This is a genomic window from Taibaiella soli, assembly GCF_003236175.1.
Classification (GTDB): Bacteria; Bacteroidota; Bacteroidia; order Chitinophagales; family Chitinophagaceae; genus QKTW01.
In genome coordinates this window covers 140,866-196,011 of the sequence record NZ_QKTW01000006.1, presented here as the reverse complement: position 1 = coordinate 196,011, position 55,146 = coordinate 140,866, and the positions used below count along the sequence as shown (strand labels likewise).

Genomic DNA, 55,146 nt, shown 5'->3' with positions numbered 1-55,146 from the left:
AAGAATGCAGTCTACGAACGAAAGTGCTCAGGAAAAAGTTGCAAACAAACGCCAGGAGCTGTACAAACCACTGCTGGAAAAAGCTGATAAAGCAATCAAAGAAGTAGCGAAAGAAAAAGGTTACGATTATGTATTTGATGCTTCCGCAGGTTCTCTGCTGTATGCTAAAGAAACAGACAATATCCTGCCTTTAGTAAAAGCAAAACTCGGTATTAAATAATTTTCACCACTCCATTCGAGTGCGAAGAAATAGAATAGCCCCGGCAGAAATGTTGGGGCTTTTTATTTGAACTGGTTTTACTGCGCGAGTTTACCGAGGGTAACTCGTATCTACAATATCAGCAGTCTTTGACAGTTACTACTAATACCAATATGGAGACTGGCCATTTTCAAGACACAAGAGTGCTACACTAACTCCTGTGTCAGAAATGAAAAAGCCCCGCGAAACCGCGAGGCTTTTATCAATTATGTTGTTGTCGTATGCTTAAGCAACCACTTCACCTTCCAGATCGTAGTCATAAGCTTTCGTAATCTTCACGTTTACGAAATCACCAATCGGCAATTCGTCAGTACCGTTAATCACTACTTCATTGTCTACCTCTACACTGTCAAATTCAGTACGGCCCAGGTAACGGCCAGCTTCTTTTTTATCGATCAGTACTTTATAAGTCTGTCCGATTTTTTCCTGATTTTTTTCGTAAGAAATTTCCTGCTGCACTTCCATGATTTCCTGTGCGCGCGCTTCTTTTTCTTCTGCAGGAATCAAATCTTCCAACTCGTAAGCCGAAGTATTTTCTTCGTGCGAATAAGTAAAGATACCTACGCGATCCAGACGAACATCTTCGAGGAATGATTTCAGTTCTTCCACATCATCTCTTGTTTCGCCCGGGAAACCCGTGATGAGCGTTGTACGAAGACAAATACCCGGAACTGTTTCGCGGATAGCACCGATCAGATCATAAATTTCCTGCTTGTCCATCTGACGTTTCATCGCTTTCAGCATATTGTTGGAAATATGTTGCAGCGGCATGTCCAGGTAATTGCAGATGTTGTCACGTTCACGCATTACGTCCAGAATGTCCAATGGGAATTTGGAAGGATAAGCGTAGTGGAGACGAATCCAAGTTAGACCTGGCACATCAGAAAGATGTTTCAGCAATTCGCTTAATGCACGTTTTTTATAGATGTCCAGGCCGTAGTAAGTCAGCTCCTGCGCAATCAGCATGATTTCCTTCACGCCCATTGACACGAGTTTTTTCGCTTCGCTTACTACCTCTTCAATAGTTTTTGAAACGTGGTTGCCACGCATCAACGGAATCGCGCAGAACGAGCAAGTACGATTACAACCTTCGGATATTTTGAGATAAGCATAGTGCTTCGGCGTAGCCAAAAGACGTTCACCGATCAGCTCTTGCTTATAATCTGCATTAAATTGTTTCAGGATCAGTGGCAATTCCATGGTTCCGAACCATGCATCCACCTCCGGAATTTCGTTGAGCAGATCGTGGCGGTAGCGTTCGCTGAGACAGCCAGTCACATACACTTTGTCGAGGCGGCCTTCACGTTTCAGTTCTACCTGCTCCAGAATCGTATTGATGCTTTCTTCTTTTGCTTTATCGATAAAGCCACAAGTGTTCACCACCACGATATTGTGATTCAGCTTTTCGTTTTCGTGCACCACTTTGATGCCGTTTGCGTTCAGCTGACCGCTTAATACTTCACTATCCACCAGGTTTTTCGAACAACCGAGGGTAATGATGTTTACCTTGTCTTTTTTGAGTGTTTTACTTTTCACTTAATCTGCTTTTCAATTTTTCCGGATTCTGGCGAGTGTCCCAGACGGACAATATCAGAATTCCGCTTTTTATTTCTTCGTATGCGATTATGTAGTCCTTTAGAACCTTTTTGCGAACGTTGGGACTAGCTGTTTTACTTCCGATTTTTGGATTGATGGCCACCTCGGTTACAGTAAAAGCAATAGCGGCTTTGAGCTTTTTTGAATATACATTTGACCTATTTCGTTCTTTCCAATAAGCAAGAATTTCCTTAAGTTCTTTTCTGGCAATTAACGTCCATATTATTCTTCGAGCCATTCATCAAGTTCCTTGTCCAGTTCTTCTTGTGTGATATACTTCCCAGCTTTATACTCAGCTTGTGCTTCCCTGATTATCAACTTTCGTTCTTCCGAAAGTTGATAGACATATTCTTCTTTTTCCATTTCCAGAAGCTTGTAAAATTTTTCAAGCAACTCCGGACTCTCCATTTTCAGCACCTCGTCAATAATCCGTTGCTGCAATTCATTCACCGACATACAATTTCGCTTTAGATTATAAAGTTACTGGAAATTATGCACCTACTTCTTACGGAAGAAAATACGCACCGGCACGCCATTGAAATTGTAGTGGCTGCGTAATTTGTTCTCCAGGAAGTTTTTATATGGATCTTTAATCGCTTCAGGATAGTTGGCAAAGAATGCAAATGATGGCACAACCGTCGGTAATTGCATCACAAACTTGATCTTCACTGAATGACCACGCGTCATTGGTGGTGCAAAGCGTTCAATTTCCTTCAGCATCACTTCATTGATCTGCGAAGTAGGAATTTTGCGGGCGCGGTTTTCATAAACTTCCAGTGCTTTTTCCATTGCCTGGAAAATACGTTGCTTTTCCTGCGCTGAAACAAAGATTACAGGCACATCGGTAAACGGTGCAATTTTCTGTTTAATCTCTTTTTCGTAATCGCGGGCAGTATTGGTTTCTTTCTCTACGAGATCCCATTTATTGATCAACAGCACAATGCCTTTCCCTTTACGTGTAGCGAGTGAGAAAATGCTGACATCCTGCGCTGTGATACCTTTTTCGGCGTCGATGAGCTGAATACACACATCGGCTTCGTCCATCGCACGGATGGCGCGGATCACAGAGTAGAATTCGAGATCTTCGTGAACGTTTTTCTTTTTACGTAAACCGGCTGTATCGATGAGCACAAACTCCTTGCCGAATTGCTTGTAGTGTGTGTGAATGGTATCTCGCGTAGTGCCCGGAACGTTTGAAACGATGGTTCTTTCTTCGCCGATCAGCGCATTCAGCAGGGTAGATTTACCCGCATTCGGCTGACCAATAATGGCGAATTTCGGCAATGGTGGTACTTCGGATTCTACTTCGATTTCGTTGCCATTTTCATCAACAGGTACATCTTCTGTCGGAATATGTTCTGCTACTTTGTCGAGCAGCTCACCTGTGCCGCTACCAGAGATAGAAGACAGGAAATAAGTTTCATCGAAACCGAGGGAATAGAATTCAGTAGCATCCAGTGCACGCTCTGCATTGTCTACTTTGTTGACAACCAGCAATACAGGCTTATCAGAACGACGCAGCAAATGCGCCATTTCCTCATCCTGATCGGTAATTCCGGTAACGGTATCACATACAAACAACAGCAAATTGGCCTCATCAAGGGCTATTTTTACCTGTTTGCGGATCTCTCTTTCAAAAACATCATCTGATTTAGCAACAAAACCGCCGGTATCAATAAGGTTAAATTTTTTGCCGATCCACTCCGCAACGCCGTACTGGCGGTCACGGGTTACCCCGCTGACGTCATCAACAATCGCTTTTCTTTGTTCGAGTAAACGGTTGAAAAGTGTTGATTTTCCTACGTTTGGCCTGCCTACTATCGCTACGGTAAATCCCGACATAATTAAAATTTAAGTGTGCAAAGGTACGATTTAAATGGGAGCCGAAATCAATAGATATCATTTATACATTAAAAGTTTGAAATTTTTATCTTTACCAACCTTTAATCAAAATATAATACAACAACTAAATGAAGAAACATCTTTACCTCTTACTGGCAACCTTTGCCGGTTTCTTCTCAGCAAAAGCAAGCCCGGGCGATACTACCTGGGTACAGGCACAAGTGCTTAACAATATCAGACATTACGGGGCATACGATACTACTATTGCATTCCCGAGTGACACGATAAGTTATCGCAAAATCTACATGATCTACACACTGGGCGAAACTAGTTGTCCTTCGGGCGATCAGTATTGCCACCAGTGGGATTACACGGTTCAGAATTATATCATGACGCCAGCGGGTGATACGCTTGAATTAGGCCGCATGATCACACCGTATGCAACGACTTATCCGCTGACCTGGACACACCGTTATATCTACGATGTAACTGATTATTATCCTGTGCTGAAAGACAGCGCTACTGTTCGTATGTTCTACTCTGGCTATTCATGGGGTTTCACTGCTAATATCAAATTCGCGTTTATTGAAGGTACTCCGGAAAGAAACGTACTGGGCGTAGATAAACTGTACGACGGTAGTTACAATTATGGTAATCCGTCAGATCCGATAGACAACCACCTGTCGCCAAAAACGAAAACGGCGCCGGCGGGTACTGTTTCTGCCGAAATGAGATACAACGTAACTGGTCACGGTTCGGACAGTACTACTGGTTGTTGTGAATTTTATAGCCAGGATTATCGTGTTCTGGTAAATAACACACAGGTCGCACAAAAATCTGTTTGGCGTCCGACCTGCGGTTATAATGAAATATATCCGCAAGGTGGTACCTGGATTTATGACCGTGGCAACTGGTGTCCGGGTGAATTTGTTCATACCAATGTACATAAGCTGAACGGCGTAACTGCGAGCACTCCGTATACGGTAGATATCGATTATAGCTTTAACAACTATACCAACGGTACGCACCACAACTTTGGTTCTTATACCAACACTGCAGCTGCAGTTTACTATGGTAGCATGAATCATACGCTGGATGCATCTATCGAGGATATCATCTCTCCGACGAATTACGAAGGATATTTCCGTGAAAATCCTTCTACAATTCCGATGATTCGCGTACACAATGCCGGCAGCAGTGCCATCACGTCTATCGTATTCAGCTACGGTGTGAAAGATTCTATTAAAACACAATACACATGGACAGGTTCATTGTCTGCGATGGCCGATTCAGTTCTTGCACTTCCTATTTCAGGTTCCGTACAGGCGCTGTCGCTGAATGGCGGTAACGGCGTGTATCCATTTGTTGTAAATATCGTTTCTGTAAATGGAATTACTGACAATGATCAGACCAACGATACCATGCAGAGCAACTTTGTAGCTGCTCCAATATGGCCAAATAGAATCGTAGTTGAACTGAAAACAAACAATGAGGATGTAAATGGTAATGTGGGTACCTCTTCAAGCATAAGCGACGCAAGCTGGATAATGACTGATATGACCGGCAATATCGTTGCTTCCCGCACGAATGCAAATTGTAGCACTACTTACTCAGATACTTTATGGCTGGGATCTCATGGTACTTATAAGTTGCAAGTTATTGACGGCAACTGCGACGGTCTTTACTGGTGGGCTTGGCAAGGTTACTACTCTCCAGGTAGCATCACGATCAGAAAAACAGGTACTGCAGGTACAATTCCATTGAATGGCACTTCTTATACTGGTTCGTACAGACAGGATTTCGGTTGTGGTTTCGTGCAGTATTTCACTGTAGATGGCAACCCTACAGCGGTTCCTGAAGTTGCGAACGTGAATGTTTCAATGACTGCTTATCCAAACCCAGCTTCAAATGCTGTAAGCATTGATATCAACGGCCTTTCAAACGTAAATGGTACCATCCGTGTGATTGACGCCCTGGGTAGAACAGTAATTGAACAGGCTAGTCATAGCAGCCATCAGGTATTGAATACCTCGTTGCTGTCAAGCGGTCTGTATACTGTTGTTTTCGTTGATGAAAATTCAGGTAACAACAAACTGCAAACACGTCTGCTGATTACTAAATAATCAGGTTTCGTAAATATTCTGAGGTCCGTTCTGCCGATTTTCTTGAAAGGCAAGAACGGGCTTCTTATTTTTACACCGACTAACGGGAATTTATGAACGAACGTATAGAGAAGCTAAAGACCTTTCTCGCTGCATCGCCAAACGATTGTTTTCTGAACCACGCACTGGCATTGGAGTACGTGAAACTGGGCGATGAAACAGAGGCAAAACTGCTTTTTGAAAGAAATCTGCAGCACGATCCGGGATATATTGCAACATACTATCATCTGGGTAAATTGCTGGAACGCATTGCAGCGACACAAGAGGCAATTGCCATTTATGAAAAAGGGATGGCGGCGGCTAAACAGGCTGGCGATATGCATACGTACAATGAATTGCAAGGTGCTTACGAAGATTTAGCTTATTAAAACATGACCAAAGATCTGTTACAATTATTTAGAGAAAACTGGAAAAGCAAACAACTGGCAGAAGCTGACCAGCAGATATTGCTGGCAGTGAGTGGTGGCGTAGATTCCATGGTGCTGGCGGATTTGTTTCGTCGTAGCGGAATAAAATTCGGGATGGCGCATTGCAATTATCAGTTGCGCGACGAAGCTTCCAATCTAGATGAACAGCTAGTAACAGACTGGGCGAAACAGCATGATATTCCGTTTTTTCAGGTGCGCTTTGACACGAAAAAAGTAAAGGAGGAATGGAAGATGGGTACGCAGGAAGCTGCGCGTGTATTGCGTTATGAATGGCTCGATAATCTGCGGACTACTCATGGGTATCATTTTATAGCAACTGCCCATCATGCCAATGATAATGTGGAAACCGTGCTGATGAACCTTTTCAAAGGAACAGGCATTAGTGGCTTGCATGGTATTCGTGAGAAAAACGACCGTATTATTCGTCCGCTGCTTTTTGTAAATAAAGAGGAAATCCGCCAGTATGCGGCTGAAAATGCCGTTCCGTTCCGTGAAGATGCTTCTAACGAAACTGATGTTTATCTGCGTAACGCTATTCGCAATAATGTGATTCCTGTTGTGGAAGCCCGTATTCCAAACGTTGTGCAGCAGGTGAATGAAAGCATTGCGCGTTTTGCACAGGCGGAAGTTTTATATCGCAAACAAATAGAAAAAGAAAAGAAAAGATTGATAGAGCAGCGCGGCAAAGACTGGTATATTCCAGTGAAAAAATTGCGAAAACAAGAGGCGCTCGAAACGATGGTTTATGAATTGTTTCATCCATACGGTTTCAGCTCGGCGCAGGTGTCGCAGTTATTACAATTGCTCGAAACGGAAACAGGACATTATGCAAATTCTGCCACGCACCGGGTTATTCGTCACCGCGATTTTTTAGTTATTACAGAACAGGCAGCAGAAGCTACAGATCTTATTCTGATAGAAGGTGCGCCGGGCGTAGTACATACAGCTGATGGCAGCTTGCACCTTTCTATTCATACAGGCCTGGATGTGATTCCAACTGATAAAAGCATTGCCTGCGTTGATTTCAGTAAAATGGAATTTCCGCTGGTGCTGCGCAAGTGGAAGATTGGCGACTATTTCTATCCGTTTGGCATGAATATGAAAAAGAAGAAGGTCAGTAAATTTTTCATCGAGCAAAAACTAGCGATTCACGAAAAAGAGCGCGCATGGGTATTGGTTTCCGGTGAGCGGATCGTGTGGGTAGCTGGAATGCGTTTAGATGAACGTTTTAAGCTAAAGCCAGATACACAGCATGTGCTGAAAATGGAATGGAGATAAGTTTTAAGTTGTACGTTATAAGTTGTAGTTAGTGCTTTACGTAACCATGAGCACTGTCGACTGCCCATTGTCAACTGAAGTTTACCAGCTAGGATGAGATATCTGTTCCAGGAATAATTGTCCGTGTGACGGGTCAATAGCCCAGGTAAATACAATGCCAAATACAGCACCCCAGAAATGGGCATCGTGATTGATGTAACCACCGCCTTTGCGGGACATATACATGGAGTAAATGAGATAGATCAGCGCGAAAACAATGCTTGGCATTTTGATAAACCAGATGAGCAGCGGCGCCCATGGCGAAAAATACACAGATGAAAACAGCACCGCGGCAACTCCGCCCGAAGCGCCCAGAGAACGGTAATAGCTATTGTTTTTATTCTTAAAGAAAGAGGGCAGCGACGCCACTACAATTCCCGCCAGGTAAAGTACCAGATATAGGAAATGGCTGGAGAAATAAGCAAATTCAGCTTCTACAGCAGATCCGATAAAGAACAGCGTAAACATATTGAAGAACAGATGCGATCCGTCGGCATGAATAAAGCCGGAGGAAAGCAGGCGGTAATATTCCGAAGGCCGGTCCATACGGCGCGGCCAGAGAATAAGCTTGTTCATAAGGTTGGTGTCACTGAATGCCCGTATAGAAATGATAACGGTGATAATGACGATCAGGATAGTATATGTGCCGAAATGCATTGAATGTTTCAGAGATTCTGACGTGAAAATAGCGTTTATGAATGATGATAAGGAGAATTGTTTAAAATGCTGAACGAGCGGTATACCTGTTCGGCGAGAATAAGTCTTACCATCTGGTGCGGAAAAACCAGCGGAGAAAGCGACCAGCATTGTTTTGCCTGCTTGCGGATATTTTCGGTTACACCAAAGGCTCCGCCGATAAGTAGTACCAGCGTTTTTGTACCCTGGTTCATAAGCTGCTGGAATTGCTGCGACCACTGAATGGAATTGAGTTGTTTGCCTCTTTCATCGAGCAGGATGAGATAATGATGCGGCTGGAGTTTTTTCAGGATCATTTCTTCCTCCGCAAGTTTCGCACGCTCTATGTCTGTGGTGGCGGCTTTTTTAGGCAGTTGCAGAATGACCAGTTCTACCGGATTGTACGGTTTCGTTTTCTGAAAATAATAGCGCAGCCCATCTTCAATGAAAGGTTCATTTTCTTTTCCAACCGACCAGATCTCAATATTCATACCCGCAAAGTTAGGTTGACAAGTTGATAGGTTGAAATGTTGCGTTGATTGGTTGAAAGGTCAATACGTTGAAACGTTGACATGGTACGTTTAATCGTCATCAGCCTAGTAATTCCGCTACTTTTTCAAAATCTGTTGAATCGTTTCCTGAAAGATCAATGAAATATTCTGTTTGCCAACGCTGCGCTTTCTGTGCTTGTTTGTTCGTTGTTATGTCCCAGGGAGGGTAGACGCGTATGCCACGTTTGCCTGCCGAATTATCGTCTGATAATATTTTCTGCTCGCGCAAAACTTCTTTAGGAAAAATAAAAAGACCAAAATTCTTATCAGTACGAGTAGCAACGATGAGCGAACTGAAATTGTCTGTTATATGGAACGGTTCAGCAACGCCTTTTTCGTTCCGTTTCCAGATTGTTACAAACTGACCGGTTTTTGTCGGGGTAATTTTGGCAACTCTGAATTTTATATTTTGGTCGTTGAGGGTGAAATTATAACCCGAATATTCGATGCTTTCCGGATCGGTTTCAACATTTGAAATGTAAAATCTGCAGGGTTGAAACAGGTGATTATTTATAAGTTCAAGTTCCGGACAGGAAATTATAGAGTGCATCATTTCTGAATGTTCTAGTATTAAGATAGCTTACTAAGGCCAATAATCGTGCGGCTATTCTTTTGTTGTTTAAATGGAAGGCATTAATTAGAGTTGTAGACAAAAATGCAACAGTCAGGCGACTTTGAGCCACCTGACTGTTGTGTTTGATATATTCTTTGACTGCGCTCAGGGTTAGCTTATCATCGGAAGATATTTCTTTCTGTTGTCGATGATTACCCAAAGAATGATTGCGATCAACGCAAAGGCAATCGGCAAGGCAGACGGCATCATATTGATATTTGCCAGCAGAATACCTGCTAAGATCGGCAGTAGTACAATAGCGCCCAGTGGTCTTGTTCTCGGAATAATCAGCAGTACGCCGCCAATGATTTCAATGGCTCCTACCAACGGCATAAGCCAGCCAATTTCCATAAACGCCATTCCGGTTTTCATCACCTTTTCCGGTAAGTCTTTCGGCATTGGCATGTAGTGGAAAAATTTGTCGAGACCAGAGTTGATGAACATCAGTCCGGCGAGCAGACATAAAACAAACAGAATTTTATTTTTCATTGTTTGAGTAGTTTTCGCAGTAATTTATTTGGTAAGGGTAAGCAAAAGATCGTCCAGTCTTTCGAGTGTTGAAGTTAAGCCTTCCTGCATTCCCATTTGTATTACAGTTTCCAGATCTTTCAGTGATTCATATTTTACAACCGTTTCTACCAGCGAATGATCATTTTTCTCGTGAAAACTCACCGCCCATTCGGCTCTTGGCAAATTTGGATTGATGACGCCTTCTGAATCCGCAAATGCATCCAGCGCCAAATAGCTGTCGATCGGATTGATGGAAATATAGTCCAGGCGGCCCCAATATTCCGTGCCATTAGGTTCTACCATCGCATAGATCCAGTGTCCGCCGTTTCTGAAATCCATCGATTTTGTTTTTGTTGTCAGTGGTTTTGGAGCAAACCATTGGTCCAGCAGTTCGCTTTTAGTGTAGGCATCCCAAACGAGTTGGCGACCGGCGGCAAATTCACGTTTAATAGTGAGCGTGTTGTGTTCCTTGTCAACAAGGAAATCGAATTGCATTTTCATTATTGATTTTTTTTGAGTTTTAATAATAGTTCATCGAGTTGGTTAAACTTTGTTTCCCAGATTTTCCGGAATTGTTCCAGCCATTTATCTACTTCTTTCATTTTCTCTACTTCCAGCTGGTAGTAAATTTCCCTTCCGTTCTGTTCTTGTTTTACCAGTTCACATTCCGTCAGGATTTGTAAATGTTTGGAGACAGCTTGCCTGCTGCAATCAAAGTGTTCGGCAATCGCGTTTGGTGTCATTGCCTGGAGGGCGATCAACGCGATAATCGCTCTTCTTGTCGGATCGGCTATAGCCTGAAAAACATCTCTGCGCATCATTCTTTACTTTAAGCAACCGTTCAGTTGCAAATATAAGTGCAATCATTTGGTTGCGCAAAATTTATTTTTTCCGGAACGGCATCATAAAAGAAACCCCATCTGCAAACAGGCGGATGGGGCGAATTACAATCTTGTTTTTTAGCTTTTTAATTACCAGAAACAGTCTGAGCGGCATCAACGATAACAGCGGCCACTTTTTGCGGCTGGGACATAAACACAACGTGACTGCCTTTAATTTCTGTCGCTTTGGTATTGGAACGCTGATACATGTTGCGCTGAATATCTGGATTGATACTTTTGTCTTCTGTCGCAATCACGGCAAAACTTGGTTTGTTTCTCCAAGCCGCTTCGCTAAGCGGCGTTACAAAACATTCGCCATAAAAAGCGCCTTGAGAAGCGTACATAAATGCTGCCTGTTCCTTGCTCAGATCGGCGCAGAAACCACCGTGGTATTTTGCTTTGTCATAGTAAACAATCCCTTTATCGTCTGGCGGTAATATGCCGTTTTCCGGTGCGGGCGGTGCGGACTGAAACCAGGTCAGTGCCGATTCGTTTTTGTCGGGTTGGAAAGCGGCGATATAAACCAGGCCTGCCACGTTTGGATGGTTGCCCGCTTCTGTAATCACTGCACCGCCCCATGAATGACCGGCAAGAATTGCGGGGCCGTCTTGTGCATCGAGCACTGCGTTGGTCGCCTTCACATCATCTTTCAATGAAGTCAAAGGGTTTTGCACAATAGTGACGTTGTACCCCTGTTGGGTAAGGTGTTCATAAATGCCTTTGTAGCCAGAGCCATCGGCGAATGCGCCATGTACCAGTACAATGTTTTTGATTCCGTTTGGATTTGACTTGCCTTCCATTTTTGTGATTTTAAAGTTTATTGTATTTGGATTGTCCGCACAAAGGTGCATTAAAAACGAATTCAAAATGTTTTCATGTGTTTGGTGGTCGATAAATCCCCCTTTTTCAAAAAGGCTTACAGGAAAACAGACTTTTGAATTGTTTAATTTCGGTGAAAGCAAAAAAGCGACCATGCAAATCACAAAAATTGGCACACAACCTTCAGCAAAAGGTCCGGAAGATTGGTTTACCGGAGCGGTTCGAATTGATTCTTTATTCAACCCAAATGATTCCAGACGTGGAGCCGCTGCCAGCGTTACATTTGAGCCCGGTGCACGAACTGCGTGGCATACACATCCGTTGGGGCAGACTTTGATTATTACTTCGGGTTGCGGTTGGGTGCAGAAAGAGGGTGGCCCGGTTGAGGAAGTTTTTCCTGGCGATATTGTTTGGTTTGATGCGAATGAAAAACATTGGCACGGAGCAACGGCAACAAACGGCATGACGCACATCGCCATTCAGGAAAGCCTGAACGGGAAGGTGGTGGAATGGATGGAGCAGGTTTCGGAAGCGCAATACAGGAAATAGATAGTTATCATAGTTGTGTGCTATTTGAAACATCTGATGATTGTGTTTTGTCAGATACTTTACGCAGAATAAGGTCAAAATTGGAATAGCTAATCCCTGAAACAAAAAGATTGCCAGCGATAACAAGCCTTCCGGTTTGTTGCTATTCATTTTTATCAAAATTTGCGGTCCCAGCGGTCCATTTGAAAACACAACTATATTTACCAGATTCCAGCCTAAATGCACGCCAATTGGCAGGTAGATTGATTTTGTTTTTGCAAATGCGAAAGCAAGCGTGTACCCGAAAAATCCTGTCATGAGAAAAATGATGATCATTTGCGCAGGATTGCCGAATGCATTGTAAGAAAACCAATGATAAATACCGAAGCAAATAGCAGAAAGGAAACAGGCGATTTTTAATCCGAATTTTTCAATAGCGATAAAAAGTAAAGCACCTCTGAAAAGCAGCTCCTCGAATAATACCGATTTGAGTGTCCACCAGCAACCTCCAAGTATAACACTTACCGTAAGGTTTGTATTTAAAGTCCAACGATTATCGACAGAAGTGGTTGTCAATAATTGGTAGACCGTGCAAGTAGCGGCAGCTAATGAAAATCCAACAAGCCAATCAAATCCGCGTTTTTTTGTTGGGTAAATGCCCAGCACAGAAAGGTTCTTTTTGCAGATGAACCGGAGCAATATCCAGGAAAAAGCGAGCGCAACAAGGATGCCAATCATTTTGGTCGAGTGTTTAGGATTGCATGGTGAGTAGGGGTGAAGGTCCGGATTTCTGCATAATAAATAGCCAGGTATTTTCGTGTTTCACATAGTTATTGTCGCAATTGCACCGTGACTGCGAGAGTAATCTTGCCGAGATTTGTAGCGACAATAAATCACTTCTAAACAGCAACAGCTATGAGAAAAATAATTGTCTTATCCATGATTACGCTTGACGGCATAATGCAAGCGCCAGGTGGACCGGAAGAGGATACTTCAGGTGGGTTTGAATATGGAGGATGGGTCGCTCCTTATTTTGACGAAGTAGGCATGAGTGCCCTTAAAAAACAATTGAAACCTGCAGATCTTCTTTTAGGCCGGAAAACATTTGACATCTTTGAAGGTTATTGGCCAACGCATGAGCAGTATTGGCCTGGCGTTAACGATGTTACCAAATATGTGCTTTCAAAAACGAAAAAAAGGTCGGATTGGCAGCATTGTGTTTTCCTTGAAAATGTAGCCGATATAGAAAAACTGAAAAATTCCCAAGGTGGGGATATACAGGTACACGGCAGTGGTGAGCTTGTGCAGCAGCTGTTTAAGCATGATTTGGTGGATGAGCTTTGGCTCAAGATTTATCCACTGACACTCGGCAAAGGAAAGAAGTTTTTTGGTGATGGGGTGATTCCTGCGGCGTTTGCTTTGACGGAAACAACGATTACACCAACCGGTGTGATAATGGCAAATTATAAACGTGCGGGGAAGGTAAAGACAAGTGATATCGATGAACTCGAAGAGAAAATGAAAAAAGCAGAATAGGACTTTGAACAGCAACTCAGCCGTTACTGAAAACCCTGTCCGAATGTATCAATCGGACAGGGCTTTTGGGAAGTAGATTACCAGGGAATTTCTCCCGTTTCCGGATTTGTTTCTTCGCAGAAAAACTTACCACTAGGACCATCTTCACCAATCAATGCATACTTGACAACTCTTTTGCCCGCGTCTTCAACGGTGCCTGTGCCACGGTTGTTGTTGAAATCCGTTTTGGTAAAACCCGGACTAACTGCATTTACTTTAAACGGTGTGTCACGCAGTTCGTACGCCAGCACTACCGTATACATATTCAATGCGGATTTCGACGAAAGATAAACAGCGCCTTTGTGGTTGTAATATTTGTAATTCGGATCGCTGTGTAAAGTGATAGAACCCTGGCTGGAACTCACATTCACAATTCTCGGCGCAGGAGATTTTTGTAATAAATCCATAAATGCCTGCGTTACATTTACCACACCGAAAACATTCGTCTCATACACTTTTCTGAACTGATCTAAACTTGCTGTAAGTGCGGATTGTGGCATGCCGCCGCTGATGCCTGCGTTGTTGATTAAGATATCAAGTACTCCGGTTTGTTGACCAATATATTCGCGGGCTGCTTTAACGGATTCGTCGTTGATGACATCGAGTGCTACTGCTGTTACATTGTTGTATCCTGAAGCTTTCAGTTCTTTGACGGCTTGTTCGCCTTTTTCCAGGTCACGACTGCCTACAAAAACATAGATGCCCTCTTGCAAAAGCAGTTTGGCTATTTCAAATCCAATGCTTTTGTTGGCGCCGGTTATTAATGCTGTTTTCATTTTTGAGTTTGTTTATAAATCAGAGCAAAGCTAACGGAACCATATTCTTCAGAAATGGACAAATCGTATTAAGTACCGGACAAATCCTGCAGCTCTTCTAAATATTTCCGGACGCTTTTTCCGGTTGTTTTTTTGAATAATCTGGAGAAATAGTCGGGATCGCTAAAGCCGAGTTCGTATGCTAGTTCTTTGACGGAAAGATTGGAATAATGTAGTTTTCGCTGTGCTTCTAAAATCAATCGGTGTGTAATAAATTCTTTCGGAGAAACCCCGGAGAATTCTTTCACAAGCGCATACAAACTGTTTGTTGTCACTGCGAGTTGTGCCGCAATTGTGTTGACGGACTGCTGTTCGGTTAAATGGTTTTCAACTGTAACCTGGAATTCGATATACTTTGATAAGCGTGGATGAGCAGTCGCTATTCCGTCTTGCCTGAAGTAGGCATTATTAAATTCAGCCAGCAACGCGCCCAGATAGACGAGCAGAATTTCTGTTTCTTTCATCCTCGTATCGGTATGCAGCAATTTCGCCAGTATCTCAAATACAGATTTTATTCGTTCTCTTGCAGCTTCATCGGTGTGAACTACCTGTGTTTTCAGCGAGTTTACCAGAAAAGCATATTGCTGTGGCAACATGGCCAGTATCTGATCGAAGAAAGCAAGTTTATAGTATTTTAGAGTCGGATCAATGGTTGGCGGCGGTGCAAATATCTGGTTGGGCAACACAAAAAGCACTTGTCCGTCGGTAAGTGTAATATCTGTCATATCCACATTATAGGTTGCAGTTCCTTTCTCGATAAATACAAAAAAGTAAAACTCCATCCGGTGAGGCTGCGCCAGCTTGCGTATTACGTCGGCAGGCAAATCATGGCGGGCTGCAGAGCTGAGTCTGATCGGCAATTTCTCATGTTGTGAAATGGTGCGGAGTAATCTTTTCATTGTTATTTAGTTGACAGTAGATAATTAACGTTCGTCGATGCTCGCGTTTATAGCGGGAAATCCGCCATCTGCTTCGAAAACTGTTTCGACTGTTTCCCTCCGTGACCGACTGCCCATTCCGCCATTGCGCGCAAAACAGGTTTTAATGCTTTTCCTTGTTTCGACAGCTCGTAAGTCACATAAGGTGGTACCACAGGTTTCGATTTTCTGATAATTAATCCGTCCGTTTCTAATTGCTTCAAATGCTGAATCAACATTTTTTCAGTAATGGCGGGTATAGATTTTTTCAGCTCACTATATCGTTTAGTGCCTGTCAAGAGATTAAATAAAATAATGGGTTTCCAGTATCCGCCAATTCTCTCCATTACAAATGTTACCGGGCAGGCGGCAAATGCATTTTTTTTGTTTTCCTGGATAACTGATGTCTGTTTTATTGCGGTCATAATGATGCTTACTATGGGGTAAGTACTGGTATAAAAGTAAGTATAAACCTAGCTTTGACAAAGAAAATTAAAAGTCAAAAAACATGAAAATTACAGTAACAGGTTCTTTAGGAAACATCAGCCGTGTGCTCGTTGAAAAATTAACATCAGCCGGTCATGAAGTAAAACTGATCAGTTCTAATGCAGGACGAGTGGAAGAAATTAAAGGGTTTAATGCAACGCCGTTAATTGGTTCTGTTGCGGATTATTCTTTTGTGAAATCGGCATTTGAGGGAAGCGACGCAGTTTATCTGATGATTCCACCAAATTTTAATACTGCCGATTTAAAAAACTATATCAAAAAGGTTGGTGCTCAATATGCGTACGCTGTGCAAGAAACTGGTGTGAAATACGCAGTGAATTTAAGCAGCATTGGCGCGCATCTTGAAAATGGTTTAGGTCCTACCGGGGCTAATTTCTATGTAGAGCAAAAGCTGAATGAAATCGTAGGGTTAAATGTGCTGCACCTGCGTCCGGGAATGTTTATGAGCAATTTTTTCGGTGCAGTGTCAATGATAAAATACCAGAATATGCTAGGTAATAATTTCAGCGGCTCGGTAAAGTTGCCCTTGACGCATCCGGCCGATATAGCGGATGTCGCTTTTAACGCGTTGAATGATTTTTCGATTTCCGGAAAGCAAATCCAATATATCGTTAGTGATGAGAAGAATGGTTTTGAAATTGCGAACGTATTAGGTCTCGCAGTTGAAAGGTCTGATGTTAGCTGGGTTGAATTTACGGATGAACAGCTTTTAAGCAGTTTAGTGCAGAATGGTTATTCTGAAGAGATGGCCAGAACTTATATGGTGGAGATTGGCGAGGCATTACGTGATGGGAGTTTTACGGAAGATTATAACAGAAATAAATTGCCGGCATCCCGAGGTATTTCATTGCAGGACTTCGCTAAAGAGTTTGCAGCAGCTTATTGGGACCGTAATTAGAAGATTTTACGTTGAAACTAATTGCTGGAAAATAAAAAAGTCTTGAAGATTAGTTCAAGACTTTTTCGTTGTGACCGCGTCAGGATTCAAACCTGAAACCTTCTCATCCGTAGTGAGATGCTCTATTCAGTTGAGCTACGCAGCCGTTCCGTTTGTATCGGACTGCAAAGATAGTTAAGGTTCCTGATTTTGCAAATTTCTGGCACAATATCTTTTTTATAATCTGTTGGGATAAAGCCTGTTTACGGTAAGAGGACAAAAAATTGCGAGGCGAAGGCATCATATTTATGCCGAAATTAGCAATTAGAATACCGAAGTTTTTACCGTTTTCATTTGCATAGTTTATTCTGTCAACGATCATCTAAAAAGATCTGTTATGAAAAGTGGGAATTGGACTTTCAATGTAAAAGCCCTGGGGCTTATAGTAGCGTTGGTTGTGGCCGCAGCTGATATTACACACGCGCAGCTTTCCGATGCCGGCGGATCAAAAAGTATTCATTCGCTTAAGGAGAAAAAAGAGAAACCCACACCGCCGTGGTTTGTCCAAAGATTTACTTTGTCGGCAGGTTTATTTATGCCAATCAATAATACCAGCATCAAAGTAGGTACTACCGATGGCTCTATCGGTACCAATATTGATCTGGAAGACGATCTCGGTTTTAAATCGTCTACACAATCTTTTTATGCAGACCTGCAGTGGCGCGCTTCACGGAGATCGCGGTTTGATATTACTTACTATTCTTTACATCGCAGCGCCGATAAAACTTTGCAAAAAGAAATCGATTTCAAAGACAATGTTTATCCGATCAGCGCTTCGGTAAACGCTCATTTCAATACAGACATCGTACGTTTTTCTTACGGTTATGCAATTATCACTAATCCTAAATACGAGGTAGGTCTTTTGATCGGTGCGCATATCATGAAAACAGGTGTAGGTATTTCCGCCAACACAGGAGCTGGCAGTGCCAGTTACAGCGATGAATTTAATTTTACCGCGCCATTGCCGGATCTCGGTGTCTGGGGCGGCTATGCTTTTGCAAAAAACTGGTCGATCAATGCGGAGTTTGGCTGGCTCTCTCTTTCTGTTGATAATATCTACGGCAGAATTCTCGGCGGCACGTTGGGTATAAATTACAGCCCGGTAAAAAATCTTCGGCTTTGTCTCGCGTATACAGGTCTCAACATAAAAGCTGATGTAGAACGGGACAACTGGAAAGGTGATTTGAAATGGAATTATAATGGTCCAGTGCTGACTGTAGGCTATTCTTTTGGCAATTATTCCTGGAAATAGAGTAATCTTTTTGGTTCCCCCTTTTGCATCAATAAAATTTATTTGCCGCCATTATAGGTATTGTTAGTGGTGTGTTAATCGCTCGTCTGTTGTTGTTGCGAAAAATGGCATGGTAATTGATCTTCTGTTGGTTATGAATATTTGTCGAAAATACATGACCATTAGGATATTTAAAAAGCTGTTTCTTTTACTCTTGATTGCAAGCCAGTTTTATACCGCAGAAGCTCAGGTAATAATCGAAAACCGTGAAAATGAAACAGCGTTTACAGACACTGCTAAAGCAAAGAAGTCCGCTCCCTGGTTTGTAAAAAGATTTACAGTTTCAGCTGGTTTATTTGCGTTATTCAGTAACACGAATATGTCTGCCAGTTATCTCGACGGGACATCTGGAACGGACATAAATTTTGAGAAAGACCTGGGTTTTGCTACCATGACAAAATCTTTTTATGGCGAGGCGCAATGGAGAGCATCGAGGAGATCTCGTTTTACACTCGCGTATCATTCCTTCTATCGTACAGCAGATAAAATGTTGACCAAAGAAGTAGTATTTAAAAATCGTACTTATCCGTTAGAGGCCCCAACGCATGCCTATTTTAATGCCGATGTCTTTCACCTTTCCTATGGTTACGCAATCATTTCTAATTCCAGATATGAAATGGGGCTGCTGGCCGGTGTGCATATATTGAAGCTTCGGGTGGGACTCGCAGTTGATGCCACGGTAAAAGTGAACAATGCTTTGGCTACTGCGCATTTTGCGGACCATTTTAATTTTACAACGCCTTTACCTGATTTAGGTATCTGGGGCGGACTTTCAATCTCACGGAACTGGGCGCTCAACGGGGCGGTTTCTTATTTTTCCCTGACGGTGAATAATGTTTATGGAAGTGTCTTCAATGGCTTGCTCGGTTTAACTTATACTCCGTTGCAAAATCTTAATGTCAACGTCGCTTACAATGGTTTTGTAGTAAAATCAAATATAGAAAGGGATGACTGGAAAGGGAATTATAGAGGAGGGTACCAGGGCCCAATGCTGACTGTTTCGTATTCATTCGGCAACAATCCCTGGAAATAAAAAACGCCCGCAAGCATTTTAGTGCAGCGGGCGTTTTCATTTACTGTTATTTTATCAGGTAGCAGGAACTGCTTTCTTTTTCGGCAGTACCAGCGTCTTTACTATCAGATGTGCGGTGATGGATAAGATCAGCGTAACCACAAGGATCATTATTTTTTTTACCGGTGTGTCAAAATAATCGAGCAACACAGATTGGCCGTCGCCTGAATAAAGGGTGGTAAGACCAAAAACAATAATGCCGGTGAGCCACAACGTGAGGTGCGAATAAAAATATCGCGAGCGCTGAAATCCTTTTTGAGGAAATGAAGTGAACAGCAAAATCACATGCGCGATAAACAGGCCAAGGGCCAGAATAGACAAAAGAAAAAACATAGTGGTTAGATTTCGTGAGTAGCGTAAAAATAATACGGCGATGTGAGAATTCGATGCAGGGTAACGGGCAATGGAATAAAAACAACCATTCTGTCTACGAAATCTGAAATATCAAAAGTATACGGCAGTTAGAACAAGCCGGCGGCTTATCGGATTTTTACCTGGCAGCTGCCAGATTGTTCCTGGTGCGGCTGGCAATAACTATTTTCTCAGAATCTTTATGGAATGATACAATGATTGGGCAACTGTTTCTTCCGTAAGTCCCAATTCATAGGCAACTTCCCGGCGGGAGCGGCCTTGCAGATAAATGCGCATAAAAATTACCTGGTCGCGTTCGGCAGCATTTTGTAGAAATTCAAATCTTCTGGCGCTTATTGCATCTTCTTCCTTGAGTCCCGGAGCCGTTAATATAAAATGACGGGCTTTTTGCTGCAGCCAACAGTAAACACTGTTTAACTGCCCAACCTCTTTCGATAGCATCGATGGAAGGGATGTGAAAAGATTTACCAGGATCTGCTGCGCTTCATATTCATCTGAAATGAATTTTAAAATATAGCCATATAGCATTGCTGAGTAATTCTTATAAAGCAATGCGATAGCATCTTTATAATTACCCTGAAGCAGATAATGTTCGATCTGATCTCTTGTAACGATAGTCATAGTAAGCAGGTATTCAGCTTTTTATCTGGCAAACTCCCCGTTTTAGCCTGAAAGAAAATAGCTGGACTCTATTGAATAGATACAGAACCGGGAAAAAGGTTACAAAAAAAATAGGCGATTTTTTGTAACGTTTTTTACTTTTCAGTTATCTAATACTTACACATGAGCCAAATCTCGTTGCGTACCGACCAGATGTCGGACATTGAGTTGATTGAGGAAATACAGAAAGGTTCGCCCAGATTGTTTGAAGTGATCATCAGACGCTATAATCCGCGTTTGTTTAAAATCGGTATGGCTATCCTGGGTCAGGAGATGGACGTAGAAGATGCCATGCAGAGCACCTTTATAAAGGTGTACGAAAATCTGGGAAAATTTGAACGCAGATCTATGTTCAGTACATGGATAGTGCGGATACATATCAATGAGTGTTTGGCCTGGAAAAAGAAGTTTCAGGGACATACAATTAATAAGGAGGAACACGAAATGGAAATCAGAGATAATGTGCCGGTGCCCGATGATCATTTATTAAACAAAGAATTGGGCAAGGCATTGGAACATGCTTTGAGTGAGCTGCCGGAAAAATACCGCCTGGTGTTTGTACTTCGCGAAATGGAAGACCTTTCCGTGAAGGAAGCGGCTGCTGCTATTGGTATTGGACGTATCAACGTGAAAGTACGTCTGAACCGTGCCAAAAGCATGCTCAAAGATAAGATCAGTGCTTACTACAAAACAGATGCGATCTATCCGTTCCATCTCATTCGCTGCGATCGCATCGTGAAAGGCGTGTTTCAGAAACTCAATATTCAATTGACGGTTGATAACGGTGTATAACTACACATCAAGATGACAGAAGTCAATCGTCAACTGTTCATTGTCCATTTAAAATGGTGGTATTATAATAAAGCCAGAGATCTCAATCCCGGGCAAAAGAAAAAGGAATAAATCACAGTGTGGTCTATTCCTTTTTTGTGTTTTATGAACGGGTCAACTGTCTATTGTTGAAAGTCAGTTAAATCAGATATCAGCGATCGGAACATCAGGCATTAGTAGTCTTCATTTTCCCGTTCGTCTTCGCGGTCTCCGCCTAAACTGTAGTAATTATTTTCTTCATCTTCTTCACCGATGAGTTCATCTGCATCATCCGCTTCGCTGCCAGGTACATCCATATCAACTCCGGATAATTCATCGCCGAAACCTTCCTCATTCAGAGGGTCTCCATCATCATCTTCATCATCGAGTGAGGCGTCGATCAGATTTTTATCATCGCCGTAGGCCATGCCTTGATCTGCACGATCCAGCATGCGCAGGTCATCATCAGTAACATCTGCATCGGTACCCATCACGATGTCGGTATCCGGATCTTCCTCTGTGTTATCTGTTGGCTCGCGGCGCGGTTGTTTATTTTCAAGACGGCCGTTATTATTGTTTGGCTGCGTAAGATCATCCTTGGAAGGATAATGCGGATAGCCCGGATATTTTTTGTCGTCGTTTTTTTTGTTTTCGGTAGCCATAGTCCTACGTTTTTTATTAATATAAAACTATGAAAACTTCATGCCGTCAAAAAATATATATTAACGATAATCCTGTTAAGAAATTATGATTGTTTCCAGCGTTCCAGTTTCGGAATACCTTTTGTCAGCAGTTTGGCCATAAAGCCGGGAATGCCGTATTGTTCCAGTTTTTTTGCAGCATATGCCTGCATATCTTCCGCGGTCCAGTCTGGTTGCACAAATTTGCCATCTTTATAACAATAGCTGCAATACATAGTGCTTTTAGACCCATCGGCATTGGTGCCGCCGCCATTGGGATCCTTATCAAATGGAATGCCGCAGCTCTGACAACTTTTATTCTCTTTCGCCATCCGGCAAAATTACGCTAAAACCTTAAAGCAGAAAGCCAAAAGCTTAAAGCCCGGACTGCTGCCCCGCTAGGTTTTAAATATCAACCGGAAGACTAGCTCAACAAGTACGTACTTGCTGTCTAAATAGTACGTACTTGTTGAGCAAATAGTACGTACTATTTGGGGAAATAGTACGTACTATTTTAGGAAGGATTTAAGGCGATTCTAAGCGCTTGATTTGTTTGATTTATTGATTGCGGATTTTATATTATAAGTCCGGAAGCTCAACATTTAAAACGTACACTAAAATGGAGCGCCTAAAACATAGAACTTACAACTTAGGACTTATAACTTACAACTTACAACTCAACCAACTATACCCCTATACAACTTTACAAATGCGCATCGCTGCAAATTGACATAGTTTTGCGAACCATGTCGTTAAAAAAATCGGATGTCGCTATAATGGCGCTCTGCACGGGATTGATTGTAGCTAATATTTATTATTGCCAACCGTTGATCATCCTGATCGCAAAACACTTTAATATTGAGGAAAGCGTTGCCGGACGGATTACATACATCACACAAGCCGGCTATGCGGCTGGTTTACTTTTTTTGGTGCCACTCGGCGATCGTCTGGAACGTAAAAAACAAATTCTCGGAACAACGGTTCTGGCTATTCTTTCGCTGATCATTGCAGCGAAGGCGCCTACATTTCTGGTCTTAGAAATTGCCTGTTTTCTCATTGGCTTCAGTTCGGTAGTTCCTCAGCTTATTCTTCCGCTTGCGGCCCATCTGGCCAATCCTGCCCAACGAGGCAAGACAATCGGCACGATCATGAGCGGCCTGTTACTGGGGATTTTGCTTTCGCGAACGATCAGTGGTTTTATTGGAAAGCTCTACGGCTGGACGTCCATGTTTTGGATTGCAGCGGTGCTCTGCGTCGGTTTGTTTGTGCTCATGTTGCTTCGTTTTCCGAAGAATGAACCAAAATTCTCTGGTAGCTACGCTGAATTGATGCGGTCTTTACTCACGCTGATCAAAGAGCAACCCGTTTTGCGTGAAGCATCGGCGATCAATGCTTTATCGTTTGCTACTTTTGGCGCGTTCTGGACTACTATGGTTTTATTGCTGGGCGGTGAACCTTTTCATTTTGACAGCGGAACAATCGGTTTGTTTGGTTTAGCTGGGGCCGCAGGTGCGCTCGCTGCGCCGATCATCGGTAGAATGGGGGATAAAAGAAGTCCGCGGGTAGCAATTGGTTTTGGGCTCATCGTGCTATTTATAAGTTTCTTCGTACTCTATTTCGGTGGAAGCTCTGTGGTGGGAATTATTCTGGGCATTATACTGCTGGATTTCGGATTGCAGGGTGTACACGTTTCCAACCAGACACGTGTTTATGCATTGATTCCGGAAGCGCGCAACCGGCTCAATACGGTATTTATGACGATCAGTTTTATCGGTACCGCTTGTGGATCGGCCTTCGGTCTTTGGTTATGGAAAACAGGTGGCTGGCCGGCAGTTTGTATCGGCTGCGCTGCATTGGCCGGAGGGGGAATTGCGATTTACTCCCTTACTTATAAGAAGAAATAGTTGACAGTTGACAATGGACAGTTGACAGTGTCCGTGTTGTCGCATGATTATGGTTTATTGGTTTACTTATTGAGTGCCATAGTAATTCTTCAGATGAACGTAATGCGTCGCAACGATGCTTAACCGGAGATTCGAAACTCTGGTTTAAAAGTCTTGTTATTTAAGAATGAGTATTTGTGATCGACACGAGTAACTGTCAATTGTCAACTGTTCATTGTCAACTGAATTAAGTTATTTAGAAAGAATCCGGATCTCTACTCTGCGATTTAACTGTGCTTCTTCCTCAGTGTGTTCTTCCTGTATTACTGGGCGCGTGCGGCCAAATCCGATAAAATCGAGACGGTCCGGATCAACGCCGCGGCGGAGCAGATAGCCATAAACGTATCGGGCGCGGTTGACGGACAGATTGTAGCTCTGGGTATCTTCATCATAAGCATCGGTATACCAGTATACGCAGCAGACGTGGCCTTCAATACGGATTCTGAGAGAAGGGTGCGCGGTCAGTACATCATATAACTGGTCCATCTGCATTTGTGAACCTTCAGTTGCATAATGTCGTCCGGCAGGAAAATAAATTTTATTCAGCACCACTGTTTCATCTACTTTCAACTGGGTAATTTCTTCCAGGTTGGTCACAGTAATTGCAGGCGGAAATACTTTCTTCTTGAAAACCGGCTGTTTTATCTGCTGATTAATACTGGCCGCAGCCGGCGCTTCTTCCTGTTTTTTGACAGGCGGCGTCAGTTTTGCTTTTCTTTTTAATTCGGCGTGCGTAAGTACAATATCCACTTTACGGTCGGGCGCATAGCCCTGCAGGTCTTTCATGCCTTTCCGTTCAATTTTTCCGTTGCCTACAACCAGGTGGATATTGTCGGCTTTGAAGCCCATTGTGTAGAGATAATCCTGAATTGCAATTGCTCTTTTTTGCGACAGCGTGTCGTTGTAAATGTTTGTTCCTACGTAGTCGGCATAGCCGATGATCTTTACATCTTTATCGGGGGTGAGTACTTCATTATATAATAGTGAGTCAAGGTAGCTTTGCGTTGCATCGTTTACAATACTTTTATTAAAAGCAAAATAAACGGCAATAGTGTCTCCTTTCTGTTGGGAGAATGCATTGAATGCCGCGGTCAATAATAAACCCGGCATTATGCAACGCAAAAACAGCAATATTTTTTTCATTCCGGAAGATTTACTGATAGTGAAAAGCAAATCAGAAATGGTAATCTTTTCCTTAGAAATATCTTGAAGCCGCCTTGTTTGTCCGTATGTTTTAGAAGTACTTGCTGAAATCTATTTTATGCTGGTCGTTTTCCAGAAACATAGGGCGTTCGTTCACGACAATCTGTGTGATCAGATCTTTGTGAATTTTTGTTTTACTCTGTAAATAAAAAATGATCTCGTCGTCTGTGGACAATTTTGCGTTCGAAAGTACGTTGATAATAATCTGTTGTTTGTTCTCGGGAACTGCAGTGTTCATGTGATACCATTTATTGTTAAGTTAAATAAAAAAGTCTAATGTTTTATCGGGCTTGTGTAAAAAAATTAGACAGGTCAAACAATTTACGTCAAAATGTTTTGCCGGCACAAAGATGCAGTAACTTTGTGAAAGCAAACAACATCGAATGTTTATAAAAAACCAGATTTTTAAGGACGAAGAAACACTTTTGGAATTATTGTTTGATTTTGGTCTAGGTGACATGTCACCATTGATCAACGAAATGTATGCGAATATAGACAGAGATCTTGAACAAAATGAAGCCTATAAAACGTATCGTGATAGTTTGACGGATGAGGACGACAAAGAAGAGTTATACACTGAAGAACGAGATATGCGACTGGCAGAGCAGTTGATGGAAATGTTCACTTCTTTCCAGGTTCACTCCCGTAAACTCTATGGTCTGAAAAATGACGAAAAAATATTGTTGTTTGAAATTGACCTTGTTTAAGTCAAATTCAAAAGTCAAAATTCAAAATGTACGGATCTATAATTTGTGTTGTTAGACTCAGGGGACGAAACTTAGGTTTTGACTTTTTACTTTTGAATTTAGAAGAGCAGCAGCTCCCATTCGTGCAGCCAGCTTGCGCCGGCATCCAATGAAATAATTCCTTCTTTTTCTGTGAGCTGTTGGTTGTGAAATTGCGAATCGGCGATGCCACACCAGGGTTCAATGCAAACGAACGGTGCATTCGGTGCCGCCCAGATGCCGAGGAAAGGAAAGCCTTCAATCCGGATGGTGAGACCCCGATGGCCGGAATCAGAACAAAGCGAAACTGTTTTTGAAGACAAATGTTTCAGCACAATTGCATCTTTGGCGAAAAGCTCGTTCGATAGTTTAAAAGATTTCTGGTGATCGAGAAATGGGGCAGAAACAGAAATCAGTCCGTCGTTAATGAGCCAGCGAGGTGCGGTTTCTTCTTCGCTAAATTCTATTTTATACTCACCATAATCGCGCCCTTTTTCCAGCGGTACCGCAAAAGCGGGATGTCCACCGATTGAGAAATACATAATTTCGGTTCCTGTGTTGATTACTTCATAACCTGTGTATAATTGATCGCCTTCAATTTTGTAATGAATGCACAGTTCGAAATCGAAAGGGTAATTGCGTCGCGTTTCTTCGTTACTTTTTAAAGAAAAGCGAACACTTGTTTCTGTTACCAGTGAAGTTTCAAACATCATTTCTCTGGCAAAACCATGACGGGATAATGAATATGCCTTGTCTTTATAATAATAGGTATTGTCCTTCAGCTGCCCGACAACCGGAAAAAGAATAGGAGAGAACTTGGCCCAATGTGTGGGATCGCCGTTCCACATATATTCCTGCTTATATTCTTTGTGATAAATACTTTGCAATTCGGCGCCACGCGGGTGAATTTTCACTTTCAGCTTTTCATTTTCCAGAACAATATCCATGGTTTATTATTTGCGATTTGAAATTTGAGATTTGCACGGCGTCAAAGTCGTATCTGCAAGATAAAAAAAGCCTTGCTCGTGGCAAGGCTATTTCTTATTGCATTTTAGGTTTTACCTTTTGGGTATTGGTCAATATCTCCTTTACCACATTGTTCGGCACTCAGGAAACTAATCATTGTTTGTTACAGAGATGCTCAAATTGCTTTTATTTCCTTTGATCTTGATTTCATCGCCGTTGAGATATTCACGGTATTGATTGTATATCGACTGTGGCTGTTCTTCGCCGTTGATGTAGAGATGACCATCTTTCTTTTCAATCTTGTATTTGTCGTTGCGGTCAATCAGTTTTTGACTTTCCATATCGCTCAGCATACGATTGAAGTTAGTGTGGTTTTTCTTAGCGTCTTCAGCACTTGCCTGGTATTGGATGCGGGCTTGCGCAGAAGCCTGCTGTTGCTGTTCGCGCGATTCCTGCATAGCTCTCCGGCTCTCTTCCATTGCCTGGTTTTGGATACGGGTTTGTGCAGAAGCCTGCCGTTGCTGTTCGCGTGATTCCTGCATGACTCTCCGGCTTTCTTCCATGGAGCGGCGCATTTCATCATTGCTGGTGCGCATAGCGTCGTTCACGGCCTGTCTGCTTTCTTGCATGGCACGGCGAACTTCTTCATTGCTGGTACGCATGGCTTCTTCTACAGCCCGTTTGCTTTCCCGGATGCTGGCGCGTATTTGCGCTTTTACTTTGGGATCATTTATTTCCCGCTGCGCATCCTTCATGCCTTTATCGATATTTTTCTGAATCTCTTTCCAGTCTACACTCGTCATTGCATTGTTTACGGTTGCATTGATGGTGTCCCAATTTACCTGCTGAAGCGAATTATTGACGATCGTCATGACGTTAAAATCAGAATCGTTATCGCCGTCTTCTTCAATTACAGCATGCATTGGCGGCATAGGAGCCATTGGTACCATTGGGGCGGCAACCGGTGCCGGAATCGCTGAACCGTAAGGTGCTATTGGAGGTAAAGGCGCTGTGGCGCAAGCTGGTGCGGGTACAGGGGCCGGCGGAGCGAGCGGAGCCCGTGACGCAAGTGGCGGCGTCGGTGCAATCGGGTGTGTTGCAGCAATAATACGTGTATCGTTGCCATCATCAGTCAGTACCAACTGGCGGTTTTTCGGACCGAAATAAAGATTCATGCCTTTGTCCGAATATTCTTTGGCCATTTTTACTTTTTCAGCCGCAGGCCATTCTTCCAGTGTGTTGTAAACTTTTTCATTGCCCTTGGCGTCTTTCACGCGCAGACGTTCATCGGAAATCCAGACGGTTGTTTTGTCTTTATCCTTGTCTTTGGTGTTTTTCAGATTTTGGGCGAAAGAAGGAGTGAATAAAAGTGCGATTAATCCGAGACCACAAATGATAAGTACTAAGCTGGCGGCTTTACTGTTACTGAATGGTTGTTTTTCCATTTCCATGATCCTTTTGATACGTTGAAATAAATATTGCTTTTTGCCAGAAGCAGCTAATGCAAGATCCGGAGCCTGCACGCGCTGTTTTTCAAGAGCCGCCAAAGCAGTGGCGTAGGTGAAAGGGTTTTCTGTACAGGAGATAACAAGATCGTCGCAGCAATGTTCCCGTTCACGGCGTATCTGCGAAGAGATATGCCATACGAAAGGATTAAAGAACAATACTGTTTCAATTATATTCTGGAGCATATTAACCAGGTAGTCCTGGCGTTTGATATGCGCGAGTTCGTGTAATAAAATGGCTTCGAGCTGATCTTCGCTGAGTTGGTTCAAAACAGCTACGGGCAATATGATCAGCGGTTTTATAAAGCCCATGACAATAGGTACTGTAATACTGCGACTGATGCGTAGCCATACTTCTGAGTCAATACCCATGCGCTGTTTCAGCATTTCCAGTGTCTGGTACCATTTATCATCCGGCACTTCATTAAAACGTTTGGTGCGAAATGTATCGGTAATGCTCCGCACAAGTCTCACCGTCATGATGAGCAGTCCGAGAAAGTATAGTGCTACCAGCCAGGAAAACGTAGGTTCCAGCGTTGGCATCAGCGGACGCAATAAATGTTCGGTATAGGTTTCGCTGCTAGCATTGCTGATTACATAGGTTTTCACCACATTCTGGCCTGTTTTTTCGGTCACCACAACTGGTGAGGTATTGAGCCGTTGCCATTGTATGATGCCTGTTGTGATTACCCAGCCAAACAGAAAGAAAAAGCTGGCAACACTCAGGTGATATTTAATCCGTGACGATAACCGCGGCGCCAGTTTAAATATAATACCGAGACTTGCAGCTACTAATGCGCCCTGCCATAGCGAGTGGACGATTGTCCAGCCAAGTGAGTGAATAAAAATTGATGCTCCTGGTAGCATAAAATTTTGTTTTTCGGTGGTGAATGAATTTCAAGTGAAGGGATAAAAAATTATGATGCTTTTTTTGTTTTCTGTTCTTGCTCGATGCGGTCCAGGTACTCACGAATCTGCGACAGTTCATCCTCATCGGCTTTATAATTGCCCAGCGCCTGCATGACCAGTTGCGCTGCAGATCCTTTAAACATGGTATCTACCATGCGTTGGATCATTTGTCCTTGTGTTTGTGCGCGGGTCACTAACGCTTCATAAGTATGCGTTTTGCTGCTGGCGTCTCTCTTTAATAAGCCCTTTTCAAACATGATCTGCATTAGCTTCAGCGTAGTGGTGTAACCGCTTTCTTTATTTTGTTCCAAAGTCTCGTGCACCTGCCTTACGGTTGATGCGCCTTTTTCCCAAAGTATATTCAGAATCTCCAGTTCCGCTTCTGTTGGTTTAGTGTTCTTGTTCATGATCTACGAATGTTTTCGTAATCAAATCTACGAATCTTTTCGTAAATGCAAACAGGTCAGTTTGTTTTTAGATTTTTTTAACAAAAGCTGAAAGCCTAAAGCTGGAGGAGGTCGCTTAAAGCGGTGCTAAAGGAGTTTCTCGCGGAGATATACCTAAGAGGCATAGGAGGCAAATGACACGAAGAATGTTCTCTCGTGGGGGGAATGCGTGGTATCCTGGACTTGGAAACGCATATGGTACTCGCAATGAGATTCCCCTCCTTCGGAGCGGCTAGGTGAGATCAAATAGAAAAACCTGGTCTTTTGGACCAGGTTTTAAAAAGAAATAAGTATAAATTAAAGCATAATTAGATTATGCTAAAACGTTCATTTTTTTTGCGATACCTGATTTCAGGTTGCTGGCTTTATTCTTGTGAATAACGTTACGCTTAGCCAGTTTATCGATCATAGAGATGACTTTAGGTAATTCCTGTTGTGCTGCAGCTTTATCAGTAATTGCTAACAATTTACGAATGGCATTACGAGTCGTTTTACCGTAGTAGCGATTGCGATCACGGCGTTTTTCACTTTGACGTACGTCCTTCTTGGTTGCTTTATGATTTGCCATTTAACTTTTTTTCTTTTTGGGAATGCAAAGGTAAGATAAATAAAACTTAATGCAAAATATTTTTTCGAGACTAAAATACCGGGATTTCCAGAATCTTTTTCGAACGAGCGATCAGGTATGATTTCTTTTCGAGGAATTTATCCAGTTTATCCTTAGGTATCCGGAGTGAATAGGATTTATCAGCAGTACCGCCAGATAAAAACGCATCATAGTCAGGATTCCATTTTGCCAATAATTTTTTGTCGATCATCAGTTCCTGCGCCATGAAATCAAGGCTCAGCGGATCTGATACTCGAACGATTGCCATAGCTGCCAGCTCTTCCTGAGTAAAAGCAGGTTTTGCCGGAGCGGTTGGCGTCGCCTCTTTAGCAACATCATTCGGAGTCTCCGAAAAATTGAAGCTCGTCGGCAGACTGTTCAGACCGATGAACTGACTGAGGTGTTCGAAAATGGAAGCAGTAGCAATAAATGCCAGTACGTGACCTTGTGTTTCGCGTGGCAGGTATTGTTTAATGTCCCAGAAATTGCGGCTGCCGGTTTTATCGATTGCACGCTGTACCGGAGTTGGACCACTATTGTAAGCTGCAACTACGAGCAACCAGTCATTTAGCTGACCATACAGTTGTCCGAGATATTTTGCAGCAGCAGTAGTAGACTTGTACCAGTCTTTACGGTCGTCACGACGGCCATTTACCGTAAGACCGAGGATGCGAGCGGTAGAGCTCATCAATTGCCAGGGACCTACAGCTCCTGCCGGAGAAACCGCATTATTATTCAACGCAGATTCAATTACTGCGAGGTATTTGAGTTCTTTAGGAATATTGTTCTGCGTCAACACATTTTCCATCAATGAAAAATGGTCGTTGCTACGGTTTTGAACAACAGAAAGGGTTTTATTATGCGAATTCATGTACTGGAGTACAAAAGTATTCACATAATCATTCATGGAACCGAAATAGGATTTCGACCCGGCCAGCGGTACTGGCTTTACGCACACAGCATTGTTATCCTGTTGTTTGAATATTGCTGGTGTGGTCGGAATAATCGGCGCCGTAGTCGGTTTGCAATTATTTTGAGCCTCCTTAATACTGTCGGCTGCAGTTACAACCGGCGCTTTAAGGCTTTTTTGTGCCTGAACCATTACTGGAGCAGACAAGGTTAAAAATGATGCGAACAAAAGACCTTTGATTTGCATGTTTTATCGTTTTTTTAGAGCGGTGAAACCATGCAACCCTACGGGAAGCTTAGATAAAATAAAAAAATAAAATCTTCCGGGAGATAACCCCGGAAGGGTAAAACTATTATGAAAAGAAAAAGCTTATTGAGCTTTTTCTTTGTCTTTCATACCAGCTTCGATTTCTTGTTTAACACCATCTTTGGCATCGTTAAACTCACGAATTCCTTTACCTAATCCACGAGCCAGTTCTGGTATTTTCTTGCCACCAAAAAGGATGATGATAGCCAGAATAACCCACAGCCATTCGCCGCCGCTTGGCATAGAGAACAAAAACTGTGGATGAATGGTTAATAAAGCCATTGTATTAAATTTAATGAAATAAAAACTAAAGCAAAGATAGCACTAAATACCCATTCTTCCCGCTTTTGGGGGTATTTAACATATAAATTAACGTTTAATAACGAATGATTTATATAAATAGTACTAGTTTAAATTATTGATTGTCAAGTTTTTCCTTGAGTTGCCGTGTCATGCCTTTTGTATAAGTTCGCCATTTTTCTATCACTTCGGTCATCTCTTCCGGCAATTCAGAGCTAAACTGTATCCATTCGTTCTTCACAGGATGCATAAAGCCCAGTTCCTTAGCGTGTAAGGCATGTCTTGGTAAAACTTTAAAGCAGTTTTCTACGAACTGTTTGTACTTATTGAAGACTGTTCCTTTCACGATGTGGTCACCGCCATAAGTGGCGTCATTAAACAACGGATGTCCGATCGATTTCATGTGTATTCGAATCTGATGCGTACGGCCGGTTTCCAGTCGAAGCTCAACTAGTGTAACATAGTTGAAACGTTCCAGCACCTTGTAATGTGTGATGGCATCTTTGCCGTGATCGCCATCGGGGAAAGTATCCATGATTTTGCGGAAACGCAGGTTGCGACCGACATTCACGTGAATTGTTCCTTCATCTTCCGGCAAATCACCCCATACCAGTGCTATATAACGGCGGTGTACCGTATGTTTCTTAAACTGTGCGGCCAGATGAGTCATTGCCTCTGGTGTTTTTGCAATCAATAAGAGTCCACTGGTGTCCTTATCAATACGGTGCACTAAACCTACGCGTGGTAAGCCTTCTGGCTCCACAGTGTCATGTTGCAGATAAAAAGCAAGACCATTTACCAGCGTACCGGTATAGTTGCCACAGCCCGGGTGTACCACAATTCCGTCCGGTTTATTGATAACCATGAGTGCATCGTCTTCGTAGACAATGTTCAATGGCATTTCTTCCGGAATGATTTCTTCGGTTTCGGATTTGCGGGTTTCTATGATGATGATCTCATCATTCGGACGCACTTTGTAATTGGCTTTAGTTTCCTTGCCATTTACTGTAATGAAGCCACCATCCAGCATTTGCTGCACCTTGTTACGGGTAGCGCCTTCCATGTGGTTCATCAAAAATTTATCGATACGGATCGGTTCCTGTTTCTTTCCGATTTGAATACGCATCCGCTCCGTGGGGGCGGTGCCTTCCTCGTCGGTTTCCTCTTCCGGATCTCCCCAATCTTCTTCCAGTTCGTTTAACTCAATCATGGCGCAAAAATAAACATTCTATCTAAAGCCGCTCAGAGACTATGATTTAAGCTGTATAGCGCTGATCGTAAATACAAGATAACCATTGGCAGGAATGATACCGGTTACAGTAGAACCATAGCCAAGGGATGGTGGAATATACAATGTGATACGGCCGCCGATACCGATATATGGCAAGCCTTCGCGCCAACCGTTGATCAGATTGACGAGGTCGAGCGTAATGCCGTGTTCCTGGTCAAAAACGGTAGCATTTGCGTCTGTGAGTTTGCCTATATAGTCAAATACGGCTGTGTTGCAGGCTGTTAAATTTGGCGTGCTGCCCGAATCCAGAATCGTATAGTAGAAACCTCTGCTGTCGAGCTTTGCGTCGGTAATATTGTTCGCTTTCAGGTAACTGGTGAGCGAGTCAATTTCCGTTTGTGGCGCAGTATTGCCAATTACCGGGCAAGCTGTATTTTCTGTTTTATTACAGCTTCCCATTACTGCAGCTCCAATTGCAACCAGGGCAGGGAGGAGAATTTTTTTCATTTATTTAAAATTTTGCGTGCAAACTAACTGATTTCGCTGGTTCAAGACAACGAAACCATACATTATTAGGCTTTTTTTAAGGGAACGAGCAATTTTTCGAGACCATTCAGCTTAATTTCATACATGGTTTCGAGTAAAATGCCCAGTTTTCCCTGCGGAAATCCTTTCTTCTGAAACCATTCCAGATAAGAAACCGGAAGATCGCAGATAAGGGTGCCTTTATATTTTCCGAATGGCATTTTCATAGCCACCAGTTGTAGGAGTATTGTTCCGTCGGGACCGTTATTCATTTGAGATTTGGTACTTGCCTCCTCTAGCTCCTCCAAAGGAGGAAGGCTTCCAGCGTAAGGCATTTTTATTGTAAATTATTTGTTGCAAACTGACTGATTAGCCATTTAACCTTTAACTGATTAACACATTACCGCATTGTCCACATCAGCACATTATTTCGCATTTGCCCATCTCATCATTGCGGGACCGCTGAGATCCATGTAAGAGACGGTACGTTCTTTGATGCCGTTATTCACCCAATAGATAGCCGGTACGTATCGTCCTGCCATTTTGATAAAATCTTCTACGCCTACAAAACGGTTGTGCGGAATATTCTGCGCATTGGTTTCTTTGAAGAACGGCGCTTCGTCGCCATCGAGTCCGTTGAGGACGAGGTATAGCGGCAGCTGCGGATATTTAGTGTAAATAGCTTCCAGTTCCTTAGCTGCTTTTTTGCAATGTGGGCAGGTGAGACTCATAAAAGCAATGATGTGTTTGCCGGAACGCAGCTCTATGTGCGGTGTCTCATTGTTGGTCATATACAGCGGGTTCAGATCGATTGGTTCAGCGCGTTCGCTCAGCGGCAATGCTACGAATGGTGCTACAAACCCGGCCATTCCTATCACGGCAGAAAACCATTCCTGGCCTTTGTATGGTTTTACTGTATAAATCTGCATCAGCACGATCGTTACGGCCATCAGGATACAATTTTTGCCAATTGCCGCCAATGGCTTCATCGGTAGTGCGTCACCGAAGCAACCGCAGCTGCCTGTGTTTCCCTGACGGGCCATAATGATCAGCAGGTAGGCAATCATAACGCCGAGGAACGTGAGTACAGCAGGGTATGTGACTTGTTTCAGGTAAATATGTGCTAATAAAAATAAGCCGATCATTGCTTCCAGGCCGATGAAGAGGCGGGCAATGATGGAAACTGCAACGCTATTGTGAATACCGAGATCCCAGAATGCCCATTCGAACGGCTCTACAGCAATCAGTTTTGTGTATGCAGAAAAAAGGAAAGTGCCGGCTAATGCAAGTAGTAATACCATGCCTATGCCTTTGCTAATGGTAAAACGAGGCTTGTCGGCCGGAGCAGAATCGTACATGTTGAGAAAAATATGCTGTCAAAAATAGCAGAAGCCGCGCTTCCGGAAAAGAAAAAACTCATCTGCCAGGGGAGATGAGTTTATATAAATAAAATGTACAACCGTTGTTTAGTACAGGTAGCAGTGCTCCGTTGTTGTGATGCCATTCTGCTCTGACGTAAAGGAGTTTCCTTCGCAAATGCTTTTGGCTTTTTTCTTCGTGTCTTTCACTGGATATTCTTTAGTGCTGCTGTCCGGAAGACCAGGCTGACCGGTATAAGTAATTCCGCACTGACAAGTATATTCACGAACGCAGGAACTCATACCAACTAAGGATACAAAAGCTAAAGCCAGCAGAAGCGAAGGGCGTAATTTCATTAAGAATTATTTTTGAACGGTTGAAGATAAAAGGAATTTTTTAGAAAGTCAAACGATTGCAGATTTCTGATATCTGATTTCTGATGTCTGATTTTTGTGAGTTGTGAGTAGTCAGTTGTGAGTGTTCAGAGCGATTAATACTCTTATTTGTGTGCGTTCAAAGTTGAGCTGCCGATGAACGGAGCGTCGCAACTATGTTTAATTAGTGTTTCGAAGTTCGTTTCAAAAAAACAATTTCACAATTTGTAATGTGGTTATGACGGCATGCTTCTGCGAAAAAAATGAGCAACTGTCAACAGTCGATTGTCAACTCTTAGAACTAGTTGTGCTTTGCGCTTTAGGCTTTGAGCTCTAAGCAAAAAAAGATAACTTTAGCACATGCTACAACCTCAGCCTTTAATTGAAAATCTGGAACTTATCGCCCGGCAGGTGGTGGAAGGATTTATCATCGGTTTGCACAAAAGTCCGTTTCATGGCTTTTCTGTAGAATTTGCAGAACACAGGCTTTATAATCCCGGCGATTCGTTGCGGCATATCGACTGGCGCGTTTATGGACGTACTGATAAACTTTTCATAAAGCGATACGAAGAAGAAACAAATCTGCGTTGCTGTCTGGTAGTGGACACTTCGTCCTCGATGCTTTTTCCGAAGGAAGAAAATAAATTAAATAAGCTGCAATTCAGTTGTCTGGCTGCGGCAAGTCTGATTCAGCTTTTGAAAAGACAACTGGATGCGGCGGCGCTGGCTTTGTTTGATGAAAATATCCATTATTTATCCGATTGCCGTTCGTCGTCCAGTCATTACCGGATGCTGACGAGCAAACTGGAGCAAATGCTTTCTTATCAGACGATGGATAAACATACTAATGCGGCGCAGGCATTGCATCAGATTGCGGAGCAAATGCATAAGCGTTCATTAGTGGTTGTGTTTAGCGATATGATGGATGATGCCGAAAATATAGATGAGTTATTTTCTGCGTTGCAGCATTTAAGGTATAACAAACATGAAGTAATTTTGTTTCACGTCGTTGATGGTAAACAGGAAATAGATTTTGAATTTGAAAACCGACCATATGAATTTGTAGATATGGAAACAGGTGAGAAAATAAAATTGCAGCCGCAACAGATTAGAGATCAGTATGTATCGAAGATGAATAATTATCAGAAGATAATAGAGAGCCGTTGTCATCAGTATCAGATTGATCGTATTCCGGTGGATTTGAGTGAACCGGTGCTACAGGTTTTGTATTCTTTTTTGATAAAGAGAAATAAAATGGTGTAAATCCAATTATTTATCGCTACCTTTGCGTCCCGTTTAAAGTTTTGAACGGAAGTATATTGAAGTTCTTTAAAAACGTCATCTTAAGGAATTAAGAGACAACAACTTGATAATTGCTAAACGCAGTAATTATATAAACTTTAGAGATGAAACATAACCGGGAGTTTGAAATTGCATGGCAAGGCTTAAAGACCGGCGAGCACATTTACCAGTATGAAGTTGATCATAAGTTTATGCTGGAAAATGGAGATCTGGAGACGGAGATAAAAGATGTCAAAGCTCTGGTGACGCTCAAGTTTGATAAAAAGACCAATTTTTTTCTGCTTCACTTTGATGTGGATGGAAAAATAACCGTTCCCTGCGACAGATGCGGAGATGATGTAGAGATAAGACTCTGGGACGAATTTGATCTTGTAATAAAACTGGCGGGTGAGGACGTAGAAGAAATCGATGATGAAGCAGATGTAGTATTTGTACCACGAAGCGAAACAGTAATCGATATCAGCAAATGGGTGTATGAATTTGTGATGTTGAGTGTACCTTTGCAGCGCGTTCATCCGGATAAGCCAGACGGAACGTCGGGATGTAACCCCGAAGCACTAAAACTTCTGAATCTGCTTTCTGAGCATGAAGAGGAAGAACCAAAAAAGAATGATATCTGGAAAGGGCTTGATGCCTTGAAGGAATTAGATAACAAAAAACGTAAATCGAAATAAAAGCTAAGTAAGATGCCTAATCCGAAACGTCGACACTCACAACAACGCGGTGCTAAACGCCGTACACACTATAAGGCAGTTGCTGCTACATGGAGCATTGACCCTGTAACAGGCGAAAGCCATCTGCGCCACCGTGCACATTGGGTAGAAGGTAAATTGTACTATCGCGGTAAAGTTGTGATGGACAAAACTCCTGCTACAGAAGCTGGTGAATCAAATCAATAAAATCGGCAAAAAAGAGATATAACAATTGATGAAGATAGGGCTTGACATCATGGGTGGCGATTACGCACCTGTTGAAGCAATAAAAGGTGTTCAACTTTTCTTCGAGCAATCGACTGATCCTTCGGTTCATTTGTTGCTCATAGGAAACCCAGAGGCTGCCGCGCCCTATCTGTCAATGTTAGAACCTTACCAGTCGCGCTATACATTGGTGCCGGCCACTCAGGTTGTGGGTATGCATGAGCATCCTACTAAAGCCCTGAAAGAAAAGCCGGATTCCAGTATTTCCGTTGGTTTTGGTCTTTTAGCCATGAAGAAAGCAGACGCCTTTATCAGTGCCGGTAACACCGGAGCCATGCTGGTAGGCTCTATGTATTCTGTAAAAAACATTGAAGGAATCCTTCGTCCTACCATCGCTTCGCCAATTCCACGCGAAGACGGTAAATACAATCTTCTTCTTGATGTCGGTATCAATGCTGATTGTAAAGCGGAACACCTTGTGCAGTTTGCGCAGCTCGGTTCGCTTTATATGCAGCACGTAGAGGGCATTGAACATCCTCGTGTGGGCTTGCTCAATATCGGTGAAGAGGAGGGTAAAGGTAATATCCTCGCACAGGCTACTTATCCGCTCCTGAAAGAAGACAAACAAATCAATTTTGTCGGTAACATGGAAGGCCGCGATATTTTCCTCGATAAATCTGACGTACTCGTGTGCGAAGGATTTGTGGGAAATGTAGTCCTCAAAATGGCGGAGTCTATTTATCAAATCTTTTCGGAGCAACGTAAAATCTCCGATCCGTTCCTCAATAATTTCAATTATGAAATCTACGGTGGTACGCCAATCCTGGGTATCAATGAACCGGTGATTATTGGTCATGGCATCTCGCATGCCCTTGCCTTTAAAAACATGATTGAAGTAGCCGGCAAGATCGTTCACTCCGACCTGATGAACATCTTCAAAAAACATTTCTCTCAGACTGCTACAGCCTGATTTTAATTCCATTAATTAAAGCATAGCTTTGTTTACACTTTTCTTGTAACAGAGCCATGAAGTCTATCTATTGCATCAGCGGACTGGGCGCGGATCAGCGTATCTTTCAAAAAATTTCAATTGAAGGTTTTGAGCTAAAGCCGGTTCCCTGGCCGGAAGTGGACATGCATGATGATATGGCTTGCTATGCCCAGAAAATCATTGCCACTATTCCAGAGCCGAACCCAATTGTGATGGGCGTTTCCTTTGGTGGAATGCTTACCGTTGAAGTAGCGAAACAAATTCCCGTAGAAAAAGCGATTCTTATTTCTTCTGTAAAAAAACGCAGCGAGTTGCCGCCGTTTAGTGGTTTTGTGCAATGGCTGGCGCAGTCGAATATTTTACCCATAGGTTTATTGAAACATATTCACGGACCAGTTTACAAACAGTTTGGCGTGACCTCTGAGGATGGTAAAAAGCTGCTCGGGCAAATTCTGAATGATACTGATGGCAAGTTTGTGCGATGGGCGATAAATGCGCTTTCCCGCTGGCAAAATGAAACGGTTCCTGAACATATTTATCATATTAACGGGGATGCTGATAAGGTGATTCCTCCAGATTTGGTAAAGCCTGATTATTGGGTGAAAGGCGGAACGCATTTTATGGTTTATGAACGGGCGGGGGAAGTCTCTGCACAAATCGGCGCGCAGTTAATGCGATAATTGAATGTGGGAATGTGATTAATATGAGGAATGTGCTTGCGTGTTTGTCTTGTTGTGTTTTCCTTCCGACTAGTTATATGGTACACAAAATAGAAAGACTAGTGCAATGTATCATTTTCCCGTCGCGAAATCAGGTTGCCACTTCGTTTTCACAGCTTTGCTGTTTGCCAACTCATCGCAATGACCGCGTTTATATAACTCGTGTTATTATACTCGCGTTTGTAAATCCTTTAACGTCTTTGCCTCTTATGCATCTTTGCGGCCCTTCGACTTCGCTCTGGGTGACGTTTCTCGCGCTGGGAATGCTTAATAGTCGCAATGTCGATGAAATGTGCGACGCAACGAAGTTTAATCGGAGACAAAAGAGCAGGTGGCAAAAAAAATAGTCAGATCAGTTGGAGCTGTGGACTCTCTCCTGGGGCCAGTGACCCATAGCGATTAATAAACACGAAATCAGATCCCCACGTTATCCCGACAGCCTTGCTGTGACGGGATTCCTCGGGATGAACTGTGGCGTTATAAATCGTGTCGAATAACACGAGTAGCTGTCAATTGTCAACTGTTCATTGTTAATTAAAATTTAGTGAGCACTTTTTCAAATTCCTTCTTAATTGCTTCTGTTTGCAGATTGCCCATGCTGCCCTCGTGTGTGTGATTACTTGCTTTGAAATTTTCGTAGTGGAACTTTCCCTCGTTCACATCATTGCCGATAATTTTATATGCTTCGCGGAATGGAATGCCTTTGTTCACCAATTCATTGACTGCTTCAACGGTGTAGATGTAGCGATATTTTTCGTCGTTGAGAATATCTTCTTTGATGGTGATTTGCGGGAGTGCGAACAACAGCATATCAATGCAAGACACGAGTGTATCAATGCCTGGAAAGAGAATCTCTTTCGTTAACTGCATATCGCGGTGGTAGCCGGATGGAAGGTTTGTAGTGAGCAACGCGAGTTCATTTGGCATAGATTGCAGCCGATTACATTTGGCGCGCGTCAGCTCGAAAATATCCGGATTTTTTTTGTGCGGCATAATGCTGCTGCCGGTTGTAAGCGTTTCTGGAAAGGAGACGAATGCAAAATTCTGGCAGAGATATAAGCAAAGGTCTGACGAAAGTTTGTTGAGCGTTGCCGCAATTGCACTAACTGCAGCAGCCACAAATTTTTCCGTTTTACCACGACTTGTTTGTGCATTGATCGGGTTATGATGCATAGCGGAAAAACCGAGCAATTGCGTAGTAAGGGTTCTGTTTAACGGAAACGAAGACCCGTAGCCAGCGCCACTTCCAAGTGGATTTTTGTTAGTGATGGCATAAGCTGCGGCAAGCATTTCCATATCATCAAGCAAGCCTTCCGCATAAGCGCCAAACCATAAACCAAACGACGACGGCATTGCTACCTGGAAGTGTGTGTAGCCAGGAAGTAAAATGTTTTTATGTTGCTCGCTGAGTTGTTGTAATAAGTTGAAAAGTGCTGTGGCTTTGTCTTTGATGAGTAAAACCTGATCCCGCAGAAATAGTTTTATATCGACAGCAACCTGATCATTACGGCTGCGGCCGCTGTGAATTTTTTTACCAGCATCACCAATTTTTTCCGTTAAAAGCATTTCAACCTGAGAGTGCACATCTTCTACATCAGGTGCAATCGTGAATGTTCCGGCTTCGATGCTGGCCAGAATTTCATGCAGGCCTTTATGCGCCTGTTCTTTTTCAGCTTCGGTCAAAAGGCCCACCTGTGCCAGCATTTCGGTATGCGCGAGCGAACCTTTTACATCGTAAGCAGCCATCAGTAGATCAAAATCACGATCGTTACCCGTTGTGAATTGTTCTACTAATTGCGCTGTGCTGGTGGTATCTTTTTGCCAAAGCTTCATTTATTGGAGATTGTAGATTGGTTATTGTAGATTAAGTATCAATAGTAGTATCAAGTATCAAGCTATTTTATCACGCAGCCTTCGCCTTTAAGCTTTATGCTTTAAGCTTTATGCTTTAAGCTTTTCGCCGAAAAACGTTGTCAGCATCTGAATATAAATGTCGATTCCTTCTTCGATTTCGTTCACGTAAATAAATTCATCTGCGGTGTGACTTCTAGCAGAATCGCCAGGGCCGATCTTCAATGCTGGAAAAGGCATCAGTGATTTATCTGAAAGAGTAGGGGAGCCATATGATTTTAATCCGATCGATGTGCCAGCGACTACCAGTGGATGATCGGCCGGAATAATGCTGGAACGCAAGCGTACGCTGCGTGCCTGAATATCGCCTGCAACATTTGTTTTGATGGTTTCAATGACATCTTCGTGCGAATAATGTTCATTGATCCGAATGTCCACCACATAACGGCAAGTGTCTGGCACTACGTTGTGTGTTTTGTTCGGCGTTTCAATTACGGTCACATTCATTGACACCGGTCCGAGCCATTCAGATGTTTTCTCAAATTGATATTGCTGGAACCACTGAATGTCGTTCATCGCTTTGTAAAGTGCATTGTCGCCTTCGTTACGTGCGGCGTGTCCTGCTCTGCCGTTTACCATACCATCGATAACGAGCAAGCCTCTTTCAGCAATTGCCATTTGCATTTGCGTTGGTTCACCGACAAGCGCGCAATCAATTTTCCCTAATGAAGGTAATACAGCGCTGATGCCGTTTGATCCGGAAACCTCTTCTTCTGCTGTAATCGCCAGCACAATGTTGTAAGGCAAATCTTTCTGTGCGTAAAAATGAAGAAACGTTGCGATCAATGCCACTGCACTGCCACCAGCATCGTTGCTGCCGAGACCAAAGAGTTTGCCATCTTCAATATCTGCCTTGAACGGATCTCGTGTATAACCCGCAGCTGCTTTTACGGTATCGTGATGTGAGTTGAGCAGCAATGTTGGTTTTTGTTTGCTGTAATGCAGATTTTTTGCAACGATATTATTGCCCGAACGATCAGCTTTTACGCCTTCACCTTGCAGCCAGTTTAATAACAGCGCAGCAGTTCCGGCTTCTTCACGACTGAAAGAAGGAATGCTGATAAGCCGTTGCAATAAATGAATTACAGAAGTTTTGTGTGGCATTATAATTTGATCGTTGTGCCGCTTTGGCCTTTTAATAATGATTTGAGTGCGTTTGACTGTCCGATGCGAACTTTATCTACACCTTTTTCCAGCGCGTGAAATGCATTTTGCAATTTGGGTAGCATACCGTCGTATATCGCACCTTCTTTTACAAGAAAGTTGAAATAGCTCGGATTCATTTTTTTGATGCAGCTTTTGTCATCTGCTGCATCCAGCAATACGCCTGGCTTTTCGAAACAATAGACTAACTGTACCTTATAAGATTTGCTTAGAGCCTGTGCCGTTTCCTGTGCAATGGTATCTGCGTTTGTATTCAGCAACTGGCCTTTACCGTCATGCGTGATTGGTGCAATTACAATCGCATCGTGCGCATCGATCAGTTTTTTTAATTGCTTGGTTTTTACATTGTCCACGTCGCCAACATAGCCGTAATCTACCGCCGCATTTTTGCGTTTGTGAGCTTTGATCAGGTTGGCATCTGCACCACAGATACCGATCGATTTACAATCGATAGCCTGCAGTTGCGCCACAATATTTTTATTGATGTAACCAGCGTAGACCATTGTCACGATTTTCAATGTTTCTTCGTCGGTGATACGGCGACCAGCGTTCATCTGTTGTTCGATGCCCAGTTGTTCTGCCATTCTGGTGGCTAGTTTTCCGCCGCCATGTATCAATACTTTTTTTCCTTTTATGGAAGAAAAGTCTTTTAGGAATTTCTTCAAAGCTTTTGGATCATCTATAACGTTACCGCCGATCTTTATAACCGATACTTTTTCCATTAGTTCATTGATTTTAAAATATTGCTCAATACCGTTTGTGCAGACCAAACTCTGTTGGCTGCCTGCTGTGTTACAATGCTGCTTTCACTGTCGAGGATTTCGTCGCTGAGTTCGATATTTCTCCGTACAGGTAAGCAGTGCATTACTTTTCCTTCATTCGTCAGTTTCAATTTTTCCTGCGTCAGCATCCATGATTGATCGTGGCAGGACGCAACACCATAATCATTGTAGCTGCTCCAGTTTTTTACGTATACAAAGTCCGCATCTTTCAGCGCTTCATCCTGATTGTGTGTGATGGTTGCCCCTTTGGTAAATGAAGGATCGAGTTCGTAACCTTCGGGATGCGCAATCACAAAATCAGCTTCACCCCATGCATTCATCCATTGTGCAAAACTGTTTGCAACGCATTGTGGCAAAGGCTTTACGTGCGGCGCCCAGGTAAGTACGACCTTCGGTTTTTTGGCCGTTTGATTTTCTGTTATGGTAATGATATCTGCCAGACTCTGCAATGGGTGCAGCGTAGCGCTTTCCATGCTTACTACCGGAATATTGGTATGGGCAATGAATTGCTGCAGCACTAGTTCACTATAATCATCCGTTTTATTTTTCAGCGAGGGAAAAGTACGAATGCAGAGAATGTCGAAATACTCGCTCATAATCGGCGCGGCGTCTTTAATGTGCTCCACCGTTGTGCCGTTCATTACAGCGCCTTCGGCAAATTCTAAAGCCCAGCCTTCCTTGTCAATATTGAATACAATGCTCTCCATGCCCAGATTCTGCGCAGCCACCTGCGTGCTGATACGTGTACGCATACTCGGATTCAGAAACAGCATGCCGATGCGCTTGCCCGCACCCAGCTGCTTGTCTGCAAAAGGATTTGCCTTGTATGCTAATGCCTGTTTTACCAGGTCATTTATATTGGTAACATCTGTTACGGAAGTAAATTTTTTCATCCCTTCAAAAATTCAAAAGTCAAAATTCAAAAGTCAAAACTTTTGGTTGATTGGTTAAAAGGTTAAACTATTAAACTGTTAAATTGGTTGTGGTTAAATATCCTGACGAATTAACCTTTTAACCAATCAGCTATTTAACTCTAAAGACAGCGCGGCGAGGAAAATATCTGCCTCTTCTTTTTTGAGCGCTAATGACGGAAGTAAACGTATGACGTTTGGTTTTGCTTCACCGGTGAAGATTCTGTGCTTTGTCAACAGATTTTTCTTCAGGTCTTTATGTGTCTCTGGTACGTCAAAACCAATCATCAAACCGCGGCCGCGTACATTGCCGAGTTGTGGGAATTTCTTCAGTTCGGTCATCAGATAATCGCCCATATGAGCAGCATTGGCAATCAGTTTTTCGTTTGCAATCACGTCCAACACTGCAATGGCAGCAGCGCATGCAAGATGATTACCGCCGAAAGTGGTGCCCAACATACCATATTTTGGTTTGATATGCGGTGCAATGATGATGCCGCCGATCGGGAAACCATTGCCCATGCCTTTTGCCATGGTATAAATATCTGCTTGTACACCGCTGTAATCGTGCGAGAAGAATTGTCCGCTGCGGCCGTAGCCACATTGTACACTATCTGCAATAAATACGGAGCCGTGTTGATCACACAAACGTCTGATGTTTTTAAGGAACGAAACGCTTGCTTCATGAATACCCGCAACACCTTGAATGCCCTCAATGATTACAGATGAAATCTCATCGCCGTGCTCGGCGAAGTAGGTTTCCAGCGCTGCTTCATCGTTGAATGGCAGGAATACTACGTTCTCGGTTTCATTCACTGGCGCAACAATTGCAGGATTGTTGGTTACTGCAACGGCGAGTGACGTACGACCGTGAAAAGCGCCTTTGAATGCCACTATTTTTTTTCTGCCATTGTGAAATGACGCGAGTTTCAGCGCATTCTCATTGGCTTCCGCACCTGAATTACACAGGAATAATTGATAGTCTTCTTTGCCGGAAACCTTTCCCAGCTTGGTTGCCAGTTCTTCCTGTAATGGCATCTTGATCGAGTTGCTGTAGAAGCCGATTCTGCTCAGTTGATCATTCAGCTTGGTTACATAATGTGGATGTGTATGACCAATTGAGATCACCGCATGACCACCGTAGAGGTCTAAATATTTATTGCCCTTGTCGTCCCATACATAAGCGCCTTGTGCTTTTGTGATGGTAACGTCCTGAACCGGATATACGTCGAATAAGTTCATTTTGATTTATGCTTAAGGCTCAAAGCTTAACGCTTAAAGCTGTGTTGTTATAAAAAATTACTTACTGAAAGTTGTTGTTGTTATTCTAATTGCTCTTATTAATCCAATGAGCATTGCCTTAACCTTATTTATCATTTCCGATACGATTTCATATTTCTCTTTTTGTACAAATCCGAGTTCAAAAGTTAGCAACAAGCAATATTCAGTCTCATGCGTAAATCCTAATGCCATGTCCAGAAAACGAACAAAATCTTTGTCTGAGTTTCTACCGCAGCCTTCCACTATATTTAAAGGAGTTGAAGAACTGGCACGTCTCAGTTGTGATGCCAATCCATATTTTTCCTCTGGAGGAAATACGGATGTGATTTCCCTGTAGATAAACAAACAAAGCTCATGTGCTTTTTGCCAAACGTCATAATTTTTATAGTTTCTCATAGCGCTGAATGTATGTCATTAGCAGCACTAGTTTTCTTATTGGCGCGTCAGCGCCTCTATGGTCTCTTTTCACCTCATGCTTTATGCCTTAAGCTTTGCGCTTTAAGCGTTAGAAGAAAGAAGCCTTGAATTGAAGCCCTGCAGTTTCTTCTAATCCAAACATTAAGTTCATATTCTGCACAGCTTGCCCTGATGCACCTTTCAGGAGGTTGTCAATTGTTACGTGAACCGCTAATTGATCGCCTTCTTTTTCCAGTTGTATCAGACATTTATTCGTGTTCACTACTTGCTTCAGGTGAATGCTTTCTTTGCTAACAGTTGTGAACGGATGTGTCGCGTAAAACGATTCATACATTCCTTGCAATGCATCAAGTGAAACACTCGTCTCCATTTGCAGACTTACAAAAATGCCTCGCGTAAAGTCGCCGCGCCACGGAATAAAGTTGATCGTTTGATTCGCTGAACCATGACCAGACGCTTGTTGTAGCGATTGCTTTACTTCATTCATGTGCTGATGCGTCAGTGTTTTGTACGCAGAAATATTATTCACTCTCCATGAAAAATGCGAACTCGCAGCAAGGCTTTGGCCGGCACCGGTTGAGCCTGTAATGCCTGTTGCATAAATAGCACCGAGTATATCATTCGCAGCCAATGGCAATAAACCCAATTGAATCGCTGTTGCAAAGCAACCTGGGTTGGCAATGCGTTTAGCCGTTTTGATTTGTTCGCGTTGCAATTCAGGCAAGCCATATACAAACGGAATCGTCTGATGTTTGTTCGCGTCGTTCAAACGGAAATCCTGCGACAAATCAATGATGCGTACGCTTTCTGGAATATTATTTTCCGCCAGAAAGACTTTTGCCTCACCATGACCAACACACAAGAACAATACGTCTACGTTTGTCTCTAGTTCATTCGTAAACACTATTTCAGTTTCACCGATCAAATCTGTGTGCGTATTGTGTACTGCCTTACCGGCCTGACTTTTACTATGTACGAATGCGATTTCAACTTGCGGATGACGCAATAAAATCCGCAGCGTTTCACCGCCTGTGTAACCCGCACCGCCTATAATTCCTGCCTTAATCATTGTTTGCTGCTTGATTCACTTTGTGAAAAATAGAAACCTGATTGCCAAATATTTTTGTGAAACCTTTTACATCGTCGCCAGTCCAGCCGTTGTTCATTTCGCCATAGCTGCCAAACGCGCTGCTCATCAGATCATGGTCGCTTTCAATGCCGGTCAATGTGTAACGGTATGGTGCTAATTCAATAAACACTTTTCCGGTTACGGTCGCTTGTGTATCGTTCAAAAAGCCCTCAATATGGCGCATTGCAGGGTCGAGCAATTGACCTTCGTGCAGCCAGTTTGCATACCAGGTGCTCAGCTGATCTTTCCAGTATGTCTGCCATTTGGTGAGCGTATGCTTCTCCAGCAGATGGTGTGCTTTTATCAAAATTACGGGAGCTGCCGCTTCAAAACCCACACGACCTTTTATGCCAATGATGGTATCGCCCACATGTATGTCGCGACCAATGCCATATGGTTGTGCAACGGCTTGCAGATCCTGAATGAGTTGTGCCGGAAATTCATATGCTTTTCCGTTGAGCGCAACCGGTTCGCCGTTCTTAAAGCTTATTTCAACAGACATCGGCTCTGTAGCTGTAACCTGCGTTGGCCATGCTTCCTCCGGTAAATAGTTTTTCGATGTCAGCGTCTCTTTGCCACCAACGGAAGTACCCCACAAACCTTTATTGATACTGTACGCAGCTTTCGCAAAATTCATTTCAACTCCATGTTCCTTCAGGAATTCAATCTCTGCATCCCGACTCAGTTTCATATCGCGGATCGGCGTAAGGATTGCTGCATTTGGTGCAATCGTCGCGAAGATCATGTCAAAGCGAACCTGATCGTTACCCGCGCCGGTGCTGCCGTGTGCAATGTAATCAGCGCCGATTTCCAGCGCATATTCTGCAACCGTTTTTGCCTGTACCAGACGTTCAGCACTTACACTCAGCGGATAGGTGCCGTTCTTCAGCATGTTGCCGAAAATGAGATACTTCACGCAGTGCTCGTAATACTCGTTGGTTACGTCTACGCTTTTGTAAGAAGCCACCCCAAGTTGTTTCGCACGTGTGGCAATCTGTTGAATTTCTTCCTCATTAAAGCCGCCCGTATTCACGGTGATGGCGTGCACTTCCAGACCTTTGATTTTGCTCAGGTAAATCGCGCAATAGGTCGTATCTAAACCACCGCTGTAGGCTAATACTACTTTTTTCATCTTCGTGTTTGTTACGGTATAATGAGTGAATGAATTGTGTGAATTTTTTTGGATAGAACGCGCAATAGGCTCCATTTTTTAAACGGATTGCGCCTGCGTTTTTTGCTGCCTTCCGCGTTTGGCTTTGCTGCGTTTTTTAATTTTTCCTCAGCGTCTTTCGGATCGAAAAGCATGCCGGTGCAAAGGCAGTTCTTGCGCTCTTTGCTCATCAGAATTTCATAATTCACGCAGCTCTTGCAGCCTGCCCAGAATGCGTCATCCTGAGTAAGTTCTGAATAAGTAACCGGCTCGTAACCCAGATCTGAGTTGATTTTCATTACGGCGAGTCCGGTAGTTAATCCGAAGATTTTAGCGTCAGGATATTTCGTTCTGCTGAGTTCGAAGATCTTATGTTTGATCATCCGGGCAAGACCTCCTTTGCGGAAATTCGGCGAGACGATGAGTCCGGAATTTGCTACATATTCGTTGTGACTCCAGGTTTCGATATAGCAAAAGCCAGCCCATTCGCCTTCATTGCTGAATGCGATCACCGCTTTGCCTTCGAGCATTTTGGTGCTGATGTATTCCGGGGTACGCTTGGCAATGCCCGTACCGCGCGCCTTTGCGGATGCAGCCATCTCATCACAGATGACTGATGCATAGCCGGTATGCGTGGCATTAGCCACCATTACCAGGAATGTTTGGTCCATTAGTGTAATTGTGTAAATGGTATATAAATCGCCCTTAAGCCCAGTCAGGCCTCAGACAATAACATTTCAGACTTGTATGTGTGTATTCGAAAATTTGCCGCCAGCGCACCCATCGTAATGGTGATGGACGGTATCAACGTCGGACAGGACAGATTATATGCTTGAAAGAAAAAACTGCCTTTTCAGGAACAGCAAAAAACCCACAGCCGGTGTGCGAAAGCACATCGTGTATTACCGGCAATGTAAGAGAGGTTTTTTTCATCTCAGTGAATTGAAAAAGAGATTGTTTTTAAAAATTTTGCAGTGCAAAGAAAGAACAAAATTCGGAAATGTGACGAATTGGAAAGTTGCTAATTTGTTAAGTTGTGGCAGGCGTATCTATTAAGTGGTTTATAATGAAGTTGTTAAGTTTCATTTGGCGTTGCGAGAAAACCGCGAATTGTGATTTTTTTAAGATGTAAATGGAGATTGCTAAGGTGCGAAGTTGTAGCATTGTGCAGATAAAAAAGCCTGGATAGCTTTATCGGCGAACAGTTTTCCAGCAACCAACTTTACAAATCAACAACGGTGCAACTCTGCGAACAAAGGTTATCTTTGTGCCGCTACAAATCGGGTTATCGTGCCGCCTTTAAGGCGGTAAGGAAAGTCCGGACAGCAAAGAGCAACGCACCATCTAACGGATGGGGTTCTGCGCAAGCGGAATACAGAAAGTGCCACAGAAAATTACCGCCTCGCCTCGGCGGGGTAAGGGTGAAAACGTAGTGTAAGAGACTACGGCGGGTTATGGTAACATAGTTTGCGGGTAAACCTTGCGTGCTGAAATGCCAAATAGGCGGACGTTTGAGGGCTGCTCGCCCGATGTCCGTGGGTTGGCAGCTAGAGCTGATGTGTGAGCATCTTCCCAGATAAATGATAACCGTTCTGAGCAATCAGAATACAGAATCCGGCTTATAGATTTGTAGCTTTTTTACCCCCAGCCCCCTAAAGGGGAGCCTTCCCGGTGTTTGTCATGGACCGGAGACGAACCATTGTGGATAGATACTTATTTAACTTAGATGCTTTTTTTCTCGCGACGGCACAGTGGTGCAGAAAAAAATAATTTGGTCACCAGCTTCCGAAGCTTCAGTTTGGCCTGAGTTGCGTCGCACTTTTCATCGCCATTGCTACTATTGAACATTCATCAATCAATTTTCGCAAAGGAGCAAAGATTCCATCCCGAAATTGACGTTTGACTTTTCACTTTTCACTTTTTTGTGAGCATTGACCATTCACCATTGACGTTTCACAATCACAAATCAGCGATCAGACATTCATCTTTCTTTAACTTTTTCATCTTAAACTTCTTGTCCGCTGTTTTCTCTAATTATTGAACCAAAACAGGAAAGACTATGAAAAGGGTATTCAGTGTTTTAGCAATAGCATTTTTAAGTTTCACAGCTTTAAACAGCAATGCGCAGATTTATGTAACGGTTCGTCCGCCACGTCCGGCAGTAGTTGTAGCGCCTGTGCCACCGGCTCCAGGTCGCGTTTGGATTGATGAAGATTGGGCTTATCGCGGTGGCAGATATGTATGGCATGGCGGTTACTGGGCAGCGCCTCCGCGTCCTGGTGCAGCATGGCATGGTGGTTATTGGGATCACAGACATAGTGGTTATTATTGGGTTCCCGGTCATTGGGGACATCGCAGATATTAATACCCAGCGACTGATGAAATAAAAATTGTTGTTAATCGTTTAGGTTTAATGTTTAAACAGATAATCTAAATAAAGAAGTGAGCCGCGGTTTCTACCGTGGCTTTTTTAGTTCCATTCCTGAACGGGCGTTAATTATTTTACATTGACGATTGGCAATTCACCATTCACCTTTGACCGTTCACCATTCTTCCATTGTTCAATTGAATTTTAACTTTTATTGCGCTATCGGGACATATACATTATCAATCTCCTATATTTGGCGAAAGAGCGCGTGAATCTTAACTTTGGGACATATATTCAGAATAATATGGAGACAACGATCAGCCCGGTAATTTTGACCGCCAATGCAATTGAAGAAGTAAAACGATTAATTGCAGAACCGGATTTTGATGCAACCCAATATTTGCGTGTGGGCGTGAAAGGTGGTGGATGTAGTGGCATGAGTTATGTATTAGGTTTTGATAAGAAAGAAGACGATGATGACATTTATGACATTGAAGGGGTTCCGGTAATTATGAAAAGAGCTCATGGGATTTATCTGATGGGTATAACGGTAAACTTTGAAAATGGATTGAATGCACGCGGCTTTACATTTAATAATCCGAACGCCAGCAGTACATGTGGCTGCGGTAGTTCATTTGCAGTGTAGTCAATGAAGTTTTTTCGCAATTGTTTTTTTGTAGTGCTTATTTCTTGTTTCGCATTCAATAGCCATGCGCAAAACAGCACGGCTGCCGACACCGGAAGCAAGATTAATTTTAATCAGACGGACGCCAAAGGCAAACGTGATGGGATGTGGTATATCCATCAGCCTGCACGAATGGGAGAGGACTCTTACTCGGAGTTTGGTAGTTATGACCACGGTATTAAGTTTGGGAAATGGTACAAAACAGATAACGATGGCGAATTGGTAGCTATTGAAACGTTTAAAAATAATGTCCTCAATGGCGAAGTCAAATATTTCGACAAAGGTCACCTGTATTGTGTGGGGCATTATCGCGGCTTAAATCCGTCGCAGAAATACGATACGGTAATGGTTGTAGATCCGGTGACTGGTGCACAATCATTGGTATCGGTACTGGCGGAACGTGGCAGTTTAAAACATGGCACCTGGCAATACTATGATCCATTGACGGGACGTCTGGAAAAGGAACAGGAGTATCAGGTTGATGATCTGGTTTATTCTAAAGAATTTGCGATGGCCAGCGTGGACAGTGCTTACTACAAAAAGAAAGTACAAATGCTGCCGCATAATGCTGCTTCCGGGCATTATTATAAACCACCGGCAGGCAAGCAGCATAGTTTGACCGGAACGAGCGAGTAGCTCACTGGTTCAATTGACAGTGCTGGAATAAATAGATAATTTGAAGGGCTTCGCAATGCGAGGCCTTTTTTACGCTTATAGGGCCAGTGAAACGTCTGATGTTTGTTGGTTTTCTGATTGTGCTTTTACAACAATACAAGCAGCTGTCCATTGTCAACTTCGTCGTCCTGTTTTGAGATTTTGAATTTACTTGCAGTCCGGGTCATCGCAATCATCTTCCCGTTCAGTTTCCAGCGTGATGTGTTGAATGTTCTGATGTAGTAACTGATGACGTACTTCCTCTTTTATTTTGTGTTCTTCAGCAAATGTGATAGTGTCGGATAAGACGAGATGTGCAGTCAATGCATTTTCGGTTGTGCTGATGGCCCAGACATGCACATGGTGAAAACCCTTGACACCAGCTACTTTCAACGCTGTTTTTTTTATTTCATCAAGCTGAATACCGGTCGGAACGCCATCGAGAGAAAGACGCAAGCTATCTCTGAACAATCGCCAGGTGCTAAATAAAATTACGACAGCGACAACGATGCTCAGTACACTATCGATCCAATACCAGTTCGTGTAATAAATCACAATACCTCCTATTACCAGGGCTGCAGAAACAATGGCGTCACTCATCAAATGGAGGTAAGCACTTTTGATATTGATGTCTTTTTCTTTGTCGCGGAGAAACATCAATGCAGTCGCAGCATTAATTACAATACCGATTCCAGCTACAATGGCAATAGTAAATCCTGGTAAAGGTTCCGGATTGAAGAAGCGATGAATGGCTTCGTAAGCGATAGCCCCGATGGAAACCAATAATATCACTGCATTAAACAATGCAACAAGGATGGAAGTCTTTCGATAGCCATAGGTATAGCGATCGTTGGATTTTACTTTCAGCAAGCGAAAAGCGAGTAATGAAAGAGCCAATGCACCTACGTCCGCGAGATTATGTCCGGCATCAGAAAGCAGCGATAGCGAATGGATATATAAACCTGCGATTACCTCAATAATTACGAATGTAAAATTGAGTGCGATGCCGATGATAAACGCAGCATTGACATTGGTCAATACAACAGAATGGCTGTGGTCGTGGCCGTGATGATGATCGTGTGGCATAACATAAATTTACGTTTTAAGTTGGTTGAATTAAGTTATAAGTTTTACGTTTCAAGCTGTTTGAAGAGCTGCGCTCCGCTAACACAAAAAACGCTCCTGCAGGAGCGTTTTCAAAACTTATAACTTAAAACGAAACATTCAACAAATTACATCGTCTTCACCATCACCGGCACGGTCAGTTTTTCCCATACCAACGAAAAGCCATCTTTGTTGATTTTGTACACCAGTCGCTCTTGCATTGGGTTCGCGGATGGTTTTACTGTTATACGTAAAACGTCTTTTGATTCCTCATATTTATAGGCACCCCACTGATCCGGAATTGAATTGAAAATAACAGTCCAGGAATCTTTGGTAGGAATCATAAATAATGAATAGCGGCCAGCGTGCAGTTCTTTACCTTCAATCATCAGATCTTTGTCTGTAGTGAAAGTCGTGGCTTCATTGGCACCGGCACGCCATACTTTATCGTACGGAACCAGTTCGCCCCAAATCGTCCGACCTTTTACAGATGGGCTGGAGTAGCGGATCTTCACGGTCGCATGACCGATTTTTCCTGTAACGGAATCTGCCGGGCTCGCCGCCGGACCTTTTGGTTTCTGCGCGAATGCGCCCATAGACAGGCATGTTGCCACGATAGCCATTCCTGCAGATTTGAAAAATGTACTCGTTTGCATGTTGATTTATTTGAATGATGAAATTAAAATTGATCGTTGTCGACGTTTTCTACCGCAATAGTTTCAACCGCGGGCGAAGGCAAATCCTTACGTGAAGCAACAATGTGAATCAGCAGGCTGAACACCATTACACCTAAAGCACCGGCGGCATTTAACCATAGAAAGCCAAAGCCGATGATGTTCATATTATCCAGCACAAACAACGTCACTACCATGATCTCTGTAATAATTGCCGCAATAAACACCGCGTTTCCATTGATTCTTTTCATATAAAAAGCAACAAGGAAAATACCGAGAATAACGCCATAAAAAAGCGAGCCAAAGATATTTACCGCTTCGATCAGGCTGCCGACACGACTACAAAACATGGACACCACGATGCAGAATAATCCCCAGCCAAGCGTAATCCACCGGGAGAGTCGATATTTGCGTTCTTCTTCCATTGTTTCATTGTCTGGGTATTTTACACCCTTACCGAAGCGACAGTAAATATCTACCATCGTGCAGCTGGAAAGCGAATTCAGAGCAGCAGCAATAGATCCCCAGGCCGAAAGAAAGACGATTGCAATCAGCAACCCTACCAGTCCTTTCGGTAATGTGTCGATCACGAAACGGATAAAAATATAGTTGGTGTCATTGATGTCGACGGATGCATCTGCTTTGTGCAGGCTTTGTTTGTAAGCAATACGAATAGAATCGATATGCTGATTGGTTGCCGTTAGTTTTTCTTTCCAGACAGGCGCGTCAGCCGCTTGTTTTTGAAAGGCGTTGATGTATTGCGTAGCGTAAACTTTTTGTGTTTTCCCAGCCTCATCAAATTGTTGTTGCAAACCTTGTAATTCGGCACGCTGCTGTGGATTGAATTTGCGCTCGTTTACCGCAGAATTGAAAAAGATCGGTCCTTTGTTGAACTGATAATAAGAGAAGACCAAAGTGCCGAGCAACAAGATCAGAAACTGCATCGGAATTTTTACAAGGCCGTTCATCAATAAGCCCAGCCGGCTTTGCGTCATATTTTTGGCCGTGAGATAACGCCCCACCTGACTTTGATCCGTACCAAAGTAGGAGAGTGCTAAAAAGAAACCACCGATCAGTCCGCTGGCCAGGTTGTATTTATCTTTCCAGTTGAAATGACTGTCCGTTACCCCAGATGAAATCACTTTGAGTTTACCGGCTGCACCGCTTATTTTCAGCGCATCCGTAAATCCGATGTTTTGTGGTAGCTGGTGTACGATAAAGTATCCTGTGGCAACCATCGCAGCAAAAATGATACACAGTTGTAATTGCAGCGTGTAAGCTACAGCACGCGCACCGCCGCTAACTGTATACATGATGAGTAACCCGCCCATAAACAGGTTCGTCCAGTAAATATTCCAGCCAAAAAGAGACGATAAAATAATGGAAGGTGCGTAAATGCTAATGCCCGTTGAAAACCCACGAGACAACAGGAAAAGTCCGGAGGTAAATGTTCTTGTTTTCAGATCAAACCGTTGCTCAAGATATTCGTAAGCGGTAAAAATCTTTAGCTTATTAAAGATCGGTACAAAGCTGATACTGATAATAATCATTGCCAGCGGTAATCCGAAATAGTATTGCACAAACCCCATCCCAGATGCAAATCCCTGGCCCGTAGCGCCCAAAAATGTAATGGCACTTGCCTGTGTGCCCATAATGCTGAGTAACACCAGCCACCATGGCATTGAACGATTGCTGAGAAAATAACCTTCCATATTGCGCGTTGTGCGGCTTTTATAAAGGCCATATACAACGATCAATGTCAGCGTTGCTACCAGTACAATCCAGTCGGCAGTGCTCATGAAAAGAAATTTGTAAACCAGTTAAAGAAGAGGATCAGTGCAGCAAGTACCACCACCAGCAG

Annotated in this window: 64 protein-coding genes, 1 tRNA gene, 1 other RNA gene and 1 pseudogene (2 of these 67 cut by a window edge); 21 read left to right on the top strand and 46 right to left on the bottom strand. The window is 43.1% G+C overall.

Annotation, left to right across the window (positions count from 1 at the left end; all coding sequences use genetic code 11):
- A protein-coding gene (locus tag DN068_RS04475; protein ID WP_110997686.1) for an OmpH family outer membrane protein crosses the window boundary here: on the top strand, window positions 1-220 show its final stretch. 287 nt of this gene lie to the left of the window's left edge; only the last 220 of its 507 coding nucleotides appear in the window; its start codon lies beyond the left edge, outside the window; the stop codon is at window positions 218-220.
- A gap of 264 nt (window positions 221-484) precedes the next feature.
- On the opposite strand, the gene rimO is transcribed toward DN068_RS04475, so the two are convergent.
- The 4 genes from rimO to der are packed head-to-tail and all read right to left on the bottom strand — an operon-like array spanning window position 485 to window position 3,697.
- The gene (rimO, locus tag DN068_RS04470) at window positions 485-1,795 is read right to left on the bottom strand and encodes a 30S ribosomal protein S12 methylthiotransferase RimO (protein WP_110997685.1); all 1,311 of its coding nucleotides are present in this window, start codon (window positions 1,793-1,795) and stop codon (window positions 485-487) included.
- Window positions 1,785-2,093, bottom strand: coding sequence for a type II toxin-antitoxin system RelE/ParE family toxin (locus DN068_RS04465; RefSeq protein WP_110997684.1), 309 nt, complete (start codon window positions 2,091-2,093; stop codon window positions 1,785-1,787). Before DN068_RS04465 ends, rimO begins: the two co-directional genes overlap by 11 nt.
- Window positions 2,078-2,311, bottom strand: a complete 234-nt coding sequence (locus DN068_RS04460) for a hypothetical protein (protein WP_110997683.1) — start codon at window positions 2,309-2,311, stop codon at window positions 2,078-2,080. The genes DN068_RS04465 and DN068_RS04460 overlap by 16 nt, the downstream gene beginning before the upstream one ends.
- A gap of 42 nt (window positions 2,312-2,353) precedes the next feature.
- Complete coding sequence (gene der, locus DN068_RS04455; protein WP_110997682.1) at window positions 2,354-3,697, bottom strand: ribosome biogenesis GTPase Der; 1,344 nt, start codon at window positions 3,695-3,697, stop codon at window positions 2,354-2,356.
- 128 nt (window positions 3,698-3,825) lie between these two features.
- Here der and DN068_RS04450 point away from each other — a divergent pair, with 128 nt between their 5' ends.
- From DN068_RS04450 to tilS, 3 genes are all read left to right on the top strand, one after another.
- The gene (locus tag DN068_RS04450; protein ID WP_110997681.1) at window positions 3,826-5,820 is read left to right on the top strand and encodes a T9SS type A sorting domain-containing protein; all 1,995 of its coding nucleotides are present in this window, start codon (window positions 3,826-3,828) and stop codon (window positions 5,818-5,820) included.
- A gap of 92 nt (window positions 5,821-5,912) precedes the next feature.
- The gene (locus DN068_RS04445; protein WP_110997680.1) at window positions 5,913-6,227 is read left to right on the top strand and encodes a hypothetical protein; all 315 of its coding nucleotides are present in this window, start codon (window positions 5,913-5,915) and stop codon (window positions 6,225-6,227) included.
- Between the two features lie 3 nt (window positions 6,228-6,230).
- Window positions 6,231-7,565 (top strand): tRNA lysidine(34) synthetase TilS, encoded by a 1,335-nt coding sequence (tilS, locus tag DN068_RS04440; RefSeq protein WP_110997679.1) that lies wholly within the window; start codon window positions 6,231-6,233, stop codon window positions 7,563-7,565.
- 81 nt (window positions 7,566-7,646) lie between these two features.
- Here the strand turns inward: tilS and DN068_RS04435 are convergent, their stop codons facing one another.
- The 7 genes from DN068_RS04435 to DN068_RS04405 form a co-directional block, all read right to left on the bottom strand.
- Window positions 7,647-8,261, bottom strand: coding sequence for a rhomboid family intramembrane serine protease (locus DN068_RS04435; protein ID WP_110997678.1), 615 nt, complete (start codon window positions 8,259-8,261; stop codon window positions 7,647-7,649).
- A gap of 35 nt (window positions 8,262-8,296) precedes the next feature.
- Window positions 8,297-8,770, bottom strand: a complete 474-nt coding sequence (locus DN068_RS04430; protein WP_110997677.1) for a 23S rRNA (pseudouridine(1915)-N(3))-methyltransferase RlmH — start codon at window positions 8,768-8,770, stop codon at window positions 8,297-8,299.
- Between the two features lie 100 nt (window positions 8,771-8,870).
- Window positions 8,871-9,383 (bottom strand): MepB family protein, encoded by a 513-nt coding sequence (locus tag DN068_RS04425; protein ID WP_207798849.1) that lies wholly within the window; start codon window positions 9,381-9,383, stop codon window positions 8,871-8,873.
- A 171-nt stretch (window positions 9,384-9,554) separates the two neighbouring features.
- A complete protein-coding gene (locus DN068_RS04420; protein WP_110997676.1) occupies window positions 9,555-9,932 on the bottom strand; it encodes a DoxX family membrane protein in 378 nt (125 codons plus the stop codon).
- A 24-nt stretch (window positions 9,933-9,956) separates the two neighbouring features.
- Window positions 9,957-10,454, bottom strand: a complete 498-nt coding sequence (locus DN068_RS04415; protein ID WP_110997675.1) for an SRPBCC family protein — start codon at window positions 10,452-10,454, stop codon at window positions 9,957-9,959.
- Entirely contained in the window at window positions 10,454-10,771 is a 318-nt protein-coding gene (locus tag DN068_RS04410; RefSeq protein ID WP_110997749.1) for an ArsR/SmtB family transcription factor, read from the bottom strand. The genes DN068_RS04415 and DN068_RS04410 overlap by 1 nt, the downstream gene beginning before the upstream one ends.
- Before the next feature lie 149 nt (window positions 10,772-10,920).
- Window positions 10,921-11,634 (bottom strand): alpha/beta hydrolase, encoded by a 714-nt coding sequence (locus DN068_RS04405; RefSeq protein ID WP_243630093.1) that lies wholly within the window; start codon window positions 11,632-11,634, stop codon window positions 10,921-10,923.
- Window positions 11,635-11,806: 172 nt separating this feature from the next.
- Between DN068_RS04405 and DN068_RS04400 the strand changes: the two genes are divergently transcribed.
- Window positions 11,807-12,202 carry a (R)-mandelonitrile lyase gene (locus DN068_RS04400; protein ID WP_110997747.1) on the top strand — a complete coding sequence of 132 codons (396 nt, stop codon included), beginning with the start codon at window positions 11,807-11,809 and terminating at the stop codon, window positions 12,200-12,202.
- A gap of 213 nt (window positions 12,203-12,415) precedes the next feature.
- On the opposite strand, the pseudogene DN068_RS22480 reads toward DN068_RS04400, so the two are convergent.
- A pseudogene (locus DN068_RS22480) lies at window positions 12,416-12,919 on the bottom strand (CPBP family intramembrane glutamic endopeptidase); the annotation flags it as partial.
- Window positions 12,920-13,096: 177 nt separating this feature from the next.
- Between DN068_RS22480 and DN068_RS04390 the strand changes: the two are divergent.
- Window positions 13,097-13,717 (top strand): dihydrofolate reductase family protein, encoded by a 621-nt coding sequence (locus tag DN068_RS04390; RefSeq protein WP_110997674.1) that lies wholly within the window; start codon window positions 13,097-13,099, stop codon window positions 13,715-13,717.
- A 77-nt stretch (window positions 13,718-13,794) separates the two neighbouring features.
- Here DN068_RS04390 and DN068_RS04385 read toward each other — a convergent pair whose 3' ends face one another.
- The 3 genes from DN068_RS04385 to DN068_RS04375 form a co-directional block, all read right to left on the bottom strand.
- Window positions 13,795-14,532, bottom strand: a complete 738-nt coding sequence (locus DN068_RS04385) for an SDR family oxidoreductase (protein ID WP_110997673.1) — start codon at window positions 14,530-14,532, stop codon at window positions 13,795-13,797.
- A 68-nt stretch (window positions 14,533-14,600) separates the two neighbouring features.
- Window positions 14,601-15,470: a helix-turn-helix domain-containing protein gene (locus DN068_RS04380; protein ID WP_110997672.1), complete on the bottom strand. Its 870-nt coding sequence runs from the start codon at window positions 15,468-15,470 to the stop codon at window positions 14,601-14,603.
- A gap of 47 nt (window positions 15,471-15,517) precedes the next feature.
- Window positions 15,518-15,913 carry a winged helix-turn-helix transcriptional regulator gene (locus tag DN068_RS04375; protein ID WP_110997671.1) on the bottom strand — a complete coding sequence of 132 codons (396 nt, stop codon included), beginning with the start codon at window positions 15,911-15,913 and terminating at the stop codon, window positions 15,518-15,520.
- Between the two features lie 83 nt (window positions 15,914-15,996).
- On the opposite strand from DN068_RS04375, the gene DN068_RS04370 reads away from it, so the two are divergent.
- Complete coding sequence (locus DN068_RS04370) at window positions 15,997-16,893, top strand: NmrA family NAD(P)-binding protein (protein ID WP_110997670.1); 897 nt, start codon at window positions 15,997-15,999, stop codon at window positions 16,891-16,893.
- A gap of 71 nt (window positions 16,894-16,964) precedes the next feature.
- Here DN068_RS04370 and DN068_RS04365 read toward each other — a convergent pair.
- Window positions 16,965-17,038, bottom strand: a tRNA-Arg gene (locus tag DN068_RS04365).
- 231 nt (window positions 17,039-17,269) lie between these two features.
- Here DN068_RS04365 and DN068_RS04360 point away from each other — a divergent pair.
- A complete protein-coding gene (locus tag DN068_RS04360) occupies window positions 17,270-18,184 on the top strand; it encodes a hypothetical protein (RefSeq protein ID WP_110997669.1) in 915 nt (304 codons plus the stop codon).
- Between the two features lie 154 nt (window positions 18,185-18,338).
- Window positions 18,339-19,256, top strand: a complete 918-nt coding sequence (locus DN068_RS04355; RefSeq protein ID WP_110997668.1) for a hypothetical protein — start codon at window positions 18,339-18,341, stop codon at window positions 19,254-19,256.
- 54 nt (window positions 19,257-19,310) lie between these two features.
- On the opposite strand, the gene DN068_RS04350 is transcribed toward DN068_RS04355, so the two are convergent.
- Together DN068_RS04350 and DN068_RS04345 are read right to left on the bottom strand one after the other, a co-directional pair.
- A complete protein-coding gene (locus DN068_RS04350; protein WP_110997667.1) occupies window positions 19,311-19,628 on the bottom strand; it encodes a hypothetical protein in 318 nt (105 codons plus the stop codon).
- A 201-nt stretch (window positions 19,629-19,829) separates the two neighbouring features.
- The gene (locus DN068_RS04345; protein ID WP_110997666.1) at window positions 19,830-20,288 is read right to left on the bottom strand and encodes an RNA polymerase sigma factor; all 459 of its coding nucleotides are present in this window, start codon (window positions 20,286-20,288) and stop codon (window positions 19,830-19,832) included.
- Window positions 20,289-20,450: 162 nt separating this feature from the next.
- Between DN068_RS04345 and DN068_RS04340 the strand changes: the two genes are divergently transcribed.
- Window positions 20,451-21,119: a sigma-70 family RNA polymerase sigma factor gene (locus DN068_RS04340; protein WP_110997665.1), complete on the top strand. Its 669-nt coding sequence runs from the start codon at window positions 20,451-20,453 to the stop codon at window positions 21,117-21,119.
- Between the two features lie 212 nt (window positions 21,120-21,331).
- Here the strand turns inward: DN068_RS04340 and DN068_RS22225 are convergent, their stop codons facing one another.
- Both DN068_RS22225 and DN068_RS04330 read right to left on the bottom strand, forming a co-directional pair.
- Window positions 21,332-21,799, bottom strand: a complete 468-nt coding sequence (locus DN068_RS22225; protein ID WP_207798848.1) for a hypothetical protein — start codon at window positions 21,797-21,799, stop codon at window positions 21,332-21,334.
- Between the two features lie 83 nt (window positions 21,800-21,882).
- Complete coding sequence (locus DN068_RS04330; RefSeq protein WP_110997664.1) at window positions 21,883-22,149, bottom strand: zinc ribbon domain-containing protein; 267 nt, start codon at window positions 22,147-22,149, stop codon at window positions 21,883-21,885.
- Window positions 22,150-22,563: 414 nt separating this feature from the next.
- On the opposite strand from DN068_RS04330, the gene DN068_RS04325 reads away from it, so the two are divergent.
- On the top strand, window positions 22,564-23,721 hold the full coding sequence (locus DN068_RS04325) for an MFS transporter (RefSeq protein ID WP_110997663.1): 1,158 nt from the start codon (window positions 22,564-22,566) through the stop codon (window positions 23,719-23,721).
- A gap of 231 nt (window positions 23,722-23,952) precedes the next feature.
- Here the strand turns inward: DN068_RS04325 and DN068_RS04320 are convergent, their stop codons facing one another.
- Together DN068_RS04320 and DN068_RS04315 are read right to left on the bottom strand one after the other, a co-directional pair.
- Window positions 23,953-24,903 (bottom strand): OmpA family protein, encoded by a 951-nt coding sequence (locus tag DN068_RS04320; RefSeq protein WP_110997662.1) that lies wholly within the window; start codon window positions 24,901-24,903, stop codon window positions 23,953-23,955.
- Between the two features lie 91 nt (window positions 24,904-24,994).
- Window positions 24,995-25,201, bottom strand: coding sequence for a hypothetical protein (locus DN068_RS04315; RefSeq protein ID WP_110997661.1), 207 nt, complete (start codon window positions 25,199-25,201; stop codon window positions 24,995-24,997).
- A gap of 145 nt (window positions 25,202-25,346) precedes the next feature.
- On the opposite strand from DN068_RS04315, the gene DN068_RS04310 reads away from it, so the two are divergent.
- A complete protein-coding gene (locus DN068_RS04310; RefSeq protein WP_110997660.1) occupies window positions 25,347-25,670 on the top strand; it encodes a hypothetical protein in 324 nt (107 codons plus the stop codon).
- 98 nt (window positions 25,671-25,768) lie between these two features.
- Here DN068_RS04310 and DN068_RS04305 read toward each other — a convergent pair whose 3' ends face one another.
- The 11 genes from DN068_RS04305 to DN068_RS04255 all read right to left on the bottom strand — a co-directional run bounded on the left by DN068_RS04305 (window position 25,769) and on the right by DN068_RS04255 (window position 35,108).
- Entirely contained in the window at window positions 25,769-26,635 is an 867-nt protein-coding gene (locus tag DN068_RS04305; protein WP_110997659.1) for an aldose 1-epimerase family protein, read from the bottom strand.
- A 168-nt stretch (window positions 26,636-26,803) separates the two neighbouring features.
- Window positions 26,804-29,026, bottom strand: coding sequence for a M56 family metallopeptidase (locus DN068_RS04300; protein ID WP_110997658.1), 2,223 nt, complete (start codon window positions 29,024-29,026; stop codon window positions 26,804-26,806).
- Between the two features lie 50 nt (window positions 29,027-29,076).
- Window positions 29,077-29,475, bottom strand: a complete 399-nt coding sequence (locus DN068_RS04295) for a BlaI/MecI/CopY family transcriptional regulator (RefSeq protein WP_110997657.1) — start codon at window positions 29,473-29,475, stop codon at window positions 29,077-29,079.
- Between the two features lie 352 nt (window positions 29,476-29,827).
- Window positions 29,828-30,082 carry a 30S ribosomal protein S20 gene (gene rpsT, locus DN068_RS04290; protein ID WP_110997656.1) on the bottom strand — a complete coding sequence of 85 codons (255 nt, stop codon included), beginning with the start codon at window positions 30,080-30,082 and terminating at the stop codon, window positions 29,828-29,830.
- A 70-nt stretch (window positions 30,083-30,152) separates the two neighbouring features.
- Complete coding sequence (locus DN068_RS04285) at window positions 30,153-31,277, bottom strand: lytic transglycosylase domain-containing protein (protein ID WP_110997655.1); 1,125 nt, start codon at window positions 31,275-31,277, stop codon at window positions 30,153-30,155.
- A gap of 123 nt (window positions 31,278-31,400) precedes the next feature.
- Window positions 31,401-31,619: a Sec-independent protein translocase subunit TatA/TatB gene (locus tag DN068_RS04280; protein ID WP_243630090.1), complete on the bottom strand. Its 219-nt coding sequence runs from the start codon at window positions 31,617-31,619 to the stop codon at window positions 31,401-31,403.
- 133 nt (window positions 31,620-31,752) lie between these two features.
- Entirely contained in the window at window positions 31,753-32,847 is a 1,095-nt protein-coding gene (locus tag DN068_RS04275) for an RluA family pseudouridine synthase (protein WP_110997654.1), read from the bottom strand.
- Between the two features lie 39 nt (window positions 32,848-32,886).
- Window positions 32,887-33,375, bottom strand: coding sequence for an FKBP-type peptidyl-prolyl cis-trans isomerase (locus DN068_RS04270; RefSeq protein ID WP_110997653.1), 489 nt, complete (start codon window positions 33,373-33,375; stop codon window positions 32,887-32,889).
- A gap of 65 nt (window positions 33,376-33,440) precedes the next feature.
- Window positions 33,441-33,728 (bottom strand): DUF3820 family protein, encoded by a 288-nt coding sequence (locus tag DN068_RS04265; protein ID WP_243630088.1) that lies wholly within the window; start codon window positions 33,726-33,728, stop codon window positions 33,441-33,443.
- A 90-nt stretch (window positions 33,729-33,818) separates the two neighbouring features.
- Window positions 33,819-34,751 (bottom strand): MauE/DoxX family redox-associated membrane protein, encoded by a 933-nt coding sequence (locus tag DN068_RS04260; RefSeq protein WP_110997652.1) that lies wholly within the window; start codon window positions 34,749-34,751, stop codon window positions 33,819-33,821.
- Window positions 34,752-34,859: 108 nt separating this feature from the next.
- The gene (locus tag DN068_RS04255; protein WP_110997651.1) at window positions 34,860-35,108 is read right to left on the bottom strand and encodes a hypothetical protein; all 249 of its coding nucleotides are present in this window, start codon (window positions 35,106-35,108) and stop codon (window positions 34,860-34,862) included.
- A gap of 378 nt (window positions 35,109-35,486) precedes the next feature.
- Between DN068_RS04255 and DN068_RS04250 the strand changes: the two genes are divergently transcribed.
- The 5 genes from DN068_RS04250 to DN068_RS04230 all read left to right on the top strand — a co-directional run bounded on the left by DN068_RS04250 (window position 35,487) and on the right by DN068_RS04230 (window position 39,016).
- Window positions 35,487-36,389, top strand: a complete 903-nt coding sequence (locus DN068_RS04250) for a DUF58 domain-containing protein (protein WP_110997650.1) — start codon at window positions 35,487-35,489, stop codon at window positions 36,387-36,389.
- Window positions 36,390-36,532: 143 nt separating this feature from the next.
- Entirely contained in the window at window positions 36,533-37,102 is a 570-nt protein-coding gene (locus tag DN068_RS04245; protein WP_110997649.1) for a YceD family protein, read from the top strand.
- A gap of 12 nt (window positions 37,103-37,114) precedes the next feature.
- Complete coding sequence (gene rpmF, locus DN068_RS04240; protein WP_110997648.1) at window positions 37,115-37,327, top strand: 50S ribosomal protein L32; 213 nt, start codon at window positions 37,115-37,117, stop codon at window positions 37,325-37,327.
- A 28-nt stretch (window positions 37,328-37,355) separates the two neighbouring features.
- A complete protein-coding gene (gene plsX, locus DN068_RS04235) occupies window positions 37,356-38,315 on the top strand; it encodes a phosphate acyltransferase PlsX (RefSeq protein WP_110997647.1) in 960 nt (319 codons plus the stop codon).
- 56 nt (window positions 38,316-38,371) lie between these two features.
- On the top strand, window positions 38,372-39,016 hold the full coding sequence (locus tag DN068_RS04230; RefSeq protein ID WP_110997646.1) for an alpha/beta fold hydrolase: 645 nt from the start codon (window positions 38,372-38,374) through the stop codon (window positions 39,014-39,016).
- A gap of 573 nt (window positions 39,017-39,589) precedes the next feature.
- Here DN068_RS04230 and argH read toward each other — a convergent pair.
- From argH to DN068_RS04185, 9 genes are all read right to left on the bottom strand, one after another.
- A complete protein-coding gene (gene argH, locus DN068_RS04225) occupies window positions 39,590-40,888 on the bottom strand; it encodes an argininosuccinate lyase (RefSeq protein WP_110997645.1) in 1,299 nt (432 codons plus the stop codon).
- A gap of 108 nt (window positions 40,889-40,996) precedes the next feature.
- Window positions 40,997-42,070, bottom strand: coding sequence for a M20 family metallo-hydrolase (locus tag DN068_RS04220; protein ID WP_110997644.1), 1,074 nt, complete (start codon window positions 42,068-42,070; stop codon window positions 40,997-40,999).
- Window positions 42,070-42,852 carry an acetylglutamate kinase gene (argB, locus tag DN068_RS04215; protein ID WP_110997643.1) on the bottom strand — a complete coding sequence of 261 codons (783 nt, stop codon included), beginning with the start codon at window positions 42,850-42,852 and terminating at the stop codon, window positions 42,070-42,072. Before argB ends, DN068_RS04220 begins: the two co-directional genes overlap by 1 nt.
- A complete protein-coding gene (locus tag DN068_RS04210) occupies window positions 42,852-43,805 on the bottom strand; it encodes a Rossmann-fold NAD(P)-binding domain-containing protein (protein WP_110997642.1) in 954 nt (317 codons plus the stop codon). The genes argB and DN068_RS04210 overlap by 1 nt, the downstream gene beginning before the upstream one ends.
- 126 nt (window positions 43,806-43,931) lie before the next feature.
- A complete protein-coding gene (locus tag DN068_RS04205) occupies window positions 43,932-45,065 on the bottom strand; it encodes an aspartate aminotransferase family protein (protein ID WP_110997641.1) in 1,134 nt (377 codons plus the stop codon).
- A gap of 57 nt (window positions 45,066-45,122) precedes the next feature.
- Complete coding sequence (locus tag DN068_RS04200; protein WP_110997640.1) at window positions 45,123-45,500, bottom strand: four helix bundle protein; 378 nt, start codon at window positions 45,498-45,500, stop codon at window positions 45,123-45,125.
- A 109-nt stretch (window positions 45,501-45,609) separates the two neighbouring features.
- Window positions 45,610-46,590, bottom strand: a complete 981-nt coding sequence (gene argC, locus DN068_RS04195) for an N-acetyl-gamma-glutamyl-phosphate reductase (RefSeq protein ID WP_110997639.1) — start codon at window positions 46,588-46,590, stop codon at window positions 45,610-45,612.
- On the bottom strand, window positions 46,583-47,782 hold the full coding sequence (argG, locus tag DN068_RS04190; RefSeq protein WP_110997638.1) for an argininosuccinate synthase: 1,200 nt from the start codon (window positions 47,780-47,782) through the stop codon (window positions 46,583-46,585). The genes argC and argG overlap by 8 nt, the downstream gene beginning before the upstream one ends.
- Window positions 47,783-47,793: 11 nt before the next feature.
- Entirely contained in the window at window positions 47,794-48,471 is a 678-nt protein-coding gene (locus DN068_RS04185) for a GNAT family N-acetyltransferase (RefSeq protein ID WP_110997637.1), read from the bottom strand.
- Between the two features lie 601 nt (window positions 48,472-49,072).
- Here DN068_RS04185 and rnpB point away from each other — a divergent pair.
- From rnpB to DN068_RS04165, 4 genes are all read left to right on the top strand, one after another.
- An RNA gene (rnpB, locus tag DN068_RS04180) (RNase P RNA component class A) lies at window positions 49,073-49,438 on the top strand.
- A 421-nt stretch (window positions 49,439-49,859) separates the two neighbouring features.
- The gene (locus DN068_RS04175; RefSeq protein WP_110997743.1) at window positions 49,860-50,165 is read left to right on the top strand and encodes a YXWGXW repeat-containing protein; all 306 of its coding nucleotides are present in this window, start codon (window positions 49,860-49,862) and stop codon (window positions 50,163-50,165) included.
- A 307-nt stretch (window positions 50,166-50,472) separates the two neighbouring features.
- Window positions 50,473-50,814: a HesB/IscA family protein gene (locus tag DN068_RS04170; protein WP_110997636.1), complete on the top strand. Its 342-nt coding sequence runs from the start codon at window positions 50,473-50,475 to the stop codon at window positions 50,812-50,814.
- A 3-nt stretch (window positions 50,815-50,817) separates the two neighbouring features.
- Entirely contained in the window at window positions 50,818-51,489 is a 672-nt protein-coding gene (locus tag DN068_RS04165) for a toxin-antitoxin system YwqK family antitoxin (RefSeq protein ID WP_110997635.1), read from the top strand.
- A 186-nt stretch (window positions 51,490-51,675) separates the two neighbouring features.
- Here DN068_RS04165 and DN068_RS04160 read toward each other — a convergent pair whose 3' ends face one another.
- The 4 genes from DN068_RS04160 to DN068_RS22035 all read right to left on the bottom strand — a co-directional run.
- Window positions 51,676-52,593, bottom strand: a complete 918-nt coding sequence (locus tag DN068_RS04160; RefSeq protein ID WP_110997634.1) for a cation diffusion facilitator family transporter — start codon at window positions 52,591-52,593, stop codon at window positions 51,676-51,678.
- A gap of 146 nt (window positions 52,594-52,739) precedes the next feature.
- Window positions 52,740-53,267: a DUF2911 domain-containing protein gene (locus DN068_RS04155; RefSeq protein WP_110997633.1), complete on the bottom strand. Its 528-nt coding sequence runs from the start codon at window positions 53,265-53,267 to the stop codon at window positions 52,740-52,742.
- Between the two features lie 23 nt (window positions 53,268-53,290).
- On the bottom strand, window positions 53,291-55,084 hold the full coding sequence (locus tag DN068_RS04150; protein WP_110997632.1) for a sodium:solute symporter: 1,794 nt from the start codon (window positions 55,082-55,084) through the stop codon (window positions 53,291-53,293).
- Window positions 55,081-55,146: the end of a hypothetical protein gene (locus DN068_RS22035; RefSeq protein ID WP_165836274.1), read on the bottom strand. 75 nt of this gene lie beyond the right edge of the window; the window shows 66 of its 141 coding nt (coding positions 76-141); its start codon lies off the right edge, out of view; the stop codon is at window positions 55,081-55,083. Before DN068_RS22035 ends, DN068_RS04150 begins: the two co-directional genes overlap by 4 nt.

Excerpts from the sequence above, each read along its gene's own strand:
- DN068_RS04445 (WP_110997680.1), top strand. The coding sequence starts at position 5,913 with ATGAACGAACGTATAGAGAAGCTAAAGACCTTTCTCGCTGCATCGCCA.
- DN068_RS04265 (WP_243630088.1), bottom strand. The coding sequence starts at position 33,728 with ATGCCTTACGCTGGAAGCCTTCCTCCTTTGGAGGAGCTAGAGGAGGCA.
- DN068_RS04175 (WP_110997743.1), top strand. The coding sequence starts at position 49,860 with ATGAAAAGGGTATTCAGTGTTTTAGCAATAGCATTTTTAAGTTTCACA.
- DN068_RS22225 (WP_207798848.1), bottom strand. The coding sequence starts at position 21,799 with ATGGCTACCGAAAACAAAAAAAACGACGACAAAAAATATCCGGGCTAT.
- argG (WP_110997638.1), bottom strand. The coding sequence starts at position 47,782 with ATGAAAAAAGTAGTATTAGCCTACAGCGGTGGTTTAGATACGACCTAT.
- DN068_RS04285 (WP_110997655.1), bottom strand. The coding sequence starts at position 31,277 with ATGCAAATCAAAGGTCTTTTGTTCGCATCATTTTTAACCTTGTCTGCT.
- DN068_RS04450 (WP_110997681.1), top strand. The coding sequence starts at position 3,826 with ATGAAGAAACATCTTTACCTCTTACTGGCAACCTTTGCCGGTTTCTTC.
- DN068_RS04230 (WP_110997646.1), top strand. The coding sequence starts at position 38,372 with ATGAAGTCTATCTATTGCATCAGCGGACTGGGCGCGGATCAGCGTATC.
- DN068_RS04350 (WP_110997667.1), bottom strand. The coding sequence starts at position 19,628 with ATGTTTTTTCTTTTGTCTATTCTGGCCCTTGGCCTGTTTATCGCGCAT.
- DN068_RS04385 (WP_110997673.1), bottom strand. The coding sequence starts at position 14,532 with ATGAAAACAGCATTAATAACCGGCGCCAACAAAAGCATTGGATTTGAA.
- DN068_RS04370 (WP_110997670.1), top strand. The coding sequence starts at position 15,997 with ATGAAAATTACAGTAACAGGTTCTTTAGGAAACATCAGCCGTGTGCTC.
- DN068_RS04275 (WP_110997654.1), bottom strand. The coding sequence starts at position 32,847 with ATGATTGAGTTAAACGAACTGGAAGAAGATTGGGGAGATCCGGAAGAG.
- DN068_RS04160 (WP_110997634.1), bottom strand. The coding sequence starts at position 52,593 with ATGCCACACGATCATCATCACGGCCACGACCACAGCCATTCTGTTGTA.
- DN068_RS04405 (WP_243630093.1), bottom strand. The coding sequence starts at position 11,634 with ATGGAAGGCAAGTCAAATCCAAACGGAATCAAAAACATTGTACTGGTA.
- DN068_RS04360 (WP_110997669.1), top strand. The coding sequence starts at position 17,270 with ATGAAAAGTGGGAATTGGACTTTCAATGTAAAAGCCCTGGGGCTTATA.
- DN068_RS04345 (WP_110997666.1), bottom strand. The coding sequence starts at position 20,288 with ATGACTATCGTTACAAGAGATCAGATCGAACATTATCTGCTTCAGGGT.
- DN068_RS04410 (WP_110997749.1), bottom strand. The coding sequence starts at position 10,771 with ATGCGCAGAGATGTTTTTCAGGCTATAGCCGATCCGACAAGAAGAGCG.
- argB (WP_110997643.1), bottom strand. The coding sequence starts at position 42,852 with ATGGAAAAAGTATCGGTTATAAAGATCGGCGGTAACGTTATAGATGAT.
- DN068_RS04305 (WP_110997659.1), bottom strand. The coding sequence starts at position 26,635 with ATGGATATTGTTCTGGAAAATGAAAAGCTGAAAGTGAAAATTCACCCG.
- DN068_RS04340 (WP_110997665.1), top strand. The coding sequence starts at position 20,451 with ATGAGCCAAATCTCGTTGCGTACCGACCAGATGTCGGACATTGAGTTG.
- rpsT (WP_110997656.1), bottom strand. The coding sequence starts at position 30,082 with ATGGCAAATCATAAAGCAACCAAGAAGGACGTACGTCAAAGTGAAAAA.
- DN068_RS04355 (WP_110997668.1), top strand. The coding sequence starts at position 18,339 with ATGACCATTAGGATATTTAAAAAGCTGTTTCTTTTACTCTTGATTGCA.
- DN068_RS04425 (WP_207798849.1), bottom strand. The coding sequence starts at position 9,383 with ATGATGCACTCTATAATTTCCTGTCCGGAACTTGAACTTATAAATAAT.
- DN068_RS04460 (WP_110997683.1), bottom strand. The coding sequence starts at position 2,311 with ATGTCGGTGAATGAATTGCAGCAACGGATTATTGACGAGGTGCTGAAA.
- argC (WP_110997639.1), bottom strand. The coding sequence starts at position 46,590 with ATGATTAAGGCAGGAATTATAGGCGGTGCGGGTTACACAGGCGGTGAA.
- DN068_RS04205 (WP_110997641.1), bottom strand. The coding sequence starts at position 45,065 with ATGAACTTATTCGACGTATATCCGGTTCAGGACGTTACCATCACAAAA.
- DN068_RS04250 (WP_110997650.1), top strand. The coding sequence starts at position 35,487 with ATGCTACAACCTCAGCCTTTAATTGAAAATCTGGAACTTATCGCCCGG.
- DN068_RS04315 (WP_110997661.1), bottom strand. The coding sequence starts at position 25,201 with ATGAACACTGCAGTTCCCGAGAACAAACAACAGATTATTATCAACGTA.
- DN068_RS04270 (WP_110997653.1), bottom strand. The coding sequence starts at position 33,375 with ATGAAAAAAATTCTCCTCCCTGCCCTGGTTGCAATTGGAGCTGCAGTA.
- DN068_RS04210 (WP_110997642.1), bottom strand. The coding sequence starts at position 43,805 with ATGAAAAAATTTACTTCCGTAACAGATGTTACCAATATAAATGACCTG.
- DN068_RS04400 (WP_110997747.1), top strand. The coding sequence starts at position 11,807 with ATGCAAATCACAAAAATTGGCACACAACCTTCAGCAAAAGGTCCGGAA.
- rpmF (WP_110997648.1), top strand. The coding sequence starts at position 37,115 with ATGCCTAATCCGAAACGTCGACACTCACAACAACGCGGTGCTAAACGC.
- DN068_RS04415 (WP_110997675.1), bottom strand. The coding sequence starts at position 10,454 with ATGAAAATGCAATTCGATTTCCTTGTTGACAAGGAACACAACACGCTC.
- der (WP_110997682.1), bottom strand. The coding sequence starts at position 3,697 with ATGTCGGGATTTACCGTAGCGATAGTAGGCAGGCCAAACGTAGGAAAA.
- DN068_RS04465 (WP_110997684.1), bottom strand. The coding sequence starts at position 2,093 with ATGGCTCGAAGAATAATATGGACGTTAATTGCCAGAAAAGAACTTAAG.
- DN068_RS04330 (WP_110997664.1), bottom strand. The coding sequence starts at position 22,149 with ATGGCGAAAGAGAATAAAAGTTGTCAGAGCTGCGGCATTCCATTTGAT.
- DN068_RS04165 (WP_110997635.1), top strand. The coding sequence starts at position 50,818 with ATGAAGTTTTTTCGCAATTGTTTTTTTGTAGTGCTTATTTCTTGTTTC.
- DN068_RS04185 (WP_110997637.1), bottom strand. The coding sequence starts at position 48,471 with ATGGACCAAACATTCCTGGTAATGGTGGCTAATGCCACGCATACCGGC.
- DN068_RS04380 (WP_110997672.1), bottom strand. The coding sequence starts at position 15,470 with ATGAAAAGATTACTCCGCACCATTTCACAACATGAGAAATTGCCGATC.
- DN068_RS04295 (WP_110997657.1), bottom strand. The coding sequence starts at position 29,475 with ATGAACAAGAACACTAAACCAACAGAAGCGGAACTGGAGATTCTGAAT.
- argH (WP_110997645.1), bottom strand. The coding sequence starts at position 40,888 with ATGAAGCTTTGGCAAAAAGATACCACCAGCACAGCGCAATTAGTAGAA.
- plsX (WP_110997647.1), top strand. The coding sequence starts at position 37,356 with ATGAAGATAGGGCTTGACATCATGGGTGGCGATTACGCACCTGTTGAA.
- DN068_RS04170 (WP_110997636.1), top strand. The coding sequence starts at position 50,473 with ATGGAGACAACGATCAGCCCGGTAATTTTGACCGCCAATGCAATTGAA.
- DN068_RS04390 (WP_110997674.1), top strand. The coding sequence starts at position 13,097 with ATGAGAAAAATAATTGTCTTATCCATGATTACGCTTGACGGCATAATG.
- DN068_RS04375 (WP_110997671.1), bottom strand. The coding sequence starts at position 15,913 with ATGACCGCAATAAAACAGACATCAGTTATCCAGGAAAACAAAAAAAAT.
- DN068_RS04260 (WP_110997652.1), bottom strand. The coding sequence starts at position 34,751 with ATGTACGATTCTGCTCCGGCCGACAAGCCTCGTTTTACCATTAGCAAA.
- DN068_RS04200 (WP_110997640.1), bottom strand. The coding sequence starts at position 45,500 with ATGAGAAACTATAAAAATTATGACGTTTGGCAAAAAGCACATGAGCTT.
- DN068_RS04255 (WP_110997651.1), bottom strand. The coding sequence starts at position 35,108 with ATGAAATTACGCCCTTCGCTTCTGCTGGCTTTAGCTTTTGTATCCTTA.
- DN068_RS04245 (WP_110997649.1), top strand. The coding sequence starts at position 36,533 with ATGAAACATAACCGGGAGTTTGAAATTGCATGGCAAGGCTTAAAGACC.
- DN068_RS04150 (WP_110997632.1), bottom strand. The coding sequence starts at position 55,084 with ATGAGCACTGCCGACTGGATTGTACTGGTAGCAACGCTGACATTGATC.
- DN068_RS04320 (WP_110997662.1), bottom strand. The coding sequence starts at position 24,903 with ATGAAAAAAATATTGCTGTTTTTGCGTTGCATAATGCCGGGTTTATTA.
- DN068_RS04300 (WP_110997658.1), bottom strand. The coding sequence starts at position 29,026 with ATGCTACCAGGAGCATCAATTTTTATTCACTCACTTGGCTGGACAATC.
- DN068_RS04435 (WP_110997678.1), bottom strand. The coding sequence starts at position 8,261 with ATGCATTTCGGCACATATACTATCCTGATCGTCATTATCACCGTTATC.
- DN068_RS04430 (WP_110997677.1), bottom strand. The coding sequence starts at position 8,770 with ATGAATATTGAGATCTGGTCGGTTGGAAAAGAAAATGAACCTTTCATT.
- DN068_RS04155 (WP_110997633.1), bottom strand. The coding sequence starts at position 53,267 with ATGCAAACGAGTACATTTTTCAAATCTGCAGGAATGGCTATCGTGGCA.
- DN068_RS04420 (WP_110997676.1), bottom strand. The coding sequence starts at position 9,932 with ATGAAAAATAAAATTCTGTTTGTTTTATGTCTGCTCGCCGGACTGATG.
- DN068_RS04325 (WP_110997663.1), top strand. The coding sequence starts at position 22,564 with ATGTCGTTAAAAAAATCGGATGTCGCTATAATGGCGCTCTGCACGGGA.
- DN068_RS04220 (WP_110997644.1), bottom strand. The coding sequence starts at position 42,070 with ATGCCACACAAAACTTCTGTAATTCATTTATTGCAACGGCTTATCAGC.
- DN068_RS04280 (WP_243630090.1), bottom strand. The coding sequence starts at position 31,619 with ATGGCTTTATTAACCATTCATCCACAGTTTTTGTTCTCTATGCCAAGC.
- DN068_RS04310 (WP_110997660.1), top strand. The coding sequence starts at position 25,347 with ATGTTTATAAAAAACCAGATTTTTAAGGACGAAGAAACACTTTTGGAA.
- tilS (WP_110997679.1), top strand. The coding sequence starts at position 6,231 with ATGACCAAAGATCTGTTACAATTATTTAGAGAAAACTGGAAAAGCAAA.